62 protein-coding genes and 2 tRNA genes (2 of these 64 cut by a window edge) are annotated in these 53,756 nt (G+C 69.8%); 38 read left to right on the top strand and 26 right to left on the bottom strand.

The features are described from left to right. The 8 genes from ABZ815_RS02020 to ABZ815_RS01985 all read left to right on the top strand — a co-directional run. A protein-coding gene (locus tag ABZ815_RS02020) for an FtsK/SpoIIIE domain-containing protein (RefSeq protein WP_357692953.1) crosses the window boundary here: on the top strand, window positions 1-1,030 show its 3' portion. Its footprint begins 341 nt before the window's first position; the window shows 1,030 of its 1,371 coding nt (coding positions 342-1,371); its start codon lies beyond the left edge, outside the window; its stop codon occupies window positions 1,028-1,030. A gap of 6 nt (window positions 1,031-1,036) precedes the next feature. After that, window positions 1,037-1,732, top strand: coding sequence for a DUF2637 domain-containing protein (locus ABZ815_RS02015; protein WP_357692951.1), 696 nt, complete (start codon window positions 1,037-1,039; stop codon window positions 1,730-1,732). A gap of 13 nt (window positions 1,733-1,745) precedes the next feature. After that, window positions 1,746-2,087 carry a hypothetical protein gene (locus tag ABZ815_RS02010; protein ID WP_352365794.1) on the top strand — a complete coding sequence of 114 codons (342 nt, stop codon included), beginning with the start codon at window positions 1,746-1,748 and terminating at the stop codon, window positions 2,085-2,087. A gap of 2 nt (window positions 2,088-2,089) precedes the next feature. After that, on the top strand, window positions 2,090-2,257 hold the full coding sequence (locus ABZ815_RS02005) for a hypothetical protein (RefSeq protein WP_357692949.1): 168 nt from the start codon (window positions 2,090-2,092) through the stop codon (window positions 2,255-2,257). Further along, window positions 2,254-2,412 (top strand): hypothetical protein, encoded by a 159-nt coding sequence (locus ABZ815_RS02000; protein ID WP_357692947.1) that lies wholly within the window; start codon window positions 2,254-2,256, stop codon window positions 2,410-2,412. The genes ABZ815_RS02005 and ABZ815_RS02000 overlap by 4 nt, the downstream gene beginning before the upstream one ends. A gap of 122 nt (window positions 2,413-2,534) precedes the next feature. Continuing rightward, the gene (locus ABZ815_RS01995; protein ID WP_357692945.1) at window positions 2,535-3,854 is read left to right on the top strand and encodes a replication initiator; all 1,320 of its coding nucleotides are present in this window, start codon (window positions 2,535-2,537) and stop codon (window positions 3,852-3,854) included. Continuing rightward, the gene (locus tag ABZ815_RS01990) at window positions 3,851-4,036 is read left to right on the top strand and encodes a helix-turn-helix domain-containing protein (protein WP_357692943.1); all 186 of its coding nucleotides are present in this window, start codon (window positions 3,851-3,853) and stop codon (window positions 4,034-4,036) included. The genes ABZ815_RS01995 and ABZ815_RS01990 overlap by 4 nt, the downstream gene beginning before the upstream one ends. Further along, entirely contained in the window at window positions 4,033-5,253 is a 1,221-nt protein-coding gene (locus ABZ815_RS01985; RefSeq protein WP_357692941.1) for a site-specific integrase, read from the top strand. Before ABZ815_RS01990 ends, ABZ815_RS01985 begins: the two co-directional genes overlap by 4 nt. A gap of 99 nt (window positions 5,254-5,352) precedes the next feature. Here ABZ815_RS01985 and ABZ815_RS01980 read toward each other — a convergent pair. After that, window positions 5,353-5,425 (bottom strand) — tRNA-Arg (locus tag ABZ815_RS01980). 58 nt (window positions 5,426-5,483) lie between these two features. Beyond that, on the bottom strand, window positions 5,484-6,029 hold the full coding sequence (locus ABZ815_RS01975) for a hypothetical protein (protein ID WP_357692939.1): 546 nt from the start codon (window positions 6,027-6,029) through the stop codon (window positions 5,484-5,486). Between the two features lie 133 nt (window positions 6,030-6,162). Between ABZ815_RS01975 and ABZ815_RS01970 the strand changes: the two genes are divergently transcribed. Genes ABZ815_RS01970 through ABZ815_RS01940 form a run of 7 tightly spaced genes read left to right on the top strand, consistent with a single transcriptional unit; the run spans window position 6,163 to window position 11,709 of the window. Continuing rightward, a complete protein-coding gene (locus ABZ815_RS01970) occupies window positions 6,163-7,554 on the top strand; it encodes a histidine kinase (protein WP_357692937.1) in 1,392 nt (463 codons plus the stop codon). Continuing rightward, complete coding sequence (locus ABZ815_RS01965; RefSeq protein WP_357692935.1) at window positions 7,551-8,177, top strand: response regulator transcription factor; 627 nt, start codon at window positions 7,551-7,553, stop codon at window positions 8,175-8,177. Before ABZ815_RS01970 ends, ABZ815_RS01965 begins: the two co-directional genes overlap by 4 nt. Before the next feature lie 18 nt (window positions 8,178-8,195). Then, a complete protein-coding gene (locus ABZ815_RS01960) occupies window positions 8,196-8,648 on the top strand; it encodes a hypothetical protein (protein ID WP_357692933.1) in 453 nt (150 codons plus the stop codon). A gap of 48 nt (window positions 8,649-8,696) precedes the next feature. Next, the gene (locus tag ABZ815_RS01955; protein WP_357692931.1) at window positions 8,697-9,197 is read left to right on the top strand and encodes a hypothetical protein; all 501 of its coding nucleotides are present in this window, start codon (window positions 8,697-8,699) and stop codon (window positions 9,195-9,197) included. 3 nt (window positions 9,198-9,200) lie between these two features. Then, window positions 9,201-9,932 (top strand): prolipoprotein diacylglyceryl transferase family protein, encoded by a 732-nt coding sequence (locus ABZ815_RS01950; RefSeq protein WP_357692929.1) that lies wholly within the window; start codon window positions 9,201-9,203, stop codon window positions 9,930-9,932. Then, window positions 9,929-11,467, top strand: a complete 1,539-nt coding sequence (locus ABZ815_RS01945; RefSeq protein WP_357692927.1) for a radical SAM protein — start codon at window positions 9,929-9,931, stop codon at window positions 11,465-11,467. The genes ABZ815_RS01950 and ABZ815_RS01945 overlap by 4 nt, the downstream gene beginning before the upstream one ends. 32 nt (window positions 11,468-11,499) lie before the next feature. Next, complete coding sequence (locus tag ABZ815_RS01940) at window positions 11,500-11,709, top strand: hypothetical protein (protein ID WP_352365768.1); 210 nt, start codon at window positions 11,500-11,502, stop codon at window positions 11,707-11,709. Here the strand turns inward: ABZ815_RS01940 and ABZ815_RS01935 are convergent, their stop codons facing one another. Beyond that, a complete protein-coding gene (locus ABZ815_RS01935) occupies window positions 11,710-12,168 on the bottom strand; it encodes a MaoC family dehydratase (protein WP_357692925.1) in 459 nt (152 codons plus the stop codon). Between the two features lie 11 nt (window positions 12,169-12,179). After that, window positions 12,180-12,629 carry a sigma factor gene (locus ABZ815_RS01930; RefSeq protein WP_357692923.1) on the bottom strand — a complete coding sequence of 150 codons (450 nt, stop codon included), beginning with the start codon at window positions 12,627-12,629 and terminating at the stop codon, window positions 12,180-12,182. Window positions 12,630-12,882: 253 nt separating this feature from the next. Here ABZ815_RS01930 and ABZ815_RS01925 point away from each other — a divergent pair, with 253 nt between their 5' ends. Continuing rightward, complete coding sequence (locus ABZ815_RS01925; protein WP_357692921.1) at window positions 12,883-14,064, top strand: ATP-binding protein; 1,182 nt, start codon at window positions 12,883-12,885, stop codon at window positions 14,062-14,064. A 103-nt stretch (window positions 14,065-14,167) separates the two neighbouring features. Here the strand turns inward: ABZ815_RS01925 and ABZ815_RS01920 are convergent, their stop codons facing one another. Both ABZ815_RS01920 and ABZ815_RS01915 read right to left on the bottom strand, forming a co-directional pair. Then, window positions 14,168-14,959 (bottom strand): MauE/DoxX family redox-associated membrane protein, encoded by a 792-nt coding sequence (locus ABZ815_RS01920; protein ID WP_357692919.1) that lies wholly within the window; start codon window positions 14,957-14,959, stop codon window positions 14,168-14,170. A 5-nt stretch (window positions 14,960-14,964) separates the two neighbouring features. Beyond that, window positions 14,965-15,912, bottom strand: coding sequence for a hypothetical protein (locus ABZ815_RS01915; RefSeq protein ID WP_357692917.1), 948 nt, complete (start codon window positions 15,910-15,912; stop codon window positions 14,965-14,967). 215 nt (window positions 15,913-16,127) lie between these two features. Here ABZ815_RS01915 and ABZ815_RS01910 point away from each other — a divergent pair, with 215 nt between their 5' ends. Continuing rightward, complete coding sequence (locus ABZ815_RS01910) at window positions 16,128-16,670, top strand: SigE family RNA polymerase sigma factor (protein WP_357692915.1); 543 nt, start codon at window positions 16,128-16,130, stop codon at window positions 16,668-16,670. Between the two features lie 13 nt (window positions 16,671-16,683). Here ABZ815_RS01910 and ABZ815_RS01905 read toward each other — a convergent pair whose 3' ends face one another. Beyond that, window positions 16,684-17,175, bottom strand: a complete 492-nt coding sequence (locus tag ABZ815_RS01905; protein WP_357692913.1) for a MarR family transcriptional regulator — start codon at window positions 17,173-17,175, stop codon at window positions 16,684-16,686. A 94-nt stretch (window positions 17,176-17,269) separates the two neighbouring features. Here ABZ815_RS01905 and ABZ815_RS01900 point away from each other — a divergent pair, with 94 nt between their 5' ends. Beyond that, window positions 17,270-17,830, top strand: coding sequence for a YceI family protein (locus ABZ815_RS01900; RefSeq protein ID WP_357692911.1), 561 nt, complete (start codon window positions 17,270-17,272; stop codon window positions 17,828-17,830). A gap of 164 nt (window positions 17,831-17,994) precedes the next feature. Further along, window positions 17,995-18,083, top strand: a tRNA-Ser gene (locus tag ABZ815_RS01895). A 138-nt stretch (window positions 18,084-18,221) separates the two neighbouring features. On the opposite strand, the gene ABZ815_RS01890 is transcribed toward ABZ815_RS01895, so the two are convergent. After that, a complete protein-coding gene (locus tag ABZ815_RS01890) occupies window positions 18,222-19,214 on the bottom strand; it encodes a CehA/McbA family metallohydrolase (protein WP_357693541.1) in 993 nt (330 codons plus the stop codon). Window positions 19,215-19,308: 94 nt separating this feature from the next. Between ABZ815_RS01890 and ABZ815_RS01885 the strand changes: the two genes are divergently transcribed. Next, window positions 19,309-19,542: a hypothetical protein gene (locus ABZ815_RS01885; protein WP_357692909.1), complete on the top strand. Its 234-nt coding sequence runs from the start codon at window positions 19,309-19,311 to the stop codon at window positions 19,540-19,542. A gap of 167 nt (window positions 19,543-19,709) precedes the next feature. Here the strand turns inward: ABZ815_RS01885 and ABZ815_RS01880 are convergent, their stop codons facing one another. The 3 genes from ABZ815_RS01880 to ABZ815_RS01870 all read right to left on the bottom strand — a co-directional run bounded on the left by ABZ815_RS01880 (window position 19,710) and on the right by ABZ815_RS01870 (window position 22,535). Beyond that, the gene (locus tag ABZ815_RS01880; RefSeq protein WP_357692907.1) at window positions 19,710-20,303 is read right to left on the bottom strand and encodes a TetR family transcriptional regulator; all 594 of its coding nucleotides are present in this window, start codon (window positions 20,301-20,303) and stop codon (window positions 19,710-19,712) included. After that, window positions 20,300-21,667, bottom strand: a complete 1,368-nt coding sequence (locus tag ABZ815_RS01875; protein ID WP_357692905.1) for a hypothetical protein — start codon at window positions 21,665-21,667, stop codon at window positions 20,300-20,302. Before ABZ815_RS01875 ends, ABZ815_RS01880 begins: the two co-directional genes overlap by 4 nt. A gap of 292 nt (window positions 21,668-21,959) precedes the next feature. Beyond that, window positions 21,960-22,535, bottom strand: coding sequence for a DoxX family protein (locus tag ABZ815_RS01870; RefSeq protein ID WP_357692903.1), 576 nt, complete (start codon window positions 22,533-22,535; stop codon window positions 21,960-21,962). Between the two features lie 323 nt (window positions 22,536-22,858). Here ABZ815_RS01870 and ABZ815_RS01865 point away from each other — a divergent pair, with 323 nt between their 5' ends. After that, window positions 22,859-23,464: a hypothetical protein gene (locus ABZ815_RS01865; protein ID WP_357692901.1), complete on the top strand. Its 606-nt coding sequence runs from the start codon at window positions 22,859-22,861 to the stop codon at window positions 23,462-23,464. Between the two features lie 135 nt (window positions 23,465-23,599). On the opposite strand, the gene ABZ815_RS01860 is transcribed toward ABZ815_RS01865, so the two are convergent. The 3 genes from ABZ815_RS01860 to ABZ815_RS01850 all read right to left on the bottom strand — a co-directional run bounded on the left by ABZ815_RS01860 (window position 23,600) and on the right by ABZ815_RS01850 (window position 25,625). Continuing rightward, window positions 23,600-23,968: a VOC family protein gene (locus ABZ815_RS01860; protein WP_357692899.1), complete on the bottom strand. Its 369-nt coding sequence runs from the start codon at window positions 23,966-23,968 to the stop codon at window positions 23,600-23,602. 2 nt (window positions 23,969-23,970) lie between these two features. Next, window positions 23,971-24,348, bottom strand: a complete 378-nt coding sequence (locus tag ABZ815_RS01855) for a VOC family protein (RefSeq protein ID WP_357692897.1) — start codon at window positions 24,346-24,348, stop codon at window positions 23,971-23,973. Window positions 24,349-24,509: 161 nt separating this feature from the next. Beyond that, a complete protein-coding gene (locus ABZ815_RS01850; protein WP_357692895.1) occupies window positions 24,510-25,625 on the bottom strand; it encodes a S1 family peptidase in 1,116 nt (371 codons plus the stop codon). 85 nt (window positions 25,626-25,710) lie between these two features. Between ABZ815_RS01850 and ABZ815_RS01845 the strand changes: the two genes are divergently transcribed. After that, window positions 25,711-26,340 (top strand): hypothetical protein, encoded by a 630-nt coding sequence (locus ABZ815_RS01845; protein ID WP_357692893.1) that lies wholly within the window; start codon window positions 25,711-25,713, stop codon window positions 26,338-26,340. Here ABZ815_RS01845 and ABZ815_RS01840 read toward each other — a convergent pair. After that, window positions 26,297-27,466, bottom strand: a complete 1,170-nt coding sequence (locus ABZ815_RS01840; RefSeq protein WP_357692891.1) for an MFS transporter — start codon at window positions 27,464-27,466, stop codon at window positions 26,297-26,299. The two genes, ABZ815_RS01845 and ABZ815_RS01840, sit on opposite strands and share 44 nt — an antisense overlap. 162 nt (window positions 27,467-27,628) lie before the next feature. After that, the gene (locus tag ABZ815_RS01835) at window positions 27,629-27,967 is read right to left on the bottom strand and encodes a helix-turn-helix domain-containing protein (RefSeq protein ID WP_357692889.1); all 339 of its coding nucleotides are present in this window, start codon (window positions 27,965-27,967) and stop codon (window positions 27,629-27,631) included. A 79-nt stretch (window positions 27,968-28,046) separates the two neighbouring features. On the opposite strand from ABZ815_RS01835, the gene ABZ815_RS01830 reads away from it, so the two are divergent. Together ABZ815_RS01830 and ABZ815_RS01825 are read left to right on the top strand one after the other, a co-directional pair. Next, window positions 28,047-28,625, top strand: coding sequence for an NAD(P)H-dependent oxidoreductase (locus ABZ815_RS01830; protein WP_357692887.1), 579 nt, complete (start codon window positions 28,047-28,049; stop codon window positions 28,623-28,625). A gap of 15 nt (window positions 28,626-28,640) precedes the next feature. Beyond that, window positions 28,641-29,921, top strand: a complete 1,281-nt coding sequence (locus ABZ815_RS01825; RefSeq protein ID WP_357692885.1) for a TIGR04013 family B12-binding domain/radical SAM domain-containing protein — start codon at window positions 28,641-28,643, stop codon at window positions 29,919-29,921. A gap of 100 nt (window positions 29,922-30,021) precedes the next feature. Here the strand turns inward: ABZ815_RS01825 and ABZ815_RS01820 are convergent, their stop codons facing one another. Together ABZ815_RS01820 and ABZ815_RS01815 are read right to left on the bottom strand one after the other, a co-directional pair. Then, a complete protein-coding gene (locus ABZ815_RS01820) occupies window positions 30,022-30,252 on the bottom strand; it encodes a hypothetical protein (RefSeq protein ID WP_357692883.1) in 231 nt (76 codons plus the stop codon). 43 nt (window positions 30,253-30,295) lie between these two features. Next, window positions 30,296-30,805: a VOC family protein gene (locus ABZ815_RS01815; RefSeq protein WP_357692881.1), complete on the bottom strand. Its 510-nt coding sequence runs from the start codon at window positions 30,803-30,805 to the stop codon at window positions 30,296-30,298. Between the two features lie 63 nt (window positions 30,806-30,868). Between ABZ815_RS01815 and ABZ815_RS01810 the strand changes: the two genes are divergently transcribed. From ABZ815_RS01810 to ABZ815_RS01780, 7 genes are all read left to right on the top strand, one after another. Then, window positions 30,869-31,318 (top strand): MarR family transcriptional regulator, encoded by a 450-nt coding sequence (locus tag ABZ815_RS01810; protein WP_357692879.1) that lies wholly within the window; start codon window positions 30,869-30,871, stop codon window positions 31,316-31,318. A gap of 70 nt (window positions 31,319-31,388) precedes the next feature. Then, window positions 31,389-31,577, top strand: a complete 189-nt coding sequence (locus tag ABZ815_RS01805; protein ID WP_357692877.1) for a hypothetical protein — start codon at window positions 31,389-31,391, stop codon at window positions 31,575-31,577. 86 nt (window positions 31,578-31,663) lie between these two features. Beyond that, window positions 31,664-33,082 carry an FGGY family carbohydrate kinase gene (locus ABZ815_RS01800; protein WP_357692875.1) on the top strand — a complete coding sequence of 473 codons (1,419 nt, stop codon included), beginning with the start codon at window positions 31,664-31,666 and terminating at the stop codon, window positions 33,080-33,082. A gap of 154 nt (window positions 33,083-33,236) precedes the next feature. Beyond that, complete coding sequence (locus ABZ815_RS01795; protein WP_357692873.1) at window positions 33,237-34,067, top strand: hypothetical protein; 831 nt, start codon at window positions 33,237-33,239, stop codon at window positions 34,065-34,067. A gap of 179 nt (window positions 34,068-34,246) precedes the next feature. Then, a complete protein-coding gene (locus ABZ815_RS01790) occupies window positions 34,247-34,930 on the top strand; it encodes a DUF998 domain-containing protein (RefSeq protein WP_357692871.1) in 684 nt (227 codons plus the stop codon). Between the two features lie 56 nt (window positions 34,931-34,986). Beyond that, entirely contained in the window at window positions 34,987-37,206 is a 2,220-nt protein-coding gene (locus ABZ815_RS01785; protein WP_357692869.1) for a nitrate- and nitrite sensing domain-containing protein, read from the top strand. After that, complete coding sequence (locus ABZ815_RS01780; RefSeq protein ID WP_357692867.1) at window positions 37,203-37,577, top strand: DUF742 domain-containing protein; 375 nt, start codon at window positions 37,203-37,205, stop codon at window positions 37,575-37,577. Before ABZ815_RS01785 ends, ABZ815_RS01780 begins: the two co-directional genes overlap by 4 nt. A 19-nt stretch (window positions 37,578-37,596) precedes the next feature. Here ABZ815_RS01780 and ABZ815_RS01775 read toward each other — a convergent pair whose 3' ends face one another. From ABZ815_RS01775 to ABZ815_RS01750, 6 genes are all read right to left on the bottom strand, one after another. Continuing rightward, on the bottom strand, window positions 37,597-38,169 hold the full coding sequence (locus ABZ815_RS01775) for an ATP/GTP-binding protein (protein WP_357692865.1): 573 nt from the start codon (window positions 38,167-38,169) through the stop codon (window positions 37,597-37,599). Then, window positions 38,150-38,512: a DUF742 domain-containing protein gene (locus ABZ815_RS01770; protein WP_357692863.1), complete on the bottom strand. Its 363-nt coding sequence runs from the start codon at window positions 38,510-38,512 to the stop codon at window positions 38,150-38,152. Before ABZ815_RS01770 ends, ABZ815_RS01775 begins: the two co-directional genes overlap by 20 nt. After that, a complete protein-coding gene (locus ABZ815_RS01765) occupies window positions 38,509-38,916 on the bottom strand; it encodes a roadblock/LC7 domain-containing protein (RefSeq protein WP_357692861.1) in 408 nt (135 codons plus the stop codon). The genes ABZ815_RS01770 and ABZ815_RS01765 overlap by 4 nt, the downstream gene beginning before the upstream one ends. Next, window positions 38,913-41,024: a nitrate- and nitrite sensing domain-containing protein gene (locus ABZ815_RS01760; protein WP_357692859.1), complete on the bottom strand. Its 2,112-nt coding sequence runs from the start codon at window positions 41,022-41,024 to the stop codon at window positions 38,913-38,915. Before ABZ815_RS01760 ends, ABZ815_RS01765 begins: the two co-directional genes overlap by 4 nt. 164 nt (window positions 41,025-41,188) lie before the next feature. Then, on the bottom strand, window positions 41,189-42,046 hold the full coding sequence (locus tag ABZ815_RS01755; protein ID WP_357692857.1) for a PrsW family glutamic-type intramembrane protease: 858 nt from the start codon (window positions 42,044-42,046) through the stop codon (window positions 41,189-41,191). Next, window positions 42,043-43,386 (bottom strand): hypothetical protein, encoded by a 1,344-nt coding sequence (locus ABZ815_RS01750; RefSeq protein ID WP_357692855.1) that lies wholly within the window; start codon window positions 43,384-43,386, stop codon window positions 42,043-42,045. Before ABZ815_RS01750 ends, ABZ815_RS01755 begins: the two co-directional genes overlap by 4 nt. Before the next feature lie 230 nt (window positions 43,387-43,616). Between ABZ815_RS01750 and ABZ815_RS01745 the strand changes: the two genes are divergently transcribed. From ABZ815_RS01745 to ABZ815_RS01735, 3 genes are all read left to right on the top strand, one after another. Beyond that, window positions 43,617-43,835: a hypothetical protein gene (locus ABZ815_RS01745; protein WP_357692853.1), complete on the top strand. Its 219-nt coding sequence runs from the start codon at window positions 43,617-43,619 to the stop codon at window positions 43,833-43,835. A gap of 9 nt (window positions 43,836-43,844) precedes the next feature. After that, window positions 43,845-45,344 carry an SPFH domain-containing protein gene (locus ABZ815_RS01740; RefSeq protein WP_357692851.1) on the top strand — a complete coding sequence of 500 codons (1,500 nt, stop codon included), beginning with the start codon at window positions 43,845-43,847 and terminating at the stop codon, window positions 45,342-45,344. Window positions 45,345-45,451: 107 nt separating this feature from the next. Next, on the top strand, window positions 45,452-46,099 hold the full coding sequence (locus ABZ815_RS01735) for a hypothetical protein (protein ID WP_357692849.1): 648 nt from the start codon (window positions 45,452-45,454) through the stop codon (window positions 46,097-46,099). Between the two features lie 3 nt (window positions 46,100-46,102). Here the strand turns inward: ABZ815_RS01735 and ABZ815_RS01730 are convergent, their stop codons facing one another. After that, entirely contained in the window at window positions 46,103-48,139 is a 2,037-nt protein-coding gene (locus ABZ815_RS01730) for a glycosyltransferase (RefSeq protein ID WP_357692847.1), read from the bottom strand. 54 nt (window positions 48,140-48,193) lie between these two features. After that, window positions 48,194-49,324 (bottom strand): UDP-N-acetylglucosamine 2-epimerase (non-hydrolyzing), encoded by a 1,131-nt coding sequence (wecB, locus tag ABZ815_RS01725; RefSeq protein WP_357692845.1) that lies wholly within the window; start codon window positions 49,322-49,324, stop codon window positions 48,194-48,196. Between the two features lie 176 nt (window positions 49,325-49,500). Here wecB and ABZ815_RS01720 point away from each other — a divergent pair, with 176 nt between their 5' ends. The 4 genes from ABZ815_RS01720 to ABZ815_RS01705 form a co-directional block, all read left to right on the top strand. Further along, the gene (locus tag ABZ815_RS01720; RefSeq protein ID WP_357692843.1) at window positions 49,501-51,054 is read left to right on the top strand and encodes a glycosyltransferase family 4 protein; all 1,554 of its coding nucleotides are present in this window, start codon (window positions 49,501-49,503) and stop codon (window positions 51,052-51,054) included. A 115-nt stretch (window positions 51,055-51,169) separates the two neighbouring features. Further along, window positions 51,170-52,432, top strand: coding sequence for a nucleotide sugar dehydrogenase (locus ABZ815_RS01715; RefSeq protein ID WP_357692841.1), 1,263 nt, complete (start codon window positions 51,170-51,172; stop codon window positions 52,430-52,432). A 19-nt stretch (window positions 52,433-52,451) separates the two neighbouring features. Continuing rightward, window positions 52,452-53,540, top strand: a complete 1,089-nt coding sequence (locus ABZ815_RS01710; protein ID WP_357692839.1) for a glycosyltransferase — start codon at window positions 52,452-52,454, stop codon at window positions 53,538-53,540. Window positions 53,541-53,583: 43 nt separating this feature from the next. Next, window positions 53,584-53,756 carry the beginning of a DUF4434 domain-containing protein gene (locus ABZ815_RS01705; RefSeq protein ID WP_357692837.1) on the top strand. Its footprint extends 1,624 nt past the window's final position, so the window shows 173 of its 1,797 coding nt (coding positions 1-173); its start codon is at window positions 53,584-53,586; the stop codon falls past the right edge of the window.

The raw sequence follows: 53,756 nt of genomic DNA, 5'->3' as shown, positions 1-53,756 counted from the left end.
ACAGATCCCCGCCGACTACGCCGACGCCGCCGAACGGCTTGCCCACTCGTGGGGCGTCCACGCGATCCGCGTCTCGTCGCCTCGTCCTGGACGAGTCGTCCTGTCCGCCACCGTCCGCGATCCACTGGTCCGGGTCGAGACGCTGCCGACCTCGCCCGAACTGCTCAGGGTCACCGTGGGACGTCTGGAGACCGGCGGTCCCTGGACCATCGACTTCAGGACCGTCCCACACTGGCTTAACGCCGGAGCGACCCAGTCCGGCAAGTCCAACCTCGCCAACGCACTGGTCCAAGGGCTGGCTCCTCAACCGGTCGCCCTGGTCGGCTTCGACCTCAAGGGCGGCGTGGAGTTCACCCCGTACAGCCCTCGCCTGTCGGCGCTGGGCACCACACGACCTGAATGCGTCGGCCTGCTGGACGACCTCGTCAGTCTGATGACTGGCCGGATGGCCCAGTGCCGGAAGGCCGGCGCCCGCAACATCTGGCAACTCCCGGACGATCAGCGGCCTGTGCCCGTCGTGGTCCTGGTCGACGAACTGGCCGAGCTGTACCTGATGGCCGACAAGTCGGAGAAGGACGAGATCGCCAAGACCTCGACGGCGCTGCTTCGGGTCGCTCAGCTCGGTAGGGCGTTCGGCATCTACCTGTTCTGCTGCGGCCAGCGCATCGGCTCCGACCTCGGTCCCGGTGTCACTGCCCTGCGCGCCCAGTGCTCCGGCCGCATCTGCCACCGCGTCAACGACCCCGAAACCGCCACCATGACCCTCGGCGACCTCGACCCCGCCGCCCTCGCCTCGGCTCGTGCCATTCCGGCCGAGACACCTGGCGTCGCCATCGTCGCCTCCCAGGACGGCCAGTGGTACCGCGCCCGCTCCTACTACGTCAGCGAGCAAGCCGCCGAACTCGCCGCCTCCACCTATGCCGACCGCTCACCTGTCTGGGCCGACGTCGTCGCCGGCCACGCCGCCCAGGTGAGCGACACCGATCTCGCCGAGTTCCTCAACTCCATCCCTGACCCAAGAGAGGCCTGAACTTCGATGCGACGCCTCGCCCACTGGCTGCTCGACACCGGCCCCGTCCTAGTCCTGGCCCTCATCGCTGGAGCCGGGTCCTTCACCCACATCCGCGACACCGCCAGCGACCACGGACAGTCCGGCTGGATGGCCTGGGCGATCGCCGTCTGCATCGACCTCACCTGCGTCATGGCCGCCCGCGAGCGGCAACGCGACAAGAAGACCGCCCGTGTACGGCGTGGCCTGATCTCCTGGCCCGTCCTCGTCCTGACCGGAGGCATCGTCCTGTCCCTGGCCGCCAACCTCCAACAAGCCGACCCGACCGCCTGGGGCTGGATCACCGCCGCCACTCCGGCCGGCGCCTTCCTCGTCGCCGTCTCCATGCTCGAACGCCGGACGTCCGGCCCACGTCCCGACTCGTCCTCAGACATCTTCAGGACGTCCCCAGAAGACGTCCCTACGTCCCCGCCGCGTCCCGACGCCCCCGTAGCCGTCCCGTCCGTAGACCGTCCCGCCCTCGTCCCCGCCCAGAACCGCCAGGACGAACGCCCCGGACCGTCCCCGGCACTGGTCGACTACGCCCGCCGCGTCGCCGACGAACACCACACCCGACACGGCAAGCCCATCACCCGCGACGTTCTCCGCGCCCGCCTGGGCGTGTCCGAGCAACTCGCTTCCGACCTTCTCCACAGCCTGCACACCGTCCCAGTAACCACCTGAAAGGCGCACCACCATGAACAACGACCGAGACGCCCTCATCGCCGGACTCATCTCCATGGCGGGCTTCCTCAAGGCCCACCCTCAGATCCCGACCTCGATGGCACCCGTCACCCTGCGCGCCTTCCCCGACAACGGCTCCGACGACGACATGCGCGCCGAGGTCGACAAGGTCGCTGCACTGCTCGGCACGGAGATCGACCCTCACCACCTGCCGCATGACCACTACATGACCGGCATCGGCTTTGGACCGGTCCGCTACGAGTTCATTGCCATCCTCGCCGCCGCCCGCGCCCGTCACGCCGCCGATGACAGCTACCGCGGCTGCATCCAGATCGACACCACCCGGGAGCCCTGACCATGCGCATCCGACTCGAAGGCAACCGCGCCGAACTCACCCTCGGCGTGATCCACCTTCGCCAGATCTTCACCGTCACCAGCATGTCGCGGGCCTTCCCCGACAGGAGCCGGCCGCGGAACTACCGCCTCTACGTCACCATCACCCCGCGCAAGGACCACCGTCCATGACGGCCGAAGATCCCTGGACCGACTGGCCCGACATCCTCGCCGCCGTCCCGCTCGCAAACGGCCGCTGCTGCACCTGCAACGGAACGGGCCTCGACGGCGACAGCGACACCTGCCGCGACTGCGAGGGCACCGGCATCGACAACCACGGCGCATAGCCGAGATCCCCTCACCTGGCCACACAACCGCCGAGTTCCGCGCCAGGTGAGGGGCCATCCCACTCCAGAACGCATCCGGACAGGACGGATCCATCTTGCACCACTCACACGCCGTAGCCGGGATGATCGACCGGCTCCACCAACCCGACTACGACCGCTGGGCGCACCAGATCAAGCGCACCGGCGGCTGCCGACAGCCCATCCACCTGCGTGGCAAGGTCGACCACTTCGACCAGGCCACCGGCCAGCTGCTCCACCGCTACAGCACCAACCGCGAACCGGGCGGCGTCCTGCGTGTTCCGTGCAAGACCCGCCGCGCCTCCCGTTGCCCGGCCTGCGCCGAGGTCTACCGCGCCGACACCTACCAACTCGTCCGCGCCGGCCTCGTCGGTGGCAAGGGCGTCCCGGAGACGGTCAGTTCGCACCCGTGCCTGTTCGTCACCCTCACCGCCCCCTCCTTCGGGAGCGTCCACACCCGCCGGGAGAAGAACGGCAAGGTCCAGCCCTGCCACGCCCGCCGCAACGCCCAGACCTGCCCGCACGGACAGCTCATGTCCTGCACCGACCGGCACCACGCCGACGACCCGCGTCTGGGTGAACCGCTGTGCCCCGACTGCTACGACTACGACGGCTCGGTCCTGTTCAACGCCATCAGCCCTGAGCTGTGGCGCCGCTTCACCCTCGCCCTGCGCCGCCGCTTCGCCCGGCTCAACGGCCTGACCGTCAAGGCCCTGCGCGACCAGGTGACCATCGCCTTCGCCAAAGTCGCCGAGTACCAGCGCCGCGGCGTCGTCCACTTCCACGCCGTCATCCGCCTCGACGGACCCGACGGCCCCCACTCACCACCACCGACCTGGGCCACCGCCGACGCCCTGGCCGACGCCGTCCAGCACGCGGCAGCCGTGGTGACCGCCGAGATCAAGCCACTGAGCCGAACGTTCCGATGGGGCACACAGCTCGACGTCCGCCGCATCACCATGAACGGCGACCTCACCGAACAAGCCGTCGCCGCCTACATCGCCAAGTACGCCACCAAGGCCGCCGAATGCGTCGGCACTCTGGACCGCCGCATCCAACCCCTCGACAACCTCGACGCCCTCCCCGTCCGCGACCACGCCCGCCAGCTGATCGCCTCCTGCATGCGCCTTGGCGAGAACGCCGACCTGGCCGACCTACGGCTCACCCACTGGGCCCACATGCTCGGCTTCCGCGGCCACTTCTCCACCAAGAGCCGCCACTACTCCACCACCCTCGGCGAACTCCGCACCGCCCGCGAAGAACATATGCGCACAGAAGAGATCAGCCACGGGCGGCTGCCGCTCTTCGACGAGGACACCGTCCTCGTCGTCGCCCACTGGGAGTACGCCGGGCAGGGTCAATCGGCCGGCGACGCGCTTCTCGCCGCAGCCATCACCGGCACCTCTTCGGGAGGCCATTCATGACCCGACTCCTTCTCACTATCCCCGAAGCCGCCGAAGCCCTGGCCATCTCACGAAGCAAGCTCTACCAACTGCTGGCTACCGGCGCCGTCGCTTCCATCCGCATCGACGGCTCTCGCCGCATCCCCGTCACGGCCCTTAACGAGTACATCATCCGCCTGACCAGGAAGGAGGTCGCCGTATGACCAAGACCTTCATCGGCACGCCGGACGAGCAGCCGCGCAAGAAGAAGGCACCCAAGCTGCGCGACGGCGTCATGAAGCGCGGCACCACCTGGTCGTACGTGATCAGGGTCCGCGACCCTGAGACAGGGGAGAGCAAGCCGCGATGGGTTGGCGGCTTCACCTGCGAGGACGATGCCAAGGCCGCTCGTGACGAAGCACGGGTCAAGGCCCGCCGTGGCGAGTACGTCGACCGCAACACGATCACCGTCCGCGAGTACCTCGATGAGTGGATCGAGGCGCACGCCGTCGAGATCAAGCCCAAGACCCTCGCCGACTACCGGCACATCATCGAGCGATACATCAAGCCCAACATCGGCACGCTGCGGTTGCAGGCCGTTCGGGCTACCGCGATCACCAAGCTGTACCGGGACCTGAGGGTCGGCGGCGGCAAGAACGGGCGGCCGCTCTCCTCACGCACGGTCGACTACGTCCACGCCGTGCTTCGGAAGGCATTCCGCGATGCCGTGAACGTCGATGAGATCCTGTCGTCCAGTCCGGTCGAGAAGGCCAAGCGCCCCCGACGGGAGATCAGCGAGCCCGGCACGGTCTGGACCACGGACCAGCTCAAGACGTTCCTCTTCGCTGCTCGCGATCATCGCCTTTGGCCCTTCTTCCACGTCGCGGCCTACACAGGTGCCCGGCGCGGTGAGCTGCTTCATCTGCGCTGGTCCGATGTCGACCTTGAGGGCAAGCAGATCACTATCCGCGGCTCGGCCTCGTTCATCGACGGCAAGCGCGTCGAGGGCACCACCAAGAGCGGTCGTAAGCGCGTCGTCGGCCTCGATGCGCGGACGGTCCAGGTCTTGCGCGCACAGCGCTCCCAGCAAGCCGCGGACAAGCTCCAACTCGGCCCGGAGTGGCGGGGCGGCGGCGACTACGTGTTCACCACGGGATGGGGGGAGCCCGTTCACCCCGACACGCTCAGCTCGCTCTTCCCGATCTTGATCAAGCGGCACAACCAAACGAACACCGGCACGCCGTTGCCCCATGCGCGGCTTCACGACCTACGCCATATCCATGCGACGATCCTGCTCCTGGCCGGCGTCCCCGTCCATGTGGTCGCGGCCCGGCTCGGCCACGCCGACCCGTCGATCACGCTCAGGGTCTATGCCCATGTGATCCGTGCCGCCGAGGCGTCAGCCGCTGATGTCTTCGCTGAGGCGATCGGTGAGGGATGAGAGGCCGTGTTAGCAGAGGTGTTAGCAAGATCCCTAGATTGTCCTGACAAACAGAAAGGCCCGCTCCCAGGAACCCTGGGAGCAGGCCTTTCGCATGTGTGCGGCCGGAGGTACTCGAAACCCCAACCTTCTGATCCGTAGTCAGATGCTCTATCCATTGAGCTACGGCCGCTCGCTGCGTAAGCAAGCATAGCGGGTTCTGAGCGGTGCATCGAACCGAATACCCGCGATCACTGGCGAGCCGACGGTTCCTTCTTCGGCCAGAGCGTGTAGCTCACCGGCCAGAGCAGGGCGATGAGGGGGATCTTGAGCAGGTTGAGCATGAAGTCCATCAGGGCTTTTGTGCGGGAGGGGTCGTTCACCAGCCAGATGAGGCCGAACAGGATGAGGCAGAAGATTCCGTACGCCAGGACCAGTTTCAGCCAGAACCCCCACTCGTAGCGGGTGCGGGCCATGCCGCCCGCCGGCGGCTTCCAGGGCGGGGGGCCGCCGGCGAAGCGGTGGTGGAAGCGGGCGTCGGCCCAGCGCATGGTCCGGTGGCCGAAGACGATCGAGTAGGCGAGGTAGGCCGCCGCCAGGCCGTGGCGCAGGTCCGCCGTGGCGCCGCCGCGCATGTCGATGACCGCCGCGGCCAGGAGGACCACGTCGAGGAGCGGGACGCAGAGGAGGAGGGCCGTGCTGAGCCGGCGGCGCTTCCAGAGGTAGCGGCTGGCCAGGCCGAGACCCAGGAGGAGCCAGAAGCCGATTTCGCAGCCGATGAGGATGGCGACAATCACATGTTCCAGCTTGGGGGGATTCGCGGCCCGGCACATCGTCGGTGAAAACGAGCCTGTGGATACATCGAAGGGTGTATCCACAGGCGGACCCTCGGAGGACGGCGGCGGTCGCCGGGAGTGGTGTGATGAGGACATGACACGGGCGGCGGTGAAGAGCGGTGGCGCCGAGGCGCGGGCGGTTGCACGGTGGCTGAGGCCGTTCGCCGTGCGCGGGGTGGCCGGTGGCCAGGAGAAGGGCCGGGTACGGCCCGCAGTGGCGGCCGGGCTGGCCTTCGTTCTGGGGGCGCTGCTGATCCTGGCCGGTGCGTACGTGCAGCGCGGCGTGCCGGTGTGGGCCCTGCTGGTGCCGTTGGCGATCACCTGTTCGGCCGTGTTGCTGCGGCAGCGGGCGCCGCTGTGGTCGTTGGCGCTGGGGGTGGTGGCCGTCACGGTCGACGGGGTGGTGGGGCCGTCGCTGGCGACCGTGCTGGTGTTCACCGACAATCTGTACGCCGCGGCGCTCTACGGGCCGGCGCGGTTCGCTCGCTGGCTGCTCGGGATCACGACGGTGCTGGCCGTGGTGGGTGGGGCGGTGGCGGCGTTCATCGCGGCGGACTGGCGGTTGCTGGCCGTCATGGGCATCCAGGTAGGGCTGGTGCTGATCACGCCGGTCACCACGGCTTGGGTGCTGCGGGAGCAGCGGGACCGGGCGGCCGCGGAACGGGCGCGGGCGGAGCAGGTCGCGCATCTGGCCGAGCTCGACCGGCAGGCGGCGATCGCGGCCGAGCGTACGCGGATGGCTCGTGAGCTGCACGACATGATCGCGAACCATTTCAGCGCCATCGCCATCCAGTCGACGGCTGCTCTGTCCCGTAAGGACCTGGATCGGGAGACGGTTCGCAAGGTCATGGAGTCCGTACGGGAGAACAGCGTCAAGGGGATGGCCGAGATGCGGGACATGATCGGGCTGCTGCGGGAGGCCAACGGCGGGCGCGAGGAGGACGGGCAGGAGCTTGAGGCCACCCGGCCGCGGTTGGCTGACACGGAGAGCCTGGTCGAGCGTACGCGGCGGGCTGGGATGGCGGTTGAGCTGCGGGTCGACGGGGAGTTGCGTGAGGTGCCGGCTTCGGTGGATCTGGCTGGTTATCGGATCCTTCAGGAAGGGCTGACGAACGCGCTCAAGCATGGCGAGGCGCCGGTTGTCGTCTCGCTGGCGTACGAACCTGGGGAGGTTCTCCTGACGATCGAGAACCGGGTCGGCCGGCGTGGCGCTCGGCTGCCGGGGGCAGGGGCGGGGCTGATCGGCATGCGTGAACGGGCTTCGCTGGTAGGAGGGTTCTTCGAGGCGGGGCCATGGGGGGACGGCTGGCGCGTCGTGGCGGCCTTCCCGACGTCGCTCGACGTACCGGCTTCGGGGGACCGTTCTTCGAGCAGCCGGGTCTCGGGGGAGCAGGCTACGAGGGAGCCGCCTGGCGACGGCGGACGCTTCAAAAGCGGCGACGGCGGGCGCTCCGGGACGGCGGACGGGGAGAGGGGGGTGGCGTGAGTATCAGGGTGTTGGTGGCTGACGATCATGCGGCCGTACGCGCCGGGATCGTGATGATCCTCGACGGCGCCGACGACATCGAGGTCGTGGGTGAGGCCGCCGACGGCGAGCAGGCGGTCCGGTTGGCCCACGACCTGCGTCCCGACGTCGTCCTCATGGACATCCGTATGCCCCGCCTCGACGGCATCTCCGCCACCAGGGAGCTGGCGGGGGTGAGCGACGTCCTGATCCTCACGACGTTCGACGTCGACGAGTACGTCTTCGGCGCCCTCCGGGCGGGCGCGGCCGGTTTCCTGCTCAAGAACACCGAGGCCGACGCCCTGGTGGAAGCGGTAAGGCTGGTGGCGGGCGGCGAGGGGATGATCGCGCCGGGCGTCACCAGACGGCTGATCGCGGCCTTCGCCGACCAGCCGCCCCGTCGCGAGCCCTCCGACCCGGAGGCCCTGACCCCGCGCGAACGCGAGGTGCTGGCCTGCATCGGCCGCGGCCTGTCCAACGCCGAGATCGCCAAAGAGCTCGACATGGCCGAAGCCACCACGAAGACGCACGTCAGCCGCCTCCTGAACAAACTGGGACTGAAGAGCCGCGTCCAGGCAGCGATTTACTACTCAGAGTCGCTTTAGCCCCGTAGGGTGAACGCCGTGACCATGCCGCCGCCACCTCCGCCGGGGCAGCCTCCATCCGGGCCACCTCCCGCCGGGCAGCCGCCGTACGGGCCACCCCCGCCGGGGCAGCCGCCGTACGGACCGCCTCCGCAGGGTCCGCCGCCGCAGGGGCCTCCGCACGGCCAGCCCGGGCCGCAGCCGCGGCGCCAGCCGGGGCTGACCGTCGCGTTGGCGCTGGCCGGAAGCTTCGCCTACCTGGTGATCAATGTGATGGTCGGGCTGCTCGCGCTGAGCCTGCAGTCCGCGGTGGGAATCGGCGTCGCGGCTGGGTTCCTGGCGCTTCTGGGCCTCGGCCTGGGCATCACGCTGGTCGTCCTGCGCAAGCAGTGGTCGTTCGGGCTGGGGCTCGGGTTGATGATCGGGTGGTCATTGGCGTCGATCGTCTCGGCCGGATACTGCACGGGGCTGAACCCCGGCATGTACGCGTAGGCGAAGCATGACCGATCAGCAGTGCCTCACCGACCAGGGGGCGGCGGGATGACGACACCACCGCCACAAGGCCCGTGGGAGCCGCACCAAGGCTGGCAGCCGCCGCCGCCGCCGCAGCCGCAGCCGCAGCCGCCGCCGCAGCCGCAGCCGCAGCCGCAGCCGCCGCCGCCGCCGCAGCCGCAGCCGCCGCCGCAGCCGCCGTCGCAGCCACCGCGGCCATCGCCGCTGCCGCCGCAGCAGCCCAGCAGCCGCGACTCCGCGATCGTCCTCATCGCGACGCTGGTCGCCGGCATGTTCGCCTACAGCGTCGTCAACGGCATCGTGGGCTTCTTCGTCTTCATCTCCGCCATCGACGGCACGAACAAGGCGGGCGTGATCGTCGGCGCGGTGCTGCTGGCCGTCGTCGGCCTGGGCGGCGGTCTGGGGTTCGGCCTGGTCCGCAAGCCGTGGTCGCGGGGGCTCGGGCTGGGGCTCGCGATCGGCTGGGCGCTGTGGTCGATGCTGACGGCCGGCATCTGCACCGGCCTCAACCCGAGCCTGTACGGCTGAAGCATGCCGTATCACGAGATATTCGTCGGCCTGGGCGTCCTCGTGGCCGCGGTGGTCTTCGTCCGCGAGGCGAGGGCCAGGGGCGCGCTCAACGAGCAGTCACTCGTCGCCGTCACCGGAGCCCTGGTCGGCGGCGCCATCGGCATGCGCCTGGCGGGCTGGCTGGAGACGTTCGACCTCGCCGACCTCTGGCTGTACGGCTCCCGCAGCATCCTCGGCGGCCTGACCGGCGCGTACGTCGGCGTGCTGGTCGCGAAGAAGGTCATCGGCTACCGGGAGCGCACCGGCGACCTGTTCGCCCCGGCGGTGGCGCTCGGCATGGCGATCGGCCGCATCGGCTGTCACCTGACCGAGGCCCCCGGCAGGCCCACGGACCTGCCCTGGGGGGTGCACGCGCCGCCGTCCACACCGGAATGTCCGGGTTGCCTGACCGGCCAGGCCATGCACCCGTCGTTCGTGTACGAGATCGTCTTCCAGCTCGCCGCGTTCGTCGCGCTGCGGTGGGCGCGCAAGCGGCTGACCCAGCCGGGCGAGCTGTTCACGCTCTACCTCGCCGGATATGCGGTCTTCCGGTTCCTGGTCGAGTTCACCAGGGCGAACGAGACGCTGTGGCTCGGCCTGACCGGACCGCAGTGCTTCCTGATCCCGGGCCTGACGCTGCTCACGCTCAGGCTCGTGTATGGCTGGCGTCGAGGCCATTACGATGCCCTTTTCAAGCGGAAGGTCATGACATGAGCGCAGGGATGGGGCTACGGGGCGACCGCATCCTCCGGTACGTCAACGCGTTCTGCCCGAAATGCCACGGCCAGGACCTCGACCAGGTCCAACGGCTGAGCGGCTACCTGGCCGAACGCGACGGCAAGGTGTGGCTGGAACGCGGCTGCCGCGAACACGGCCTGATCCGCACGTTGTACGACGAGGACCCGGAGATCCTCTCCTACCTGGAGGAGTGGACCGCTCCCACCAAGCAGCACATCCCTGACGTGTCCGGAAACTTCGCCCCGATCCCCGGCGCGTACCTCAACGGCCTGCCCGAGATGCAGACCCAGCACACCTGCATCCTGCTGGAGGACATCGCCGAGGCGTGCAACCTGCGCTGCCCCACCTGCTTCGCCGACAGCTCGCCCGACCTGACCGGCGTCGTCCCGGTCGCGGACGTGCTGGCGAATGTGGACCAGCGGCTGGCCAGGGAGAACGGCAAGCTCGACGTCCTGATGCTGAGCGGCGGGGAGCCCACGCTCCACCCCGAGCTGAAGACCCTCCTCGCCGAGCTGGCGCTCCGGCCGGTCACCCGCATCCTGATCAACACCAACGGCGTGCTCATCGCCAGGGACGACGCGCTGCTCGACCTGCTCACCGAGCACCGGGACCGGGTGGAGGTCTACCTCCAGTACGACGGCTCGTCGGCCGAGGCGTCCAAGCACCATCGCGGCGGCGACCTGCGCCGGATCAAGGCGGAGGCCGTACGGCGGCTGTCGGAGCGGGAGATCTTCACGACCCTGGTCATGACCGCGGCCCTGGGCGTCAACGACGGGGAGATCGGCGACGTCGTACGCCTCGCGCTGGACACCCCCTTCGTCGGCGGCGTGTCGCTGCAACCCCAGTTCGGGTCGGGCAGGTCGGGCGTCATCGACCCGTCCGACCGGCTCACCCACACCGGCGTGCTCAAGCGGCTCGGCCCGCAGACCGACGGCCTGGTGACCTGGCGCGACCTGACCGCCCTGCCCTGCTCGCACCCCCACTGCTGCTCGGTGGGCTATCTGATCCGCGACGACTCGCAGCAGTGGCGCTCGCTGGTCGCCCTGATGGGCCACGACCGCCTCAAGCAGAACCTGGGCCTGGTCTCCAACCGCATCGCCGACACCGAGCTGCCGCGCGAGCTGCGGCTGGCCGTTCAGGAGTCGCTGCTCGGGCTGCTGTCGGAGCAGTCGTCGCTGTCCCACCCGCAGATCGGCGACCTGTGGCGGGACATCTGCGAGAACTGCGACCTGGGCGTCGCCACGCTGCTCACCCTCGCCTCCTCGGCGTTGCCCGGACGGCGCAGGAAGCTGCGCAGGATGCTGGGCGAGCGGGTGGTGCGGATCACGATCAAGCCGTTCATGGACATCTCGACCATGATCGAGGAGCGGCTCACGCAATGCTGCGTGCATGTGGGCACCCGGGCCGAGCAGGACCAGTGCGCGCCGTTCTGCGCCGTGCAGGCGTGGCCGCAGCTCTCACGGCAGCGGCTGTCCGCGGTGGCCTCGAAGCCGGGGCTGGTGATCCTGTGAAGGCCCAGCCGTACGATCCGCTTCGATTGTGCGTGTACGCCACCGTGGCGCTGCTGGCCTGGCTGCTCGGGCCGTGGGCGGTGCTCGGGTTCGCGGCGCTGGGGTTCGCGGGGTACTGGAAGGCGCGGCGGGCCGGGCTGACCCGGAGCAAATGCCTGCTCAGGGACACCCGGCTCGTACTGGCCTATCTCGGGTTGATCGGGCTTGCCGCGGTGGTCGGGATCGTCCTGTCGCTGCGGTGATCAGGGCGCGGGGACGTACAGGCTGAGCGACTCGGCGATGCAGGCGGGCCGGCGCTCGCCCTCGATCTCGATCGTCATCTTCAGGTTGGCCAGGTAGCCGGCCGGCGTGCCCTTGACGTCGGTGAGCTCGCCCACGGCCCTGACCCGCGCGCCCACGGGCACCGGCCTGGGGAAGCGCACCTTGTTCAGCCCGTAGTTGACGCCCATCGCGATGCCCTCGACGCGCACCATCTCGAACATGAACGTCGGCAGCAGCGACAGGGTCAGGTAGCCGTGGGCGATCGTGCCGCCGAAGGGCCCCTCCTTGGCGCGCTCCACGTCCACGTGGATCCACTGGTGGTCGTCGGTGGCGTCGGCGAAGAGGTTGACCTGCTCCTGGGTGACGGTGCGCCACTCGGTCGGGCCGAACGTCTCGCCCACGGCCGCCTTGAGTTCCTGTACGTTCGCGAAGGTCCGCATGGTCACGAACGCTATTGCGCGGGCGGGACGGCTGCCAAGTTGAGCACACGGTACTCGTCGCCCCGCTCGCTCCAGTACATGGTCGTGCTGGGCTCGGCGGACATGAAGTTCCCCCACCAGATGCCGGGCCGGTCGAACGTGGCCAGCAGCACCAGGACCACCCGCTGCCTGCGTGGCAGCGTCGCCAGCTCCCGCCACAGCTCGCCGGAGGAGTGGCTGTCGGTGTAGGCCCCCTCGGGCACCTCGTCCGTGAGCTGCTCCCTGCGCCGCCCGCGCCACCAGCTCACGTGCTGGCGGGTCATGATCGTGCGTATGTAGGACTCCGGGTTGTCCTTGTTGCGCACCTTGCGCCAGGTGCCGCCGAGCTTGAGCAGCGCCTCCTGGACGAGGTCGGCGGCGTCGTCGGGGTTTTCGGTGAGGACGTATCCGTACCGGAGCAGGGCGGCGCCACGCGCTTGCACGAACTCCTCGAACTCCGCAACACCCAGACGCACGGGCGTCCCGGACTGTTGCAAAGATCTTTTACTCGAAACCATCGCATGCATGTTCGAGTCCGCGCTACAGTTCTGGGTATCGAAATCGAACAAGGGTTCGGCCTGGTGAGAGGGGGTGTGTCCGATGACGATGCTCGCCACAGCTCCTGCTCGGACACGCCGTAGCACTTTCTTCCCAAATCTAAGACGGCCGCTATATCCGGCAATAAAGTCCGAGAGCGTGGACCCTGTGCGCAATCCCTACGCCCCCGGCGCCGGGCAGCGTCCGCCGGAGCTGGCCGGGCGCGACCGTGAGCTGCAGCAGTTCGAGGTGGTGCTGGAGCGGGTGGCCCGAGGGCGCCCCGAGCGCAGCATGGTCGTCACCGGCCTGCGCGGCGTCGGCAAGACCGTCCTGCTCAACACCTTCAAGTCCATGGCCATGCAGCGGCTGTGGGGCACGGGCAAGATCGAGGCCCGGCCCGACCAGTCGATCAGGCGTCCTGTGGCGGCCGCCCTGCACATGGCCATCCGCGAGCTGGCCCCGCGCCACCGCGCGCCCGAGCGCATCGAGGAGTTCCTCGGGGTGCTGAAGGCGTTCGCGATGCGCGACCCGTCCGCGGCCAAGGGCACCTCCCACTGGTCGCCCGGCATCGAGGTGCCCGCCAGCCGCGGGCGCGCCGACTCGGGCGACCTGGAGATCGACCTCACCGAGCTGTTCGTCGACGCCGCCGGCGTGGCGACCGACCTCGGCGTGGGCATCGCGCTGTTCATCGACGAGATGCAGGACGTGCAGCCCGCCGACGTGTCCGCGCTCTGCGCCGCCTGCCACGAGCTGTCCCAGTCGGGCGGGCCGCTGATCGTGGTGGGCGCGGGGCTGCCGCACCTGCCGAGCGTGCTGTCGGCCAGCAAGAGCTATTCCGAACGGCTCTTCCGCTACGCGCGCATCGACAAGCTCGACCGCGAGGCGGCCGACATGGCGCTGATCCTCCCCGCGCGGGAGGAGATGGTGGAGTTCACCCAGGAAGCCCTCGACGCGCTCTACGAGGCCGCCGACGGCTATCCCTATTTCGTCCAGGCGTACGGCAAGGTCGCCTGGGACCTCGCGCTCCGCAGCCCGATCACCCTCGACGACGTCAAGGTCTCCGCGCCCGAGGCCGAGGAGGAGCTCGCCGTGGGCTTCTTCGGCAGCCGCTACGAGCGGGCCACCCCGGCCGAGCGCGACTACATGCACGCCATGGCGCAGATCGGCGACGAGCCGGTCGCCACCGCCGACGTGGCCGACGCCCTCGGGCGGAAGCCGTCCAGCCTCTCGCCGGCTCGTGACAGCCTCATCAAGAAAGGGCTCATCTACAGCGCCGAGCGCGGTCTGATCGCGTTCACGGTGCCGCACTTCGGAAGGTTCCTGCGGTCTCAACCTGTTTGAGCGCCGCCCCTAGACCTCTATTGGGCTGTCTAGTGGGGAAGCTAGACAGCCCAATAGAGTCATATCGCCGTGCCTGGATACGAAAATCTAGGGCTCTCTAGCGTCATGCCGATACTGGCGTATATTCCGGCAGAGAGTCGCTGTCGTCGTTGCTGACCACCGCCACGCGCACCGCCGGACGCCGTCCGCTCAGGTGGACCGCGAAGACCACGTCGTCCTGGTCGCGGCCGGTGAAGACGAAGAAGCGCCAGCACAACTCACGCCAGCTGTCGTACGGCTCCGGCGAGGTCAGTGCCTCCTGGTGCGCCCGCCACGGGCCGCTCGACCTCAGCCTGGAGAGCATCACCTGCTCGGCGGGGCCGGGGCGCTGCTCGCAGGGGGCGCGGTACCGTACGCGATCGACCAGCTCCTCGATCTCGGGGGAGAGCAGCGCGATCACCGCCACCCCCGCGGCCGTGAGCCAGGTCGGATGGACCGTCGCCGCCCAGCCCGACGCCGGGGCGGCCACCGACAACACGGACATCCCGGTCAGGACGACCGTCCGGCCGATCGAACGTATGCCGACCGGCGCCGAGCTGACCTCGCCGAAGCAGCCGCAGCCCGCGTCAGGACGCCGCCTGCGCAGCTCGACCAGCACGTACGTGCACATGGCGAAGAAGCCGACCGTCCCCCACCTGAAGATCGGCGCGGTGGCGAACAGCAGCCCCCCGGCCAGCACCAGCTCGACGACCGCGCAGACCAGCAGCGAGGGCGCCTGCATGCGGCCGGGCATGAGCACGGCCGGGCCCAGCCTGGACAGGGTGCCCGGCTCTCCGCCCCGGTACACCGTGACCACCTTGGCGCCGGCGCCCATCACCAGCAGCACGATCAGGATCGGCATCTGCGAATCGAGCACGCCCGTCACCCCAATCCGATCTGAGCGTTGAAGCAGCCTTTGATCAATTCGCCGCCCAGCTCGACGAACGAGGCGGGTGACAGCTCGGCGACGCGGCCGCGCGGCGAGGTGTCGCACTCGACGCAACGGTCGCAGAACCGCCCGGCCAGGCAGCCGCAGGCGACCACCGGCAGGTTGGCCGCGCGGTCGGCGCACGTGTTCCTGACCTGCAACAGCGAACCGATGGCGAGGTAGGGCAGGCCGGCGCAGGAGAGCCCGGCGTCGGGGCAGCCGGTGTCCACGCCCTCCAGCATCGGGTACGCCGCGCCGCGCTCCTCCTCGTCGAACGTGTCGGACCAGGTGGCGGTGCCGGAGATGCGCGCCTGCGCCCCGGCGTACGCGGGCGCCGGGGCCGGCACGATGCCCGACCGGTGGGCGGGCTGCGAGGTCGCCGGCAGCAGTGCCAGGGCGGAGCCGCCGCGCCTGATCCCGATCGCGTCGAACAGGTAGCCCGGCTCGAACTTCGGATGCCGCACCTGCAGCCGTCCGGTGGCCGGGTAGGGGATGACGATCGTCCGGGGGCCCCGGTGGGGGCCGCAGTCGAGCTCGACCGTCAGCTCCTTGCGCCCCTCGACCGACAGGATCGTGCCGGTGAGGCGGGTGGTGTCGGCCCAGATCCGCTCGACGACGCGGCCGTCGCGCAGTGTGCGCATGAGCACCATGGAGCCCACCGGGAGGTCGGCGGGCGCCATCTCCGCGCCGTGCCAGGCCGTGGCCCAGGGGGCGATCACGAGCCGCTCCTCGACGCCTTCGGGGGTCTCGATGACGATGAGATGCGGGCTGACGTCAAGGATCTCGCCGGCGACGGCGCGTAAAGGTTCGCCGTCGGCCAGGTCGGGGCCCGCGATGCCCGGGGTGCGGCCCAGCGCGGCGGCCGCGAGCCGCCTGCGACGTTCGACGTTCGGATAGCCCATCCGCCCTCCCTCGTCAGGTACTAGGTTCACATGACTCCGGAGCGGCTCGTGCCGTGGCGAACAGAGGGGAGCAAAATACGCATCCCCGGGGAAGGTAGTTGACACCCGCCTTCGAACAATCTGCCACCGACCTTGACTGACCTTTGTCTTCGTCGGGCCGAAACCTGAATTGTGGTTCAGTCGCAAAAGGGCATCAGGCTGCGATTCTGGCCACGATGCAGACCACCGGGTGGGAAGAGGAGTTCCGCGAGTACGTCACGGCTCGCGGTCCCGCGCTGCTGCGCGCCGCCCGTCAGCTCACCGGGCATCCGCTGGACGCGGAGGACCTGCTGCAGAGCGCGCTGGCCAAGACGTACCTGGCGTGGGGGAACATCGAGGACCGCAAGGCGCTGGACGGGTACGTCCGCCGGGCCATGGTCAACATCAACATCTCGCAGTGGCGGCGGCGCAAGCTGGAGGAGTACCCGTCGGACGACCTGCCCGAGGTGGCCGCGGCGGAGCCGCCGGCCTGCGGGGAGGTGCACGAGCTGCTGGAACAGGCGTTGGAGGGGCTGCCCGAACGTATGCGGGCTGCGATCGTGCTGCGTTACTACGAGGACATGACCGAACCGGAGATCGCCAGGACGCTCGGGATCAGCGTCGGCACGGTCAAGAGCACGGTGTCACGGGCGATGGCCAAGCTCAGGAGCGCCTTGGGGATCTCCTCGGAGCCGGGCGGCTCGGGGGTTCCGGGGGCGTCCTCGTCATCGGCCTTGTAGTCGGCGTTACGGCTCAGTTGAGCGAGTGGGTGGTCTCCTCCGCGCCGGCCGTCGCGCAGGGGCGCACGACGTCTCTGATCTTGCGGAGTGTCTGCAGGAACGCGTCGAGTTCGGCCTCGCTCAGGAGGCCGGTGAAGCTGTCCTTGATGTCCTCAAGGTGCTGGGGCAGGACGCTCGCCAGTCGCTCGCGTCCCGCGTCCGTGAGCGCGGCGTAAGAGGCTCTGCGGTCGGTGGCGCACGCCTGCCTGGTCACCAGGCCCTCACGTTCGAGCCGGTCGACGACCCTGGTCACGCCGCTCGTGGACAGGCCCGTCTGGGCGGCCAGGTCGGTCATCCGCAGCGCCTGCCGCGGTGATCGTGCCAGGCGGATGACCGTCTCGAAGTCGATGCCCGACAACCCCGCCCTGCTGAAGACGGGTTGCATCCGGGCTGCCAGACCTGCGTGAACCTCGGCGAGCAGGCCCATCGCCGTCAGCCTGGGGTCATCGATGTGCTTCACGTCCATACCTTAACCGACGTTAGTTGACTTGCGGAATATTCCTCGTGTAGACATTTGTTGCCGCAGACATCCGCACAGCAACCTTCCCGAGGAGAACCCGATGAGCACCCGCACCTGGGAGTCCCTGACCATTCCCGCCGCCGGCACGTACAACCTCGACGTGGCCCACACCCGCATCGGCTTCGTGGTCAAGCACATGATGGTGAGCAAGGTACGCGGCCGCTTCGGTGACTTCACCGGCTCCGTCACGATCGCGGAGAACCCGCTGGAGTCCACGGCCGAGCTGACGATCAAGACCGCCAGCATCGACACCGGCGTCGGCGACCGCGACGGCCACCTGCGCAGCGACGACTTCCTCGCCACGGACAAGTTCCCCGAGATCACCTTCCGGAGCACCCGCGTGGTCGGCCACTCGGGCGACGAGTTCACCGTCGTCGGCGACCTGACGATCCGCGACGTCACCAAGCAGGTCGAGCTCACCGTCGAGTACGGCGGCGCAGGCACCAACCCGTGGGGCGCCGCGGTGTGGGGCTTCTCCATCAACACCGAGTTCGACCGCGAGGAGTTCGGCCTGACCTGGAACCAGACCCTGGAGGCCGGCGGTGTGCTCGTGGGCAAGAAGGTCAAGATCGAGATCGAGGGCGAGGCGAACCCCGCCTGAGCTGGGTTGTCCACAACCTGGAAGCCCGCCCTGGCATGGGGCGGGCTTCATCCACAGGCGGTTACCCACAGGCTGTTGATAACTCTTGGCGAAGGCACGACACGCAACCGCTTTGCCGCCTCGCCAGAAGGCCGGTACGCTGTGCTGAGCCGCGATGGCTTCCAGGAGGATTCGCCTAGTCAGGTCTATGGCGCCGCACTGCTAATGCGGTTTGGTGGCAACACCATCCGGGGTTCAAATCCCCGATCCTCCGCAGCTGAAAGGCCCTTCCCCGATCTTCGGGGGAGGGCCTTTCGAACTTTCCGGGCGTCTTGGTTGCAGTTCTGGTTGCAACGGGCACCTTCAACCGTCCGCTGCGACCCCGGGCGCCGCGCGCCGACCTTTCGGTCTTTCAACTCAGGATGATGGGGTTGGTGAGCGCCGCCATGTGTTCGTCGGGATGACGCACCTCTATGCGGACGAAAGCTGATTCCTCCGCGTTGGTCTGCCACTCCAGGACGCCTGATCCATTGCCCGGCAATGCTGCGCGGTGCACCGTCCCTCGATCGGTGTGAAAGCTGACGGTGCCGGACGGCACACCACGGACGTCCACCCGGACCACAGCAGGTCCGCCGTGGGTATCCAGCCGCCCCCCGATGCCGGCACTGCCATCACCAGCAGAGACCTGGAGCGAGAGCTCAACCGTGGCCGATTCGGCGATCCAGCTCCGGCCGGCACGGATGCCGGCGAGGACTGCGTCAGCACTCAATTCCTCGGCCAGCACGACGGTGTGCGGTCTGCCGATCTGGCCCTCCAGATGGGCATCGCTGTTGCCCATCGCCGGTCGCCACCGTCCACGGCGGATGTCGACGGCCAGGCCGCGACCCCATTCGGCCAGTGCTGCCGCATTGTCCGCCTGCCACGGCTCATCGGAGACCCACAGCCCGTTCCACACCTCCACCACGTCGAACCCCTCGAACGGGTACATGAAGACACCAGAGGGGTACGGCGCGTGCGGGTGGGCCGCCACGCACAGCCCACCGGCCTCATGTACCTGATCCAGCTGCTTGCCGATCACGTCGTCGCGGACGCCGTACCGCCAGTCGACCACCTGCCCCGGATCGATGCCGAGCGCCAGCCAGTGCCCGGTTCGGCTGGTGGCTTCCTGGCCGATGATCACCAGTAGGTCGTCGCCGACGAGCGAGCCCCAGGCGCCATGCGCAGTTGCGGTGTTGTGCTCGGTGGTCGCGATGAAGTCCAGCCCCGCCGCACGAGCACCGGCCGCAAGCTGCTCCGGCGTCAGCTCTCCGCCATTCGAGAGAACCGAGTGCACATGGCAGTCACCTCGATACCAGCCACGCCCCCGACCGGCTACCCGCCTCGGCGGGAACTGCGACCCCGACATCCCATAGTCCGAGACCATCCCGGCAGCGTACTCACTCCACAGGAGATATCCACAAGCTCCAGGTGGTGGTTCAACGGCCGCCTGGAGCGAATTCGTGGCCCGGACCAGTCGGTTCGACCATCAGCACCACCCGGCCGGCCTCGACATCGAAGCCGAGATCCGGATGACCGGGAGAACCTTCCGCAGTCATCAGCACAGACTTCCCGAGACGCTGTCCGATCAGGCGGAGGACAGCCACCAGGACATCCAACCGCTCCTGCCCCTGCAATTCTCTGAGGTCGACGTCGAAGTCAATGTACTGTGCCTGACCTGTTGTGGGATGACGTGAAGGACCTCTTCGACCCCGACATCAACGGAACGTTGCCCGACGTGGTCGTAGAAGGAAACCCCCTGCTCGGAATCATCCCCGGCTTGGCGCCCATGGGCAGGGTTGAGCTCGTGGGCATGGCCGTGCTGTGCCGGCCAGCTCAAGGAGTGAAGGTTGTCGGGACAGCTCTAGTTCACGGAGCTTTCGAGATGGGCGAGCGCGCTGTCCAACAGCGCCAGGGCGTCCAATTCCGGGTCCTTGGCCCAGTCCAGCCAGACCGACAGCAGGATGCCGAACACCGCGCCTGCGACGGCCCGCACCCGGTCGTCGCGTTGCGGACGGCCCAGCCTGGCTGCGACCAGTTCGGTGAGCGTCTGCTTGGTCTGGGTGATGTTGGCGAGACTGGCCGCCCACAGCGAGGGGACGCTGAGCACCAGAGCCTGGCGCTCCTGCTTCGCGGCGACCTCCACGTCGGTCAGGTCGGTGAACACGGCCCGGAAGGCGTTGCGCAGCGCCGGCACCGGACCGAGTTCCGGCGGCTGGGCCGCGCACGCCTCGGCGATGAGGGTGTCGTAGTCATCGAGGGTGACCAACGCTTCCTTGGTCGGGAAGTAGCGGAACACCGTCCGGTGCGAGACGTCGGCTGCTTGGGCGATCTGCTCGACGCTGGTGGCGTCGTAACCCTGCTCGCGGAACAGGCGCAGCGCATGTCGCTGGATGGCGGCGCGAGTGCCGGCCTTCTTGCGCTCCCGCAGTCCGGGCTGCTGGGAATCTGACATCATGCGAAATCCTTCAGCGGGACGACCGTCCGATACTTTCCGCCGGGGGATTGCTGCGGCGGCTCCTCAGCGCGTTCCAGGATGACATGGTCCAGCTTGTGGTCGGTGAGCAGGCCGCCGATCCCGTCGAGCACCGCCCTCCACACCGCTTCCGGATCCGCCCCGGGCGAGGGCAGCATCCGTATGCGCAGGTTCGCCGGGCTGGTTTGGACGATCTGGTAGAGCTGGACTCCAGGCGTGCGGTCCACCAGGGTGTTGAGCATCAGCGGCGCGATGACGACCTCGCCCCGTCCGGTGGTGAACGTGAGCAGGTTGGCCACGCGTCCCTGTACCCGTATGGCCGGCAGGGGGTTGCCGCACGGACACGGGTCAGGCCGTTGCAGGACGCTGTCGCCGAGGTCGTAGCGCAGGATCGGCTGTACTCGGTTGGCCAGATCGGTCACCAGAACGGTGTGGGACGGCCTGCCCGGCGGGGTCGGGGAGTGGTCGGCTTCGACCGGTTCGACCAGGGCCCAGTCACTGTTGACGTGATACCACCCGTACGCGCAGCCCTCGGTGAGGAAGGGACACTCGCTGGCGCCGTAGGTGTCGCGGACCTTGGCTTCGAAGGCGCGGGCCATCCGCGCGTAGTCACCGCTGGTCAGCGTCTCGCCGGCGGGTTCAACCACCACCGGCGCGATGTGCAGCCGTCCCGACTCCTGCTCGGCGGCGAGCATGTTGAGGACGCTGCCGTAGCCGAGCAGCAGTGCGGGGCGGAACCGGTTGAGCGCCTCGACCAGTTCACCGAGAGGGGTGTGCACGGAGAAGAGACGGACGGCCTTGCGCTGTAGCCGATGTGCGCGCATGCGGGCGGCGCCGGCCGAGACCAGGAAATGGCCGTTCGTCGCGGCCACGATGGCCATCCGTCCGCCGCCGGCCACGATCCGGGTGAGGTCGGCGAGGCCCAGCCAGGACCCCATCATCCGGATGCTGAGGGCGTAGTTGACGGCGATGTCGCGATCGTCCTTGACGAAGATCGCGGGGTTTCCTGTGGTGCCCGAGGTGGTGACCAGCAGGTATCGGTCGAGGAACCGTCCACCGACCAGTTGCGGATCCGCGGCGAAGGCGCGCGCCCGTGCCAGCGTCACCTCGCGGTCGGTGGCCCAATCGTCGTAGTGCGCCATCAGCGCCTTCTTGTCGGTGACGGGCAGCGATGCGGAGTCGTCGATGTCGGGAGGCAGGCCGCTGTAGAGATCGCGGTAGTAGGGCGAGTTGGTGCGGGCGTACCCGACGATCTCGGCGAGCCGCCGTCGCTGGACTGCTGCCCACTCGTGGCGCCTTCTGGTGCGGTGTGCGTCTCGCAGCAGCCGTGGAATGTTGTCCTTCATGCCGAATATTGTGTCACATGGATGTCAAATGTTAGTCGAATGACAGATTTGATGGCGCGGGAGACTGTGCTTCGAGCCCGGTGGCACTGTTGAAGGGGGCAGACCCGTTCCAGGGAGACCGTGTCCTGAGCGGCGGTGCCCCGCGTTGCCAAGGCGGCTTGGCGGCAACCAGCCGGGGTTCAGATCCTCCGCAGGTGAAAGGCCCTCTCGCCGCGTCCGGCGGAGGGCCTTTCGAGTTTCCGGCGTCCGGGTTGCAATGGCTACGTCAGCGAAGCCCTCGATCCGCCCGTGATCAGAACTGGGCGTTGGTCATCGTGTACCACGTCGGGGCGAACGTCAGCAGGGCGAGTGCGACCAGGACCGCGATCGCGGTGAGTACGCGTGGGGTGGTGAGGGCCGCGGAGGAGACGGGCCGCAGCTTCCATCGTCCGGCCGTGATGAACGCCGCGACGCCGCCCAGCAGGAGATTGGCGGGCACCAGTTCGTATTCGCCGCGGATGATGTGGAAACCGGCCGCGAGGATCATCGTCAGCGTCAGGCCGGCGGCGGCGAGAGGCGTCAGCATCGGCTTGACCTTCGTCATCGCCGGCAGGATCAGGCCGACGCCGCCGAGCACCTCGACGATCCCGATGAAGACGATCAGGGACTGAGGCACCGCCGCGTACCAGGCCACGGCCCGGGGGGCTGCTGCGAACAGGACGTCGTCGTACATCAGCACCTTGCCGAAGCCGCTGCCGGCGAAGAAGAAGCCCCACAACGCTTGGAGTGCCCAGAGTGCGCCGTTGAGGGTGAATCGCGTTCCGCGCGCCTTGGGCTGCTGCTCGATGTCCTTGACGCTGAGGACGTTCTCGCTGACGTGGTGGCTCATGTCCTGTCACTGCCTTTCCTGATCGCATTCACGGGGAACTCGCCGGCTCTTCGTGCCTTCGTCAGCACGTGGCATCGGTACGTGGTGACGGGCTCATCCGAGCACGGGAGCGAGGTCGCGCGCATCGTCCGTGGGACAGGGTGGGACACGTGAGACGCGGCCTGCCTGCGGAAACGCGAGTTTCACCGCGACCGCGGAGCGGGACGGTTCCTGCGCGTCAGGCGCTTTACTGCTGGATGTGCTGGTGACCTGCCCCAGGGAGCGGTTGTGCTTCGTCTTGCGGAAGGCTCGCAAATGATCACGGGTGGGTACACTCTCGCCGCATGCGGCTGAAGGTGATCTTGACGCTGTTCGCTCTCTACGCTGTGACGGCGGTGCCCGTGAGCATGCCGGGCGAATGGCGAGTGATCGTGCAACCGGCGGCAGGTGACGCTGCGGAGGTGTACTACAAACTCAGGTCGTCAATGCCTCGGTGGTACGTGAGCCTCGGGCCGTTCAGTCAGGCCATCCAAATCGCTGAGCGGCGGGCCGAGACCCATCCGCACGATCTGGCCCCGCCCTACCTCCTGTACGCGCCGTATCGGCTCGTCGCCCCCTACGTCACCCCCCGAGGGCAGGAGCTGGCTTCCTTGCCCATCTCAGGAGTGGACCGGTCATACGGGAGACCGGACCCGTACCGGATCGTGCCGCAGGTTCGGCCGGTGAGGAACAGTAGAGCGGCGCTGACCGCCTTGACGGAGGACGGGGAACAAGGCCGGCCGATCGACGAACCCGAGGTCTTGGCGATGTTCATCGAACCAGAGCTCAATCGGATCGTCGTCGAGACGAACACGTTCAGGCAGGATTTACGCCGCAGGCTGGCCAGGCGTTATGGCGCTCTCGTCACCATCGACTGGGATCCCTTGAGGCGACCCATGCAGTTGCTCTGAGCGGCAGCGGGCACTTGAGGCGCGCCGCCGTGGCTTTCGCGCAGGTTCTTACGTGGCAGACCTGATCGGAATGTTCTGGCCTGGCTGGGGAGGAGCTTGTGAGTCGACCCCAGCCCGAGGCCGCTGGTGCGGGTGTCAGTCCTGGAGGACGGACAGGATGTTGCCCGAGGGGTCGGTGAACCAGGCGATCAGGGGGCCGCCGCCGCGGAAGATGCCCTTCTCGTCGGTCTTCAGGTGGTCGTAGCGCTGGAACCGCACGCCTCGGGACGTGAGGTCGTCGACGGCCTGTTCGATGTTCTCGACGGGAAAGTTGAGAATGGTGAAGGTCGCCGGGACGTGGTCGGGTTTGGGGTAGATCAGGATGTCGGTGCCGCCGGTGATGTGCAGGGTGAGCAGGCCGTTCGACTCCGAGACCTCCAGCCCCAGGGTGTCGCCGTAGAACGCCTTCGCGGCGGCCAGGTCGTTGACGGAGAATCCGCTGAACGCCTTCGTCTTGCCGAACATCGTCACATCGCCTTCCGGTGGTCTTCGCTGAGCTGGATGATCTGGACGTAGTTGCCGTCGGGGTCGATCGCCGTGGCGAACAGGCTGCCGTCGCGGTCTTCGAGCTCGGCCAGCCATGACACGCCCGCCTCCTCCATCCGGGCGGCGATCGCGCGCGCGTCGGGGACGTCGAAGTTGAGTATCACCCGTCCGGGCTCGGGATTCTTGTCCGCCACGTCGGCCCGGGTGTCGATGATGAGGTGGAAGTCGCCGAACTTCAGCACGCCGTAATGGGTGACGTCGGTGTCGGACTCGGGGTCGAGGGCCGTGGCGTACCAGGCGCGTAGTCGGGCCGGGTCGGTGCTGGCCAGGAGCAGGCTGTTCAGGTTGGGGCGCGTCATCGCTGCCTCCTTGCGGTCGGGTACGGCGGAAGGGATCCGCTTCCGGGAGGGCAGACTCGACCGGGGAGGAAAACTCATCGGTGCCGGGCGCTCGGCTTCGCGGGAGGTGCCGTGTGTTCGGGGTCGCACGAGTGCCGCGTGTGCGCGGGCGCGGGGGGAGGTCAGGCGGTGCGGAGGGTCAGGCCGTACGCGCTGAGGATCTCGTTGACGGGCTGGAAGTACGTCGTGCCGCCGGTGCTGCAGTTGCCGGAGCCGCCCGACGTCACGCCCTGGGCCTGGCCGCCCGAGATGAACGGTCCGCCTGAGTCGCCCGGTTCGGCGCACACGTTGGTGCGGGTCAGGCCGTAGACGGTGCCCTGGGCGTACGTGATGGTAGCGTTGTGCTGCTGGACGGTGCCGCAGTGCCAGCCGGTGGTCGGGCCGGCACGGCACACGGACGCGCCCACCGTCGCCGGGAGCGAGCCGCGTACGGTCACCAGCGAGCCGCCGGGACCACGGACGTACGGCTGCGCGGTGTGCCCGGGGGTGGCGACCCACGCGTAGTCGTTGACCGGGAAGGACGAGCCCTGGAAGGTGCCGGGCGGGGACGTCACCAGGTCGCCGGTGTGGCCGCAGTGGCCCGCGGTGACGAAGCCGGGGACGCTGCCCTTGGTGACCGAGAAGCCGATCGTGCAGCGCGTCGAGCCGACGTAGAAGGGGTCGCCGCCGATGATGTCGCCGTACGTGCGGGGGAGCTCGGCGGCCGGCGACACCGCGACGGCCGTGCTGCGGGCCGCCGCCACCAGGGCCGCCGCGACCTGGCCCCCGGCGGCCGACGACGCCTCGGTGGGCGAGGGTTCCGGCCGGGGGACCTGGAGGACGACGCGGTTGGCGCGGACGTCGGCGTACCAGAGGGCGGGGCCGGCCTGGAGGCGGCGGGCGGCCTGGTCCAGGCGTTGGACGACGGCGTCCAGCTCCGACAGCGAGTGCCGCACGACGACAGGGCGCGCCCCCCGGGCCGAGATCGCGGCGGTCCGGGCGGGGTCGGTGGTGGCGACGACGAGGGCGGAGGCGTCTTCGGTCAGCCATGACCCGGCGTAGGAGTCGCCCAGCGAGGCGGTCAGTTCGGCCTCCAGGGCGGCGGCATGTCGTTCGCTCGCCAGCCGGGCGACCACCTGGGACTCCGAGAGGCCGAGGTCGCGCGAGAGCGCCTCGATCACGGGGTCGGGCGTCGGGGGGCCCGGGTTGGCCAGGCAGGCGGCCACGATGGTGGCGCCCGCCACTGCACAGCGAAACATGCCGCCGCTCCTCGATGGGGGGTTCTGTCACGGTAACCGCTGACAGACAAATGAGGAGATACCAAATGTTTCCTATTAAGGCGATATGCCCGACCTTCCGACCAGAGGCCACAAATGGAGATTTTTCATCCTAAGTTGTAACCGGTGGTATGTCGGTATCGTATTGGGCCTGGAGGTGTTCCCTATGGGTAATGGTGTTCGTCATTTCGCCGGGGCCGCGGTCGGAGTGGCCGCGATCCCGTTGATCACGGCCGGTCTTCTGTACGGACCCCGCGCGACCACGTCCGGCTTCGACTGGACGGTCGAGTGGACGGCGGCCGCGGCGTTGGCCGGAACCGCGCTCCTCGTCGGCGTCCTGGCCGGTTCCCGGATTTCTCCGGTCGCCTCACTGCTGCCCGGTCTGGCTTTCACGGCCCTGGCCGTGGCGTCGCTCGTACGGGCCGCCACGGGAGGCGACCGCAGAATGGGATTCGATCTGGTGCCCGCCGATTATCTGGACGCGTACGCGGCATTGCTGAATACCTGGTCTTTGGTGATCGGCGGCATTCTGCTGGCCGCCTCCGTGTTCCCGTCCCGCTGGCGGGCGCGCCGGGGCGGGGCGGGGGCTCCCGAGAAGGAGGGGGAGGAGCCGCCGCCGCTGCCCAAGCGCGTCCCGTTCGCGTCGAAGAGGATCACATCGGCGCGACCCGCTCCCGGGCCAGCCACAGGGCGATGACCACGTACGGCAGGACCAGGAGGGCGAACGTGGTCCCGTGGGAGAGGAACGGCGAGCCCGCGCCGTAGGCGGTGTAGACGGCCAGGGTGACCACGTTCGTGCCGAGCCCGGCCACCGACGTCACGGTGGCCCGCTGGTCGCCCGAGACGCGTTCCTGCAGTCGTGCGTCGGCCACCACGCCGGCCATCTGGAACGCCCCGAAGGAGACGGCGACCAGCGTGAACCCGGCCGGATGCGGGATCAGCGCGCCCACCGCCATGGCCGCGGCCGCCAGCGCCAGGACCAGCGCGAACTGCCGCCCGGTCAGGCGCTGGGCGGGCCCCGCCAGCAGGCCGCCCGCCGCGGCCCCGACCCAGACGGCCAGGACGAGGAGGGGCACGGCCGTCCTGGGCGCGCCGGTCTCGGCGGCCAGGAAGGGGACGTACTCCTCCAGCGCACCCCAGATCGCCGTGACGACGGAGATCAGGACGATCGCTTCGAGCACGTTCCGATCGGTACGGGCCTCCGCGACACCGGCCCGCAGAACCGCGAGATACCGCCCACCCGAATCCCCGGACAGACCGGACGAACCCGCTACCGCCCGACGACGTTCAGGCAGCGTCAACGCCGTACCGGCACACAAGAGACAGGCCACCACACTGGCCACCCCCACCGCCGGATAGCCGCCGACCGCGAAGACGGGCGTGGCAAGGGCGATCGCCGACGCCGCGGCGACGATGCCGAGCGAATGGGCCCTGCCCATGATCGCGGCGTACCGCGCCTGGAGGCCCCGGCGTTCGAGCTCCTCGTACGCGAGCGCCTCGAAGGCGCCCGAGACGAGCGCGCCCTCGGCCCCCCACAGCACGAAGCCCAGCGCGAAGGCCCAGTAGGACGGGAAGAGCACCCACAACGCGAAGCCGGCGCCGGCCAGCAGCGGGCCCAGGAACAGCAGCAGGCGGCGGGACATCGTGTCGGCCCAGGCGCCGGAGGGGATCTCCAGCACCATGCCGGTCACGGACCAGATGACGAACAGCGAGGACGTCTCGGCCACCGAGAGCCCGGAATCGGTGAACAACAGCGTGTACACCGGGTAGAGCAGGACGAACTCGCCGAGGAACGTGTAGACGTAAAGCTTGGGGACGAACATGCGACCCTCTCGGAAGAGGCGGACAGGGACTCCGTCTGGTGCTCGGCACCTCGGAGGCCCGCGCGCGCTTCTTCCGCGTCGGCCGCTGGTGGTTCATCAATGTCGCCAGTGCATGCCCGGGAGTCTAACCCCCGGCCCGCCTCCGGCGCTCGCCCGTATTCGCTAGGCGGACCTGGCCGGCTCCTCGGGCAGCGGGATCCACTTGTGCGCCCAGGTGACCAGCTCGTCGAGCACCGGGCGCAGCTCCTGGCCCATCTCCGTGAGGTGGTACTCGACCCGCACCGGCGACGTGGGCAGCACGCGCCGCTCGACGAGCCCGGCGGACTCCAGCTCGCGCAGCCGGCGGGCCAGCATCGTGTCGTTGATGCCGGGGATGGCCGCCTTGAGGTCGGCGTAGCGGTGGGCGCCCTTGAAGATCATGTGGATCACGGCTCCCGACCAGCGGGCGCCGATCAGTTCGAGTGCGACGTGGAACCGGACGCAGACGGAATGGGGGCTCACGGGGACGATCCTAGCATTTGCTAAGAAATGTTTAGCTACTCAATAATGTTGAGGTATCAACCACCTGAGGGAGGACCCCATGGACAAGCCAGTCCTGCAGATCATCGTCGCCAGCACCCGTCCCGGCCGCGCCGGACGCGAGGTCGCCGAGTGGTTCAGGAGCCGTGCCGTCGCCTCCGGCCACTTCGACGTCGAGCTGGTCGACCTGGCCGAGGTGGGCCTGCCGTTCCTCGACGAGCCGAACCACCCCAAGCTCAGGCAGTACGTGAACGCCCACACCAAGGAGTGGAGCGCCACCGTGGACCGGGGCGACGCCTTCGTGTTCGTGACCCCCGAGTACAACCACAGCTTCACGGCCGTGCTGAAGAACGCCTTGGACTACCTGCACCACGAGTGGCAGCACAAGGCGGCGGGGTTCGTCAGCTACGGCGGGATCTCCGGCGGCACCCGGGCGGTGAACGGCCTGCGGCAGGTCGTCAGCACGCTGAAGATGATCCCGGTGGTCGAGGCCGTCAACATCCCCTTCTACCAGCAGTTCATCGCCGAGGACGGCACCGTGGCGCCCAACGACGTGATGACCGCCGCCGCCGACGCCATGCTGGCCGAGCTGGCCAAGCTCACCGGCGCGCTGCGTCCCATGCGGCTGGCCTCCGCCTGAGCTACGCTGCCGGTCGTGACGCTGGCAGTCGATGTGGTGGTCCGTTACCGCAAGGCGGTGACGTACGGCGTGCACGCGGTGCTCGCCGCCCTGGAGACCTCGGGCGTGCAGCACCGGCAACTGCTGGGCGTCACCCCGGAGGAGACGGCGGCCCACATCGCGGCGAGCCGGGCCGACCGGGTGCTCGTGCTCTGGTCGTTCTACTCGCCCGACGCCGAGGCCATGGCCGCCGAGCTGGCCACCGTCCGGTCGCTCAGCGACGGCCGGGGGCTGCACATCGCCGGCGGGGTGCACGCCACAGCCGAGCCGCAGCAGGTCATCGACGCCGGCTGGGACCTGGCCGCGATCGGCGAGGGCGAGTCCACGATCATCGCCCTGGTCGAGGCGCTGCGGCGGGACGAGCCGCTGACGACCGTGCCCGGCCTCGCGGTCAAGGACGGCGACGGCGTCGCCCTCAGGACGCGTCCGGCCCCGCAACTGCCGCTCGACGCGTTCCCGTCGTTCCTGGGGCGCAAGGGGCCGATCGAGATCACGCGGGGGTGCCGGTACACGTGCCGGTTCTGCCAGACGCCGTTCATGTTCGGCGGCCAGTTCCGCCACAGGTCGGTGGCGAGCGTGCGCGCGCACGTCAAGGGCATGGTGGAGCAGGGGCTGCGTGACGTGCGGTTCATCACGCCGACCTCGCTCTCCTACGGCTCGCCGGGCCCCGACCCGGATCTCGGCGCGGTGGAGGAGCTGCTGGCGGGGGTCAGGGAGGAGCTGCCGCCGCACGGCCGGGTGTTCTTCGGCAGCTTCCCGTCCGAGGTGCGGCCCGAGCACGTCACGCCCGAGGCCATGCGGCTGCTCAAGCGGTACGTGGCCAACGACAACCTGATCATCGGCGCCCAGTCGGGGTCCGACCGGGTGCTGGCCGCCTCGGGCCGGGGGCACGACACCTCGCCCGTGCGCGACGCCGTCAGGATCGCCGTCGAGCACGGCTTCAGGCCGAACGTCGACTTCATCTTCGGCATGCCGGGGGAGTCGGAGGAGGACCAGCGCCAGTCGCTCGTGCTGGCCGGGGATCTGGCCGAGCTGGGCGCCCGCATCCACACGCACACGTTCATGCCGCTGCCCGGCACGCCGTGGCGGGACGCCGAGCCGGCGTTCATCCCGCTCACGACCATGCGCGAGCTCGACAGGCTGGCCCAGCGCGGCGACGCGTACGGCCACTGGCGGCGCCAGGCCGAGCACTCGGCCCGGCTGGCCGAGACGGCCAAGGCATACCCGCGCCGCACCCGCCGCCGCAGAACAGACTGACGACCGGCGCCCAGGCCACAGGACGCCTCCACCCGGCCCGTGACAGCCCGGCCCCGGCCACAGGACGGCTCACCCGGCCCGGCCGTGCCGGCGGGCCCGGTCAGTCGTCGTCGCCGAGCCGGTCGAGGGCGCGGTTGATGGAGTCGCCGAGCGGCCGCAGCACTTCGGAGAGCGCCTCGGCGAGCGGGGTCAGGATCTCCGTCACCTCGCCGAGCAGGTCGGGCGACTTGTGCTCGGGCGGCGCCCAGCGCATGGCGTCCGCGCTCAGCGTCTCCCATTCGTCCACGACACCGTCGATGGCGTCGAGGACGTGATCCGGATCGTTTGGCATGACCCTCTCCGGAACAAATCGATCGGATACCTGCCACGGTACGTCAGGCCGGGATCGACACCCCTACCCCGCCCCGGGTCTGAGCGCCGTACCGCTCCTTGTCGGCGGCCAGGTCGAGCGGGCGGATGGCGGACCGGGCGGCCAGCGTCTCGTCCGTGATGAGCGAGGCGGGCACCAGCCAGGAGACCTCGAACTCCAGCCCGTCGGGGTCCTTGGCGTACAGCGCCTTGGTGGTCCCGTGGTCGGAGGCGCCGACGAGGGAGTTCAGCTCGCTCAGCGTGACCGCGATGCGCTCCAGCTCGTCGAGCGTGTCGACCTCCCACGCCAGGTGGTAGAGCCCGACGGCGGTGCGGCCGGCGGTCGAGGGGCCGGCCGCCTCGCCGATCTCGAAGAGCCCGAGGTCGTGATCGTTGCTGGAGCCGGGGGCCTGGAGGAACGCGGCGCCGCGCATGCCCATGACCACCTCGAACCCGAGCGCCTCCCGGTAGAAGGCCACGCTGCGCTCCACGTCACGGACGTAGAGGACCGCGTGGTTGAGCCTGTGGACCGGCATGGTCGTCCCCTTTCACCTGTTTCTCCCGGTCAGAGTATATGAGAGTTCAACTAAAATGAGAGGGTGACCCGATGGCTGGATCCGGACGAGCAGCAGACCTGGCGCCACTTCCTGGCCGCCGGCCAGCTCATCAACGAGGCGCTGGACCGGCAGCTCCAGCGCGAGGCGGGCATGCCGCACACCTACTACATGATCCTGGTGGCGCTGTCGGAGGCGCCGAAGCGGGCGATGCGCATGAGTGAGCTGGCCGCCAGGGCCCAGAGCTCCCAGAGCCGCCTCTCGCACGCCGTGGCCCGCCTGGAGGAGCGCGGGTGGGTGCGCCGTGAGCGCTGCCCGGCCGACGGCAGGGGCAACGTCGCCGTCCTGACGGACGAGGGATTCGCCACGCTGGCCGCCGCCGCGCCCGGCCACGTCGAGGAGGTGCGCCGGAGCCTGTTCGACGTCCTCAGCCCCGAGCAGGTGCGAGAACTCGGCGCGATCTGCTCGGCCGTACGGGACACGCTGGAGCGGTAGCGAGCGAACTGTCGTGGCCAGGCCGTAGCCTCTCCCGGTAGCCGACGAGGCCCGAACGAGGGGATTGCCGATGCACGACACCGAAGAGGCGCTGTTCCGGACGGTCCACGGCATCGCCGGGCTGATGGCGGGTCAGCCCGTGCCCGTCGTCATGGAGGCGTTGCTGCGCCACCTGCCCAAGGCTCCAGGTCTCGAGGTGGCGGAGATCCGCAAGATCGCCGAGGAGATCAGCGTCGGCCGCGACCCCTCGGGGCTGTGAATCGCCCCAAATTGCTCCTTAATGTCACTCCCGGACGCGGATACCATCTCAACCATCTCGCCCTGGAGCAGGCATAAGGAGTTCGGGTGACGCTGGTCGCTGGGGTTGATTCCTCCACGCAGAGCTGCAAGGTCGTCATTCGTGACGCCGGGACGGGCGCGCTGGTCAGGCAGGGCCGCGCCGCCCATCCGGCCGGCACCGAGATCCACCCCTCCCACTGGTGGGCCGCGCTGCTGCGGGCCGTCGAGGAGGCCGGCGGGCTCGCCGACGTCGCGGCCGTCAGCGTGGCCGGGCAGCAGCACGGCATGGTCTGCCTCGACGAGGCGGGAGACGTCGTGCGCGACGCCCTGCTCTGGAACGACACCCGATCCGCCCGGTCCGCCGCCGACCTGGTGGCGGAGCTGGGCGGGCCGGGGGCCTGGGCCGAGGCGGTCGGCTCGGTGCCAGTCGCCTCGTTCACCGTGACCAAGCTGCGATGGCTGGCCGAGCACGAGCCCGGCAACGCCCGCCGCACGGCGGCGGTCTGCCTGCCGCACGACTGGCTGACCTGGCGGCTGGCGGGCGCGTTCGCCCTGGGCGGCGACCTCGCGGCCTGGCACGACGCGCCCCCGCCGCCGCTCGACCTGCTCGCCACCGACCGCGGCGACGCCTCGGGCACCGGCTACTGGTCCCCTGCGACCGGCGCCTACCGCACCGACCTGCTCAAGGCCGCCTTCGGCGCGGTCCCGCTGCTGCCCCGCGTGCTGGGTCCCGCCGACCGGGCGGGAGACCCGGCCTCCGCCGGGCCGCTGCTCGCGCCGGGCACCGGCGACAACATGGCGGCCGCGCTGGGCGTCGGGGCGGGGCCGGGTGACGTGGTGGTCTCGCTCGGCACGTCCGGCACGGTGTTCGCGGTCGCGGAGACGCCGAGCGCCGACCCCACCGGCGCGGTCGCCGGGTTCGCCGACGCCACCGGGCGCTTCCTGCCGCTGGTGTGCACGCTCAACGCCGCGCGGGTCCTCGACGCCGCCGCCGGGCTGGCCGGGGTCGGCCTCGACGAGCTGAGCGACCTCGCGCTCCAGGCCCCGCCGGGGGCCGGCGGGCTGACGCTGGTGCCCTACCTGGAGGGGGAACGCACCCCCAACCGGCCCACCGCCACGGGCTCGGTCCTGGGGCTCACGCTGGCCACCTCGACCCCGGCCCACCTGGCCCGCGCGGCCGTCGAGGGCATGCTGTGCGGCCTCGCCGACGCCCTCGACGCGCTCGGCACGCGGCCGGAGCGGGTGCTGCTGATCGGCGGCGCAGCCCGTTCCGAGGCCGTACGCCGCGTCGCGCCGACCGTCTTCGGCGTGCCGATCGCGGTGCCGCCGCCCGGCGAGTACGTCGCCGACGGCGCCGCCCGCCAGGCCGCCGCCCTCCTCACGACCCCCGACTGGCGGACCGAGGACACCGCGACCTACGACGCCCCGGCCGTCCCGGAGATCCGCGCCCGCTACGCCAGGGCCACCGCGCACGTGCTCGACTGAGGGCTCTTGTTATTGGATGAAACAAGCCTCGCAGTGGACAAGTCATTAGAAATCCGATGCGTGTCGGAGTTGCTGGTCGCGGCCGTGCGAAGCGATGCTGCGATCAGCGTGATACCTGGAACCACGGGTGTCCTTCCTGCGAACGGAGAGATCCGTGGCCCTCACTCTTAATGCGGTCACCATTGACCCGGCGGACCATGTCAACGGCGTTTTCCGGTACGACGGCTCCGGCACTTCCTGGACCCAGATCAGAGGGCCGGTCGCGAGCAACGGGCCTTTCGGCGGCGGGTGGGGAACCCTCGTCGAAGGCATGGGCGATGAGACGGGCACCGCGTTCGGCTACAGCGGCACTCCTTTCGACTGGTTCTCCGTCGGCGAGGTCGGAGCCACCTACGCCGTCTCCGACGACACCGTCTACAAGACGCCCCGGGACGGCAGTCGGATACTCCAGTTCGACGGCTTCGACGGCGACACGCCGCTCTGGAACAAGGTCGGCGACTCCGGGTTCCTGGCGGTCGGTGGGTTCAGCGTCGTGGCCCAGATGCCCGACTTCCAGGGTGACACCTTCCTCTACAGCGGCAATCCGAATGACTGGGAACGCATCGGCCCCAAAGGCGGCGCATACGCGATCGCGGATACGGTCTACCGGACGGACCCTCTCGGTAACACGGTGTTCAGATACACCGGCTCCGGCATCGCCTGGGACAACCTCGGGGCCCCTCCCCGCGGTGTCCTCCAGATCTTCGCCGGAGGCTTCGGGTTGTTCGCCACCGCCGCCGACTTCAGTGGCGTATATCAATTCCAGGACGCAGCCGGAAACTGGCAGCGCATCGGGGACCACAGCGCGTCCTGCGCGGTCACGGACGACACCGTTTTCCGAGTGGCTCGGGACATGAGCGTATTTCAATACGATGGATTCGATGATTCCTGGACGCCCATCGGCCGTCCCGATCGCGTGCTCCGCCTGTTCGTCGCCTCCGACTGAGGGACGTCCACCCCGGGGGGCCGGAGAGGGGGACTCAGGGGCGGACTCAGGGACGGGTCGGGGGTGCCACCGGATGTGGCGGCACGCCTGTGGGCGCGAGAGTTGGGCACATGACCGCAGTGCCGAACAGCAGAGTGAGAGTCGCGAGAGCGCCCTGGAGCGTGAGCCTGAGGGCCCTCATGACCCCGGCGAGGCTCTACCCCCTGATCGCCTGTGCATCGATCGTGTTCTCGGTGGTCGCGATCCTGGTCGGTCACTTCGGGCCCGACCCCTACCTCGACCCCATGAACGTGACCATCAGCGAGTACGCCGTGACCGACCGCGGGGGCGTCACGGAGGTCGCGATGGCGGTGCTCGGGATCGGGTCGCTCGCGCTGCTGGCCGCGCTGAGGAGGATGGGGGCGCCGATCCGGGGGTTGCCGGAGAAGTTGCTCATCGTGTGGTCGGCGGCGCTGGTCGTGGTGGCGGTCATCCCGACCGTCCCCCTCGGCCTCGATCTCGACCTCGCGGCCCAGGTTCACCGGTACGTGTCGATCGCCGCGTTCGTGAGCCTCCCGGCCGCCGGGGCCCTGCTGGTGCCCAGGCTGACCGCGGACGTCCACTGGAAGCCCGTCGCGCGGGCCGTGGAGTGGGTGGCCCTGGCGGGCGGGTTCGGGCTGCTGGCGATCACGTACGTGGCCCTGCCGGGGGAGCGGGTCATGATCGGGCTGGTCGAGCGGCTGCTGCTGGGCGCCGAGGTGTCGTTGCTCGGCCTGCTGGCGGCGTGGGCGCTGTGGCTCACGTGGGCCCCGCCCCGCACCCCGAAGCACCCTGTAGGCGCAAATTTCCCGACATATCACAGATTTATCGCTAGTCGATCTTAATCCCGTCTGTTTCGATGCTATTCTCTCCCGCGATCTTCTATGCGGGAGCAGGTGTCATGGCATCGGGCAGATCCATCCGATTCAAGATCTCGACGCTGCTCGTCATCCCCTTGATCTCCCTGGTCGCGCTCTGGGGCTTCGCCGCGAGCACGACCACGGGTGAGGCGCTGAACCTCTTCAAGATCGATGCGATCTGGGGGAGTGTGATCAACAACGCCGACGACCTGGTCTCCAGCCTCCAGACCGAACGCCTGGCCTCCGCCGAACGCGTCGCGGGCACGGCGACCGAGCAGGCGGCCCTGTCCAAGGCCCGCGCCAAGGTGGACGCCAGCAGGAAGACCCTGCGCGAGCAGGGCCTGGCGGAGGACGTCCAGTCGGCCATGACCGAGGACATGAAGAAGCAGTTCCAGGTCGTCCTGGAGACCGTGGACCGGCTCCCCGAGGTCAGACGCAAGGTCGACGAGCGCCGGCTCACCCCCGGCAACCTGGTCACCGAGTACGCCAAGGTCTCCGACGAGGTCCACCTGCTGTACTCCAGGCTGACCGTCAGCACCGATCTCGAACTCTCCCTCCAGGCCCACGGCCTGATCGCGGCAGACGAGGTGCGCGAGCTGCTCAGCCGCGAGAACGCCCTGCTCGTCGGCTCCAACGGCCGTCCCTCGATGCACGACGTGCACCTGCTGGCCGGCATCGACGGCACCCGCACGTTCCTGTTCCCGAAGGCGCTGGCCAACCTCGACACCGAGCTGCGGGCGCCGTTCGAGAAGCTGTTCTACTCCTCCAGGTACATCACTATGGAGAGCCTGCTGCGGAGCTTCGTCGCGGGCCAGCCGGCGGACATGGACCTGTGGCGCGGCATCGCCGACCAGGTGCTCAAGGACTACAGCGAGGCCGTCTGGGGCACCGGTGAGAAGCTGCTGAACCGGATGCAGCCGGCCGGCGTGGTCATCGTGGTCAGGGCCGCGATCGCGGGCGCGCTGGGGCTCATCGCGGTGGCCTTCTCGATCTTCATTTCCGTCCGGGTGGGCCGCAGGATCACCAGGGAGCTGGCCACGCTCCGCCGTACGGCGCTGGACCTGGCCGAGGTCAGGCTGCCCGACGTGGTGGCGAAGCTGCGTACCGGCGAGCGGGTGGACATCGAGTCCGAGGCGCCGCCCATCAAGGTCGGCGGCGACGCCACCAGCGAGGTCGCCGACCTCGCCGCGGCCTTCGACAGCGTGCAGAGCACCGCCGTGGACGCCGCCGTCGAGCAGGCCAGGCTGCGCGAGGGCGTGGCCGAGGCGCTGCGGAACCTGGCCAGGCGCAGCCAGTCGCTGCTCCAGCGCCAGCTCCGGATGCTGGACGAGATGCAGCGCCAGACCGAGGAGCCCGAGGCCCTGGAGCGCCTGTTCCGGCTCGACCACCTGACCACCCGCATGCGCCGCCACGCCGAGGGCCTGGTGCTGCTCTCGGGCGGCACGGCGGGCCGCAGGTGGCGCGGCGTCATCCCGGTCGAGGACGTGCTGAGCGGCGCCGCCGCCCAGGTCGAGGAGTACACCCGGGTCCGGGTCTACCCGATGCCCGAGTGCGGCGTGTCCGGCTCGGCCGTGGCCGACCTCATGCACCTGTTCGCCGAGCTGATCGAGAACGCGACGTCGTTCTCCTCGCCCGCCAACGAGGTCTCGGTGCGCGGTGAGATGGTCGGCAGGGGCTTCGCGGTCGAGATCGAGGACCGCGGCCTCGGCATGGACGAGGAGACCCGCAGGGTCATCAACGACCGGCTGGCCAGCCCGTCCGAGTTCGACCCCGCGCAGACCGAGCGGCTGGGGTTCGCGGTGGTCGGCATGCTGGCCGCCAGGCACGGCATCAAGGTGACGCTCAAGCTGTCCCCGTACGGCGGCACGACCGCCATCGTGCTCGTGCCGGGATCGCTGGTCGAGCCCATGACGACCCCGGCGCGCCCGCTGGAGTTCGAGCCCGTCTCCGTCCTCCGGTCCGACCGGCCGATGGACACGGGGGAGACGACCGGGCCGGGCGAGCTGCCGCGCCGGGTCCGTACCAGCAAGCGCGCGGGACCCGCCGCGGTCGAGGATCCCGAGCTGCCACGCCGCGAACGGCAGACGAACCTGCCGCAGCGGCAGCGGCTCAGGCAGGCGCCCTCTCCCGTGCCGGCGTCCCCGGTTCCCGTGGCGGAGGAGCGTTCCCCTGAGGAGGCCAGGGCGCTGCTCTCCTCACTCCAGTCCGGATGGCAGCGGGGGCGGCAGGACAGCGACCAGGATGGGGGTTCCCGACCGTGAGCCGCGAGCACGAGTGGGTTGACGAGGAGGCCGGGCCCGTCGTCCGGCCGTACGCCGTGGCGCGGGGGCGCACCAGGCCCTCGTCCCCGGCCCTCGATCTGCTGGCGACCGTCGTCTCGACGGGACGGCCCGCGCCGGCCAAGGCCGAGCTGAGCGGCCAGCACCGGCGGCTGATGGGCTGCCTGTCCGGCCGGTCCAGGCCGGTCGCCGAGGTCGCCTCGGAGCTCGGGCTGCCCGTGGGCGTGATCCGCGTGCTGCTCGGCGACCTGCTGGAGTACGACCTGATCGACGTGCGCCCGCCGCGCGACAAGACCGCCACCCCGACGGAGAGCCTGCTCCGCGAGGTGATCAACGGGCTGCGCGCGCTGTAGCCCGGCGACGGGCCGCGCGTCAGTTCGCGGCGGTGAGCGTCCGCAGGGAGTGCTCGACCAGAGTGATCATCACTTCCTTGGCCGAGGCCCTGCGCCGCACGTCGCACAGCATCACGGGGACGTCGTCGTCGAGGTCCAGCGCGATGCGCACGTCGTCCACGCTGTGCTGGGCGGTGCCCTCGAAGCAGTTGACGGCGACGACGAACGGCGTGCCGCGCTGCTCGAAGTAGTCCACCGACGGGAAGCAGTCGGTCAGCCGCCGGGTGTCGGCGATCACGACCGCGCCCAGCGCGCCGTAGGACAGCTCGTCCCACATGAACCAGAACCGTTCCTGGCCGGGCGTGCCGAACAGGTAGACGACGAGTCCGTCGCGGATCGTGATGCGGCCGAAGTCCATCGCCACGGTGGTGGTCGTCTTGCCCTCCACGCCGTCGAGGTCGTCGACCCCGATCCCGCGGTCGGAGAGCACCTCTTCCGTGCGCAGCGGCTTGATCTCGCTGATCGACCCGACCAGGGTGGTCTTGCCGACGCCGAACCCGCCCGCGATGAGGATCTTCAGCGCGACGGGGTCCTCAGAGAGCACGGAGTCCATTGATCACTTCCTTGAGAATGCGCTCATTGGAACGCGACCCCGTTGCCGAGGGCGACGTCACCGAGATGAGGCCGTGGTCACGCATGTCGCCGAGCAGCACTCGGACGACGCCTACGGGCAGGTCGAGCTCGACGGCCAGGTCGGCCACGGAGATCGGGCTCCGCACCGCCCGCAGGATGAGCTGCTGTTCCGGACCGAGGTCGTCCGCCTGGTCGGCGAGCGCGCGCACGGTCGCGACGAGGTCGAAGGCGTCGCCCGACGAACGCGTCCGGCCCCGGATGAGGGCGAAGGGCCGGACGACGGGCCCGGCCTCCTCGTCGTACCAGCGGGGAGCGTCGGTCATGCCGTTCCCGCGCGCGGGTTGGTGGTGATGTGCTGGCCCACCCGCTTGACCAGCATCGCCATCTCGTACGCGATGTGCCCGACGTCGACGTTCGCCTCCGCGATCACGGCCAGGCAGGTGCCCTGTCCGGCCGCGGTGACGAACAGGAACGCGCTCTCCATCTCCACGATGGTCTGGCGCACGTCGCCGCCGCCGAAATGGCGTCCGGTGCCCCGGGCCAGGCTCTGGAAGCCCGCAGCCACGGCCGACAGGTGCTCGGCGTCCTCGCGGGTCAATCCCTTGGAGTACCCGACGGCCAGGCCGTCGGTGGAAAGGATGACCGCCTGGCGGACGGCGGCGACCCTGGTTGCCAGGTCGTCGAGCAGCCAGTTCAGCTCACCGGTGTTGGTGGTTTGCGCAGTCATGCGTCCCCCTTGCTCATGGGCTCCTCCTCAGAGGCTTCTTCTCGGGCACGTTGGGTTCCCCGTTGGAACGCGGAGAACAGGTCGCGTACCTCGTCGGGAGAGCGTTCGGTCTGCGGCTCCGGCTCCGGCGGTTCGTCCTTGAGCTGCGGCGCCAGGTTCGCCTGGCGCACGCGCCTGGGCAGTCCGGCGTGGGTGCCCGAGGTGACCACCGCGAGCGCCTTCTTCGTACGGCTCGGCAGCTCCTGCGGCCGGTCGTCGCCGCCGCCCGCGGTCAGCGCGGCCGGCTCGGTCACCAGCGAGCGGGGGACGAGCACGATGGCCGCGGTGCCGCCGTAGGGCGAGCGGCGGAGCTGGACCTTGACGCCGTGGCGTTCGGCCAGCCTGGCCACCACGAACAGGCCGAGCCGGTCGCTGTCGGCCAGGTCGAACTCGGGCGGCGCGGCCAGCAGCTTGTTGGTCGCGGCGTACTCGACCGCCGACAGCCCGAGCCCCTTGTCCTCGATCTCGATGGCATAGCCGTTGCTGACCAGGTCGCCGCGGATCTGGACCACGGTGTCCGGCGGTGAGTAGATGGTGGCGTTCTCGACCAGTTCGGCCACGAGGTGCGTGAGGTCGGCCGCGGACCCGCCGTCGACCGCGCCGTCCGGCATGGCCTCGACGTTGACCCTCGTGTAGTCCTCGACCTCGGCGACCGCGGCCCGGACGATGTCGATCACGGGCACCGGCCTGCGCCAGGCCCGCGCGGGGGCCGACCCGGACAGGATCATCAGGCTCTCGGCGTGCCGACGCATGCGGGTGGTCAGGTGGTCGAGGCGGAAGAGCTCCTCCAGCCGGTCGGGGTCGTGCGTGCGGCGCTGCATGCCGTCGAGCAGCCCGAGCTGCCGGTGCAGCAGGCCCTGCTTGCGCCTGGCGAGGTTGAGGAAGACCTGGCCGACCCCGCGGCGCAGCGCGGCCTGCCCGACGGCCGCCGTCACCGCCGTGCGCTGCACGGAGGCGAAGGCCCTGCCCACGTCGGTGATCTCCGCCGATCCGCTCACCCTGATGGCCCTGGCCTCCTTCCGCACGTCAACGTCCTCGCCCTTGCGCAGCCTGTCCACGACGTCGGGCAGGCGCACCTCCGCCAGCTCGATCGCGGCGGTGCGCAGCCCGTAGAGCTCGCCCGCCAGGCGCCGACCGAAGCGTACAGAGATGATGATCGACGCGAGCACCGCTATCAACCCGAGGCCGCCCGCGACGGCGATCTTGACGATCGTGCCGGTCGCGCCCTTCGCGGTCCGGGCGGCCAGCGCCTTGGCGGCGGCCGCGCTGTCGCGGTCCAATTCGGTGGTGAGCCGGTCCACCGCGCTCTTCCACGCCTCGGCGTCGGCGGGCGGCGTCCCGGTCTTGACGACCCTGGCCTCCATCGAGGCGAACGTGAGGAACGGCTGCGACGCGAACACCTGCTCGTACGGCCTGCGCAGCGGCACGTCGAGCCCGGCCAGGCCGCGGGCGTGCAGGAACTTCCTGGAGGCGGCGTACTCGGTGAAGGCCGACCGCTCGGGCTCGGTCAGCCGCCTGTCCACCAGGGCGCCGACGATGAGGGCGTGCTCCCTGGCGATGTACTCCCTGGCGCCGCCCATGGCCTGCAAGGAGGAGGCCTGCTGGAAGACGCTGAGGTCGGAGACGGAGATCAGGTGGTCGTAGAGCGAGAAGACGGTGTCGAGCACCTGGTTGTAGGCGTCCAGGCCGGCCAGGCGGGAGCTGAGGCCGCCGTCGATGTCGGCGCGGATGGAGCTGAGCCGGTCGAGGTGGGAGGTCAGGGCTTCGAGCGGTATCCGGAGGTCGTCGCCGATCGCGTCGCCCGCCTCGGTGACGGCCTCCTCGAAGTCGGCCGCCGCGCTGTCGGTGCGGGCCCGCTGCGCGCCCAGGTCCTCGGTGAGTTCACGGGTAGTGAGCGCCTCCGCGGAGCGCACCCGTTCGGCCTGGAGCTGTACGCCCAGGTCGGTGGAGGTGACGCCGAGCGTCTCGTAGAGCGTGTCGGCCCGGAGGAGTGACTGTGCGTCGCCCATGGTCAGGTTGAGGACGAAACCCCACAGCGCACTGAGAGACAGGAGGGGTAGCAGCAGCAATAAAAAGATCTTGAACCGAATTGACCGGTTTCGCGAGCCCATGTCCCAACCTCGAGTCGGGGGCATTTCCACACCTTGTGTAAATACACCTCCGGAAGATCGCACAGGAGACTAGCACCGTTTATGCTTCCGGCGCAGTGGGAGGAACAGGATGATTACCGTGATTATTGGGGCCTGATCTCGGTCTCCCGGCGGGCCGCGTGCAGCACCCGCCAGAGCCAGACCAGCGCGACCAGCGAGATCACGATGAGCCCGGCCCAGTTCACCAGCGTGTACACGTGCACCTGCCACTCGCTCACGTGCGGGACCCGGCCGATCCGCAGCAGCTCGAACTGCCAGGCTCGCCCGGTCAGGACCAGTGTGATCGCGATGGCGATGGCGCTCATCGAGTCCCAGAGCGCGTGCAGCAGCGAGACGCCGAGGTAGCACCACACGACGTGCCCGGTGAGGCGTCCGTGGGCGGCGAACAGCACGCCGCCGAGTATCGCGGTCCACAGGCCGTGGCCTACGGGGGCCAGGATGCCCCTCAGGATCTCGGTCTCGACGAGCTGCGCCAGCGACAGGCCGTCGGCGGTGAACAGGGCGTTGAAGGCGTAGCCGGAGCTCTCGAAGGCGGCGAAGCCGAAGCCGACCGTCGCGCCGAGCACCACGCCGTCCTTGGGCGAGCGCCGGACCGCGTGCCGGGTGACGTACATCAGCGCGGCCAGCTTCACGCCCTCCTCGATGAGGCCGACCAGCGCGTACATGAGGAGCGAGGGGCTGATCAGCCAGCTCTCCAGCAGCGACGCGCCGAGCACCCCGAGCACGCCGCCGACCACGAACGCCCTGAACTGCAGCTCGACCGTGACCACCGGCGAGCGGTCGCGCCCGTGCGCCCACACCACGAACGTCACCGGGATCAGGAAGCTGCCGAACAGCACGACGGTCGGCACGAGGTTGGAGTTGGCCGTCCAGGCCGTGACGGCGACCGTGGCCGCCCACAGGACCAGGCCGCCCAGGAAGACCCGCAGCCAGGGCCTCACGCGGTGAGTTCCCGCACGGCCCTGCGCGCGGCCACCACCGCCGCGTCGGCGCCGGCCGCCGGTTCGGTGTCCGACCCGGCGATGGCGATCCGGCCGAACCGCCTGCGGGCGACGTCGGCGGGGTAGGGGCCGTCGGGGTGGAAGGGGTGCCAGGGCCGGCAGTACGCCACCGGCCGCCCGTGCCCCCAGCGGTGGACGGTGATCGCCTCGATGCCCGTCCGGGGGCCCAGCAGCCGCGTCACCTGGTCGCGCACGCCGTCCGCCAGCCGGTCGTACGGCGTCGCCATCATCTCCCGCCTGCCCGCAGCCGCCCCCGCGACGGGTCCCAGCTCCGACCGGCAGGGCGTGGCCAGCAGGCGCAGCCCTTCGGGAGCGGGCTCGCTCAGGCACCAGAACGCGCCCGTCCACCGGGTGCGGCCGGTCGGCGCCCGTCCGCCGCGCAGCCGTACGGTCGCCTCCAGGACCGGCAGCCGGGCCGCCTGGCCCAACGCCCGCCGCTGCTGCTCGGGCAGGTCGGGCACGAGGTGCGGCACGACCGCGCTCCAGCAGGCCATGATCACCGACGCGGCGCCGACGGTCCTGAGCCGATGCCCGTCGAAGTAGGCGACGACCACGGACGCGTCCCCGTGCCGCACCGACACCACCGGGCTGGACGGCCGCAGCGACGCCCGCCCGGCCCTGAGGCTCCCGGTCAGGGGCCCGGCGGCCGAGGCGTACCGCGAGGGCTTGTCGAGCCCGAGGCCGCCGAACCCCGGATATCCGGCGGCCCAGGCGTCCACCGCGCCGAGCGCCCGGCCGTCGTAGGCCCGCTCGGCGCACGGCAGCGTCCGGCAGAAGCGTTCCGCGTCGGGGTGCGCGCCGCAGACCTCCAGCAGGAACCGGGAGTAGGTCAGCCCGGCCAGGCGCTCCTGCTTGTCCTCCTGCGACAGGCCGGGGAACCAGTCGGGCGGGTCGTCGCGCAACCTGCGCAGGTCGCCGACGGCCCGCGCGGGCAGCGGCAGGTCCTCCAGCCGGCCGGCCGGGACCAGGGTGTCGGCCCCAAAGCTCTCCCTGTCGCACATCACCCGTACGGCCGGGCGCGCGTCGAACCCCGCCGGGCCGCCGTGCTCACCGGGGTCGCGATTGTCCAGCACGAGCACGCGGGCCCCCGGACGCCCGCGCAGCCACTCCTCGGCCGCGCTGAGGCCGCTGCGGCCACCGCCCACCACCACGAGATCGTAGCTCTCGCCGGTGGGCTCGGGCGGGCCCGCGTGCTGCCAGAAACGGCCGTCGCGCAGGGCGTGCGGCACGGCGACCGCCTGAGCGGTGTCCCCGCGCAGCCCGCCGGCCGGCTCCGTCACATTGACAACGGCTTTCGCCGCCGAGCATCCCAGAGCGCTCACCGTTATCCCGTCGAACAAGTCCCGGCGGGAAATGGGCACATCCATCCCGAGGTCGCGCGGATTCATGCTCATGAGGGCGATCATCGGCACTTCGGCCAAAAGCCCCACAGGGGCGCGCAGCGGTTCGAGAAACATTTTGCGTGGCCTATTACCGCGAATGCCCATTTGGAGTAGCGTCCGGAAGAGAAGTGAGCGGGGGGAGCGCGGTGGTCGGCAAGCAGGGCAGGGTCACCGGAAAGATCGGCCCTGGGCTCGTCGGCGAGGTCATGGTCCCGGTCAGGGGCGGGGTGGAGGCCTTCTACGCCCACCCCAGCGTGCCCGACGAGGAGTTCGGCCTCGGAACCATCGTCGTCGTGGTGGAGTACTTCCCCCCGCGGACGGTTTACGTGGCCAGAGCACTCGTCTAGGGAGGGCCGGTGTCCCCCGAGGTCTTCATCGTCGCCGCAGCCGTGGTCGTGGCGGTCGTCATCGTGATCCTGCTGTTCAAAGCCGTCTGGCGGGTCGCCGAGCCCAACGAGGCGCTGATCATCTCCGGCCTCGGGGCGCGTCGGCGCGGCGAGGGCGTCGACAGCCTCGGCTTCAAGATCATCACAGGGAAGGGCGCGGCCGTGCTCCCCGGCTTCCAGGCCGCCCGGCGGCTGCGCCTGGACACCAGGGCCGCCAACCTCCAGGTCTCCTGCGTCACCCAGCAGGGCATCCCCGTGCACATCCGCGGCGTGGTCATCTACAAGGTCGGCGACGACCTGTCCTCGATCGCCAACGCCGCCCGCCGCTTCCTCGACCAGCAGGACTTCATGACCAGCGCGATCCACGAGCTGTTCACCGGGCACCTGCGCTCGATCATCGGCAACCTCACCATCGAGGACCTGATACTCAACCGCGAACGCCTGACCAGCGAGACCAGGGCCTCGGCCGCCGACGAGATGAGCAAGCTCGGGCTGATCGTCGACTCGCTGCAGATCCAGGAGATCGACGACGAGACCGGCTACATCGCCAACCTCGGCAAGCCGCACGCCGCCAGGGTCGCCGCCGTCGCCCGCATCGCCCAGGCCCAGCGCGACCAGGAGGCCACGGAGGCCGAGCAGATCGCCGAGGCGAACAAGGCCGCGGCCCAGCGTGACGCGCAGATCAAGCGGGCCGCCTACCAGGCCGAGATCGACCGGGCCCAGGCCACGGCCCGGCAGTCGGGGCCGCTGTCGGAGGCCAGTGCCCGGCAGGAGGTCGTCGTCCAGGAGACCAGGGCCGCCGAGCTGGAGGCCCAGCTCGCCGAGCAGCGGCTCCAGTCGCAGGTGCGCAAGCCCGCCGACGCCAAGGCGTACGAGACCGTCACGCTGGCGCAGGCCGACCGGGACGCCCGGATCGCCCAGGCCCAGGCCGAGGCCCAGGAGACCGAGCTGCGCGCCGGCGCCCAGGCGAGCCAGGTCAAGCTGGCCGCCGCGGCCGAGGCCGAGTCCGTACGGCTGCGCGGCGAGGCGGCCGGCGCGGCCACCAAGATCGCCGGTGAGGCGGAGGCCCAGGCCGCCCAGGCGCGCGGGCTGGCCGAGGCGCAGGCGGCCAGGGCGCTGGGCCTGGCGGAGGCCGAGGCGATCAGGGCGCGGGCCGAGGCGCTGAAGGAGAATCAGGAGGCGGTCATCGCCCAGCAGCTCGCCGAACGCTGGCCGGAGGTCGTCGAGGCGGGCGCGAAGGCGTTCGGGAACGTGGACCACATGGTCGTGCTGAACGGCGCCCAGGGCGTGGAGGAGCTTCTGGCCAAGGCGCTCACGCTCGGCGGCACCGGGCTCGGCCTGGCCAGGGCGCTGCTCGACGGCGGAGGCCGGAACGGCGCCGAACCTCGGAACGGCGCCGAACCTCACGGACGAAGCGGGAACGGCAGCGAACCCGAAATCCCTCGCGAACCCGCTGAATCCCGCGAATAGCGACGTTACTCGGCTCCTTACTCGCCGCCTCCTCTAGCGTTTTCCAAAAAGCCGCTAGAGCAAGGGGAGAATTCGTGCTTAAGGCTATTTCGGGGGTATGTCTGAGCATGATGGTCCTCGCCGGATGTTCCTCCGGCGAGGCCGGTGACCAGGCCGCCGGGTCGGCGCAGCCCTCCGCGGCCTCCTCGGCGGTGGAGGCCGCCAGGTTGCGATCCGCCCTGCTGCCCGTGCCCAAGGGCATGCGCATCGCGTACGGGCCGGAGATGGGGGCGTTCGGCTCGCTCAAGTCCACCCAGGAGGGGCTGGCCGCCATCCAGCAGGCCAAGCTGGAACGTCCGGAGTGCGCCGGGGCCGCCCAGCTCGACGCGGCCAAGCCGGAGGTCGCCCGCGCGCCCGCCGCCGTGATCGCCTTCTCCGCCGCGCGCGGCTCGATCACGCAGGCCGTCGTGTCGATGCCGGAGGCGTCGATGCCCGCGCCGCTGCCGCCGCAGTGCGCCCTGTACAAGGCGACCGTCGAGGGCGCGGACGTGACCTACCGCACCGAGAAGCTGGCCATGCCGGCCAAGGGCGACGAGTCGCGGGCGTACCTGACGACGGCCTCCGGCGGCGACAAGCGCGCCCAGATCGGGTCGGTCGTGATCAGGCGGGCCCACCTGATCATGAGCATGCTCGTCGTCGGCCAGAAGGTGAAGGCCGCCGGCCTGTACGAGCTCGCCCGCCTCGCCGACCAGAACCTGGCCCGCGTCACCCGCTGAGTCTCAGATGAGCACGTGGTCGTCCGGGCGGCCGACGAAGGAGAACTGCGCGTTGCGGGTCAGCTTGATGTGGTCGGCCTGCCAGGTGTGCATGGAGGCGTCGGCGCTGCGCCAGTAGACGAAGTTGAAGCGGTCCGCCGAGTAGATCTTGACGGAGTCCTCCTTCAGCCGGCGTACCAGGTGCGTGTCCTCCCCCCGCGTGATGTCCGCGAAGCCGTACGAGCGGAACATGTCCGCCTTGCCGAGGAACGTGCCGCCCTGGACGAGGAAGGAGTACCGGTGCTCCAGGCCGGGCAGGCGGAGCATGGTGGTGTTGCTCCCCTCGAAGTACGCGTAGTGCGCCCCCTTGCCGACCAGCTCGGCGTCGGAGTAGTCGAACGCGCGCACGAGGTCCGACAGGTAGTGCTCGCCGTAGAGGTTGTCGTCGTCCATCTTGGCGATCAGGTCGCCCTCGGCGGCGGCGATGCCCAGGTTCATGCAGGCGCCGAGCGAGAGCTCCGGGGCGGCGGGCAGGACCACGACGTCCGTGATGCCGGCCATGCGCGCCTTGTCGGCCACGACCACCGGGTCGATGTCCAGCCCGTGCAGGACCATGATCAGCTGTAGCGGCCGGTGCAGCTGCCGGGCCACGGACGAGATCGCGTGCTCGATCTGCGCGGCCCGGTTGGTCGGCAGCACGACCGAGATCGAACGCGACCGGGGCGCGGTGGCGTGGCCGAGGTTCTGGAGGATCTGGTCCACCCGGTGCGAGAACAGGTGCTTGTCGAAGACCTCCCGCATGGCCAGGTGGCCCATCCTGGCCCGCAGCTCGGGGCTGTTGATCAGGTGCAGCACCTGGTTGTACGACTCGACCGGCTCCCGTGCGATCGGGATCAGCCCGCCGAACGTCTCCTCGATCGCCCGCGACCACCCCGTCACCACCGGGGTCGCGCACGCCGACAGCTCGAAGACGCGGCGGGCGCACATGGTCGGCGAGTCGAGCACCGAGTTGACGTTGAGGAAGACCTTGTACATCCGGTACGCGGCCAGCATCTGGTCGTAGGGCAGCTCGCCCACGATGTGCGGCCGGTACTTCTCCGGCCAGGCGTACTTCTCGTCCACCTCGCCGTTGCGGGCGAAGATGTGCAGGCCCAGCTCGCGCACCGGGTCGAGCACGGTCTCCATCTGCTCGCGGCGCTCGGGGTGCTTGTCGCGGAAGTACATGCCGGCGAAGACGACGTCGTGCAGGCGGCCCTGCTTCTGCTGGATCGGGTTGTGCACCCGCGGCTGGGCGGCGAACTGCAGCACGTCGACCCGGTCGTGGCCCAGCACCTCGCGGTACTTCGGCACCATGTCGCCGTCGCAGGTGAACACGTAGTCGAACAGCTTGGCCGTGTCGATGAAGAAGTCGAAGTTCGGCGGGTCCTCCTTGTTCCAGAAGACCGTCGGGATGCCCTCGGAGCGGCACCAGGCGACCAGGTCGCGCAGCGGGTCCTTGGGGGCGTTCGTGCCGGTCATCTGGTAGCGCCAGCGGCCCTGGTTGCCGTGCCAGGCCGACTCGCAGAACAGCAGGTCGGGGCGCTTCTCGGCGAAGATCTCCGGCCAGTCCTTGAGGCCGAACTCGATCTGGTCCCACTCGTACCTGAAGGCCATCCTGGAGAAGTCGTCCAGGATCACCGCGACCTTGAGGTCGGGGCGGTTGACCGGGCCGAGCGGCCACTTCGCCGTGGGCACCTCGACCAGCGGGGGCCGGTGGTTGGCCAGCTCGACGGCCTCGGTGACCGGCATGGGCGGTTTGGGCGCCCTGTCCTTCGACCTGACCGCCTCGACGATCTTCCCCGGGCTCTTCGAGCCCAGGGCCTCGCCCAGCTTGAACGTGCGCTTGGCCTGGGTGGCCTCCAGCTTCCAGCCGGCGTACGCGGCCTTGGCCTCGGCGATCTCCAGCCGCCGCCGCAGCTCCCTGACCTCGGTCTCGTACCGCTCGACGAGCTTGCGCTCCTCGGGCAGCCAGTTGACGGGACCCAGTCGCTGGAATGCGGGGGGCTCAGGGTTTTCGGCCATGGTGATACGCCTATCGCTCAGCGGAGGTATGTCATAGTACGGCGGATTCAGCCGCTATTCGGGGCGTTTGGCCTGGGAAGCAGGGGCCAGGTTGTCGCCCTTCAGCCACGCCGCGATCACCGTCGCGATGCGCGGACCGGCCTTGCCGTCCCACATCACCGGCAGCTCGCCGGCCGGTGTGGCGGCCCCGTCGGCGAGCGCCTTCTCCGCCGCGGCGGGCAGCAGCGCGGGCGTGACCAGGCGGTTCGTGCCGTGCGTGATCGTGATCGGCCGCTCGGTGTTGGGCCGCAGCGTCAGGCAGGGGACGCCCAGCATGGTCGTCTCCTCCTGCACACCGCCGGAGTCGGTGACGACCAGCGCCGCGCCCCGGACGAGTGAGAGGAAGTCCACATAACCCAGCGGCTCGATGACCTTGATCGTGTCGCCGTCCACCAGGCCCGCCTCGGCCAGCCGCGCCTTGCCGCGCGGGTGCACCGGCACCACGACCGGCGTCCGCCGCGACACCTCCAGCACGGCCTCGACCAGCTCCCTGGCGGCCTCGGCCGTGTCCACGTTGGCCGGGCGGTGCAGGGTCGCCACGGCGTACCGGGCCGGCAGGCCCAGCCGCGCCACCACGGGCGCCGGGTCCAGCGAGGGCAGCGCGGCGAACAGGCTGTCGATCATCGGGTTGCCCACCAGATGCACCTTCGCGGGCGGAACGCCCTCCGACGCCAGGTAGGCCAGGGCCTCGGGCGAGGTGACGAACAGCAGGTCGGCCAGCGCGTCGGTGACGACCCGGTTGACCTCCTCGGGCATGCCCCGGTCGAACGAGCGCAGCCCCGCCTCGACGTGCGCGGTCCTGATGCCGAGCTTGGCGGCGACCAGGATCGCGGCCAGCGTCGAGTTCACGTCGCCGTAGACCACGACGAGGTCGGGCTCCTGGGCGACGAATACGTCCTCCAGGCCCACGAGCAGGGCCGCGGTCTGCCTGGCGTGCGTGCCGGAGCCCACCGCCAGGTTGGCCACCGGCTCGGGCAGCCCGAGGTCGGCGAAGAAGACGTCCGACATCAGCGCGTCGTAGTGCTGCCCGGTGTGGATGATGCCCTGCCGTACGCCGAGTTCACCGAGTGCACGCACCACCGGGGCCGCTTTCACGAAATTGGGACGAGCACCCAAAACGTGCAGGACCAGGGGGTTCTCCCTCATTGACCTCGCCTTTCATAGCGGAAGGGAAAAAACGCTGCCTATGGTACGGTCCCAGCGTGGCATCCGACGCCAGTCGTCAAGACTCCTCCAAGGTTTCCGCGAAGTCCGCCCGGGCCGGCGTCGGGGGACTTCTCAAAGGCTTCGTCCAGCACCCCGTCATCGTTTCCCGCGTCGTCGTGACGAAGGTCAAGTCCGACCCCGTCCGCGTGGCGCAGGCAGCCGCCGACGCGCTCCCGCCCAAGCTCCGCCCGATCGTCGGCAGCGTGGCCTGGCCCGCCGCCCGTGGCGCCCGGCGCATGGTCCGCAAGCTCGGCATGCGCATGATCAAGGCGCCGTGGAACGAGGCCAAGGCCCACTGGGACGCCGGCCGGGTCTCCGAGGCCGCCGACGTGCTCGACGCGCACACGAAGTACCCCTTCGTCAAGCGCAGGGCCGCCTACTACCGCGGCGAGCTGGCCGCCATCAGCCCCGACCCGATCCCGCCCGCGCCGAAGATCGCCATCGGCGAGCGCGTCGCGGGTCGCGTGCTGCACCTGGTCACCAACGCGCTGCCGTACACGCAGGCCGGTTACACCGTGCGCACCCACCGGATCGTCTCCTCCCAGAAGGCGGCCGGGCTCGACCCGCACGTGGTGACGAGCTGGGGCTGGCCGATGCTCCAGGGCCACGCCGACGCGCCCCCGCACGAGGAGATCGACGGCATCCCGTACTACCGCCTGCTGCCCGACGGGCACGGCGAGGTGCCGTTCGAGATGCGCGGCCGCATGGTCAAGGGCGCCGAGGGCGTCACCCGCCTGGTCGAGCAGCTGCGGCCGCAGGTCCTGCACGCCGCCACCGACCACCGCAACGGCTCGGTCGCCCACGCCGTCCGCGACCGGACCGGCACCCCCTTCGTCTACGAGGTACGCGGCTTCCTGGAGGAGACGTGGGCCTCGCGCGACCCGATCCGGGTCGGCAGCCAGCGGCACGTGCTCCAGCGCGAGCGCGAGGCGTTCCTCATGCGCGAGGCCGACGCGGTCGTCACGCTGGCCGAGACGATGGCCACGGAGATCGTCGAGCGGGGCGTGCCCAGGGAGCGCATCCACCTGGCGCCCAACGCCGTCGACGACACCCTGCTGTCGGCCCACTACGACGGCGCGTCCTTCCGCGACGCGTACGGCATCGCCCCCGGCGAGATCGTGGTCGGCTCGGTGTCCAGCATCGTGGCCTACGAGGGCTTCGCGACCCTGCTGCGCGCCGCCGCGCTGCTGCGCGACGAGCGCACGCCGGTGCGGGTGCTCATCGTGGGCGACGGCGCCGAGCGCGAGAACCTGCTCGCCCTGGTCGAGGAGCTCGGGCTGCGCGACGCCGTCCTGCCCGGACGGGTCGGCCCCGACGAGGCGCTGCAGGCCCAGGACGCCATCGACATCTTCGCCTGCCCGCGCGAGGACCTGCGGGTCTGCCGGCTCGTCACGCCCCTGAAGCCCGTCGAGGCGATGGCGCTCGGCAAGCCGGTGGTGCTCAGCGACCTGCCCGCGCTGTCGGAGCTGGTCGGCTCCGACGGGGCCGGCCTGCTGGTCCCGGCGGGCGACCCGGCCGAGCTGGCCAAGGCGATCGCCGGCCTCCGCGAGGACCCGGCCAGGCGCTCGGAGATGGGCGAGGCCGGACGGGCCGAAGTCGCGGCGAAGCGGACGTGGAGTCGCGTTGCCGAGACTTATCAAGCTCTATACCGATCGCTTGCCGAAAGATGACCTCCACGTTGCCTGTACGTTGTGACGGGTTCGGTCGCATTAGGCGTGAGCTAGGTGGACTTGAGATAACCTTTGCGACCATGAAGTGTTGTTTCCGGCTCTCGAAGGCACTGCTGTGACAGAAATCGACTTGGCTGTCATCGGCTTGGGCTACGTCGGCATGCCGCTCGCGAAGGAAGCGGTCGCCGCCGGGCTCCGGGTCGTCGGCGTGGACGTGGACCCCCGGAAGGTCGACGCGCTCAACGCCGGGCAGTCCTACATCGATGACCTGACCGACGCTGACCTCGATCACATGCTGGCGAACGGATTCAGCGCGACGCTGGACGAGTCCGTGCTGGCCAGAAGCAACACGATCGTCATCTGCGTTCCCACCCCGCTGGACGAGGACCACCGTCCCGACCTGTCCGCGGTCGAGGGCGCGACCCAGACCGTCGCCCGCAACCTCAGCAAGGGCACGCTCGTCGTCCTTGAGTCGACCACCTGGCCCGGCACCACCGACGAGGTGGCCCGCCCGCTGCTGGAGCAGTCGGGCCTGGCCGCCGGCGTGGACTTCCACCTGGCCTTCTCGCCCGAGCGCATCGACCCGGGCAACCCGAAGTTCGGGCTCAAGAACACCCCGAAGGTCGTGGGCGGCTACACGCCGGTCTGCCGCGACCGGGCGACGGCGTTCTACAAGCAGTTCATCGAGCAGGTGGTGCCGGTCAGCGGCACCCGCGAGGCCGAGATGGCCAAGCTGCTGGAGAACACCTACCGGCACGTCAACATCGCCCTCGTCAACGAGATGGCGATCTTCTGCGACGAGCTCGGCATCAACCTGTGGGAGTCGATCGAGGCCGCGGCCACCAAGCCGTTCGGCTTCCAGAAGTTCCTGCCGGGGCCGGGCGTCGGCGGTCACTGCATCCCCGTGGACCCCTCGTACCTGTCGTACACCGTGCGCAAGCTCGGGTACCCGTTCAGGTTCGTGGAGCTGGCCCAGGAGATCAACGAGCGCATGCCGTCCTACGTGGTGGCCCGCGTCCAGCGACTGCTGAACAGACATAAGAAGCCCGTGAACGGCGCCCGAGTGGTTATGCTCGGCGTCACGTACAAACCGGATATCGCCGACGAACGGGAAACTCCGGCTCTGCCTGTGGCGCGTGCGCTGCTGGAGCTGGGGGCCGAGCTCTCGTTCGCCGATCCGTACGTCAAGGAGTGGTCGGTCGACGGTACTCCGGTGCCACGGGAAGAGAACCTGACCGAGGCCGTGGTCAACGCCGACGTGTCGCTGCTGTTGCAGCAGCACGCCGCGTTCGATCTGGCCATGGTCGAGGCTAAGGCCAAGCTCGTGCTGGACACCCGCGGTGTGCTCACCGAGGGTGAACGCGTCGAGCGGCTGTAGCGACGGAGGGCTGCGCGCAGTGCACGTGCTCGTCATGACGGTGGTGCATAACCCCGAGGACGCGAGAATTCTGCATCGGCAGATCCGTGCCCTCGTGGATGCCGGTCATGAGGTCACGTATGCCGCCTCTTTCACGGCGCACGGGGTCGTACCGCGTCCATGGGTCAACGGGGTCGATCTGCCCAGGGCCGCCCAGCGCAAGCGCATGGCGGCCGTCTGGGCTGCCCGGCGGCTGTTCAAGCGCATGCGGAACAAGGTCGACCTGGTCCTGATCCACGACCCCGAGCTGCTGTTCGCGGTCTGGGGCGTGCGCAACCGGCCGCCGGTGGTGTGGGACGTGCACGAGGACACCCCGGCGACGCTCTCGCTCAAGCCGTGGCTGCCCTCGTTCCTGCGCCCGCCGGTGCGCTTCTTCGCCCGCATGCTGGAGGGCACGGCCGAGCGGCACATGAACCTGCTGCTGGCCGAGACCGCCTACGCGGGCCGGTTCAAGCACGCCCATCTGATCGTGCCGAACGAGACGTGGGTGCCGGACTCGGTGACGCCTCCGGGCGACGACCGGGTGGTCTACCTCGGGTGGCTGTCGCGGGCGCGCGGCGTGTTCGAGGCCGTCGAGGTGGCCAAGCTGCTCCAGCCGTACCGGGTGGCGGTGGAGCTGATCGGGTACGCCGATCCGCAGAGCCGTCCCATGCTCAACCAGGCCGTCGCCGACGGCCTGCTGGAGTGGCGCGACTTCATGCCCAACGACGAGGCGCTCAAGCGGCTCGACGGTGCGCTGGCCGGGCTGTCGCTGTTGCACGACGAGCCCAACTACCGGCACTCGATGCCCACCAAGATCATTGAGTACATGGCGCACGGCATCCCGGTCATCACGACGCCGTCGCCGCGCGCGGTCGAGCTGGTGGAGCGGTACGACAGCGGGGTCGTGGTGCCCTGGGAGGACCCCAAGGCCGTCGCGCAGGCGGTGCTGACGCTGCGGGACGACGTGCGCGAACGGCGGGCGCAGGGCGCTCGCGGTTACGCGGCGGCCCGCGCGAACCACCACTGGCCGAACTCTGCCAAGCGGTTCGTGTCCCAGCTTGAGGCATGGGCCGGTATCACGCGATAGCGGTTTATCTCCGGCAGATCACGAGAGCGGTAGGTTCCTGAACGTGCGATGGCTCTTCCTGCTCGTGGGCGCAGCCGTCCTGGCCGTGGTCGCGGTGGTGATCATCCTTTTCCCGTCGTCGTCCGAGCGGCCGGTCGCGTCCTCGTCGAGCACGCCGAAGCCGTCCAGGACGGTGTCGAAGCCGCCGCCGCCGAAGGTCAAGGAGTTCACCGACCC

It is taken from the genome of Nonomuraea sp. NPDC047529, assembly GCF_040642995.1.
GTDB lineage: Bacteria > Actinomycetota > Actinomycetes > Streptosporangiales > Streptosporangiaceae > Nonomuraea.
The sequence above is the reverse complement of the archived record's forward strand: the minus strand, read 5'-3'. Positions and strand labels throughout refer to the sequence as shown.

What these genes read in the sequence shown, in the direction of transcription:
- ABZ815_RS02015 (WP_357692951.1), top strand. Translation starts at nt 1,037, where the DNA reads ATGCGACGCCTCGCCCACTGGCTGCTCGACACCGGCCCCGTCCTAGTC.
- ABZ815_RS02010 (WP_352365794.1), top strand. Translation starts at nt 1,746, where the DNA reads ATGAACAACGACCGAGACGCCCTCATCGCCGGACTCATCTCCATGGCG.
- ABZ815_RS02005 (WP_357692949.1), top strand. Translation starts at nt 2,090, where the DNA reads ATGCGCATCCGACTCGAAGGCAACCGCGCCGAACTCACCCTCGGCGTG.
- ABZ815_RS02000 (WP_357692947.1), top strand. Translation starts at nt 2,254, where the DNA reads ATGACGGCCGAAGATCCCTGGACCGACTGGCCCGACATCCTCGCCGCC.
- ABZ815_RS01995 (WP_357692945.1), top strand. Translation starts at nt 2,535, where the DNA reads ATGATCGACCGGCTCCACCAACCCGACTACGACCGCTGGGCGCACCAG.
- ABZ815_RS01990 (WP_357692943.1), top strand. Translation starts at nt 3,851, where the DNA reads ATGACCCGACTCCTTCTCACTATCCCCGAAGCCGCCGAAGCCCTGGCC.
- ABZ815_RS01985 (WP_357692941.1), top strand. Translation starts at nt 4,033, where the DNA reads ATGACCAAGACCTTCATCGGCACGCCGGACGAGCAGCCGCGCAAGAAG.
- ABZ815_RS01970 (WP_357692937.1), top strand. Translation starts at nt 6,163, where the DNA reads ATGACACGGGCGGCGGTGAAGAGCGGTGGCGCCGAGGCGCGGGCGGTT.
- ABZ815_RS01955 (WP_357692931.1), top strand. Translation starts at nt 8,697, where the DNA reads ATGACGACACCACCGCCACAAGGCCCGTGGGAGCCGCACCAAGGCTGG.
- ABZ815_RS01950 (WP_357692929.1), top strand. Translation starts at nt 9,201, where the DNA reads ATGCCGTATCACGAGATATTCGTCGGCCTGGGCGTCCTCGTGGCCGCG.
- ABZ815_RS01945 (WP_357692927.1), top strand. Translation starts at nt 9,929, where the DNA reads ATGAGCGCAGGGATGGGGCTACGGGGCGACCGCATCCTCCGGTACGTC.
- ABZ815_RS01935 (WP_357692925.1), bottom strand. Translation starts at nt 12,168, where the DNA reads ATGCGGACCTTCGCGAACGTACAGGAACTCAAGGCGGCCGTGGGCGAG.
- ABZ815_RS01915 (WP_357692917.1), bottom strand. Translation starts at nt 15,912, where the DNA reads ATGGGCTATCCGAACGTCGAACGTCGCAGGCGGCTCGCGGCCGCCGCG.
- ABZ815_RS01910 (WP_357692915.1), top strand. Translation starts at nt 16,128, where the DNA reads ATGCAGACCACCGGGTGGGAAGAGGAGTTCCGCGAGTACGTCACGGCT.
- ABZ815_RS01905 (WP_357692913.1), bottom strand. Translation starts at nt 17,175, where the DNA reads ATGGACGTGAAGCACATCGATGACCCCAGGCTGACGGCGATGGGCCTG.
- ABZ815_RS01900 (WP_357692911.1), top strand. Translation starts at nt 17,270, where the DNA reads ATGAGCACCCGCACCTGGGAGTCCCTGACCATTCCCGCCGCCGGCACG.
- ABZ815_RS01890 (WP_357693541.1), bottom strand. Translation starts at nt 19,214, where the DNA reads ATGTCGGGGTCGCAGTTCCCGCCGAGGCGGGTAGCCGGTCGGGGGCGT.
- ABZ815_RS01880 (WP_357692907.1), bottom strand. Translation starts at nt 20,303, where the DNA reads ATGATGTCAGATTCCCAGCAGCCCGGACTGCGGGAGCGCAAGAAGGCC.
- ABZ815_RS01875 (WP_357692905.1), bottom strand. Translation starts at nt 21,667, where the DNA reads ATGAAGGACAACATTCCACGGCTGCTGCGAGACGCACACCGCACCAGA.
- ABZ815_RS01870 (WP_357692903.1), bottom strand. Translation starts at nt 22,535, where the DNA reads ATGAGCCACCACGTCAGCGAGAACGTCCTCAGCGTCAAGGACATCGAG.
- ABZ815_RS01865 (WP_357692901.1), top strand. Translation starts at nt 22,859, where the DNA reads ATGCGGCTGAAGGTGATCTTGACGCTGTTCGCTCTCTACGCTGTGACG.
- ABZ815_RS01860 (WP_357692899.1), bottom strand. Translation starts at nt 23,968, where the DNA reads ATGTTCGGCAAGACGAAGGCGTTCAGCGGATTCTCCGTCAACGACCTG.
- ABZ815_RS01855 (WP_357692897.1), bottom strand. Translation starts at nt 24,348, where the DNA reads ATGACGCGCCCCAACCTGAACAGCCTGCTCCTGGCCAGCACCGACCCG.
- ABZ815_RS01850 (WP_357692895.1), bottom strand. Translation starts at nt 25,625, where the DNA reads ATGTTTCGCTGTGCAGTGGCGGGCGCCACCATCGTGGCCGCCTGCCTG.
- ABZ815_RS01845 (WP_357692893.1), top strand. Translation starts at nt 25,711, where the DNA reads ATGCCCGACCTTCCGACCAGAGGCCACAAATGGAGATTTTTCATCCTA.
- ABZ815_RS01840 (WP_357692891.1), bottom strand. Translation starts at nt 27,466, where the DNA reads ATGTTCGTCCCCAAGCTTTACGTCTACACGTTCCTCGGCGAGTTCGTC.
- ABZ815_RS01830 (WP_357692887.1), top strand. Translation starts at nt 28,047, where the DNA reads ATGGACAAGCCAGTCCTGCAGATCATCGTCGCCAGCACCCGTCCCGGC.
- ABZ815_RS01820 (WP_357692883.1), bottom strand. Translation starts at nt 30,252, where the DNA reads ATGCCAAACGATCCGGATCACGTCCTCGACGCCATCGACGGTGTCGTG.
- ABZ815_RS01815 (WP_357692881.1), bottom strand. Translation starts at nt 30,805, where the DNA reads ATGCCGGTCCACAGGCTCAACCACGCGGTCCTCTACGTCCGTGACGTG.
- ABZ815_RS01805 (WP_357692877.1), top strand. Translation starts at nt 31,389, where the DNA reads ATGCACGACACCGAAGAGGCGCTGTTCCGGACGGTCCACGGCATCGCC.
- ABZ815_RS01790 (WP_357692871.1), top strand. Translation starts at nt 34,247, where the DNA reads ATGACCCCGGCGAGGCTCTACCCCCTGATCGCCTGTGCATCGATCGTG.
- ABZ815_RS01785 (WP_357692869.1), top strand. Translation starts at nt 34,987, where the DNA reads ATGGCATCGGGCAGATCCATCCGATTCAAGATCTCGACGCTGCTCGTC.
- ABZ815_RS01775 (WP_357692865.1), bottom strand. Translation starts at nt 38,169, where the DNA reads ATGGACTCCGTGCTCTCTGAGGACCCCGTCGCGCTGAAGATCCTCATC.
- ABZ815_RS01770 (WP_357692863.1), bottom strand. Translation starts at nt 38,512, where the DNA reads ATGACCGACGCTCCCCGCTGGTACGACGAGGAGGCCGGGCCCGTCGTC.
- ABZ815_RS01765 (WP_357692861.1), bottom strand. Translation starts at nt 38,916, where the DNA reads ATGACTGCGCAAACCACCAACACCGGTGAGCTGAACTGGCTGCTCGAC.
- ABZ815_RS01735 (WP_357692849.1), top strand. Translation starts at nt 45,452, where the DNA reads ATGATGGTCCTCGCCGGATGTTCCTCCGGCGAGGCCGGTGACCAGGCC.
- ABZ815_RS01730 (WP_357692847.1), bottom strand. Translation starts at nt 48,139, where the DNA reads ATGGCCGAAAACCCTGAGCCCCCCGCATTCCAGCGACTGGGTCCCGTC.
- wecB (WP_357692845.1), bottom strand. Translation starts at nt 49,324, where the DNA reads ATGAGGGAGAACCCCCTGGTCCTGCACGTTTTGGGTGCTCGTCCCAAT.